The organism is Ruegeria sp. AE3, assembly GCF_056542225.1.
On sequence record NZ_JBQFZL010000012.1, the window covers coordinates 57,672 to 101,084 of the forward strand.

A 43,413-nucleotide genomic window follows, 5' to 3' on the forward strand; every position below is an offset into this window, starting at 1 on the left:
GAGCTTCTTCGATGCTGATCTCATAGAAGTTCATGCCATACAGTCTGGCCTTTGCGGCCTGTAGCTTCAGCTGATGTTCGCGCTCTTCTGTCTGGGCCAGGTATAGCGAGCCGGGCTGGAATACGCCGCAGCTTTGACCGGTTTCAGCTTCCAGCGCTTTATACAGGTTCATCGTGTAATGCTGGATGCGGCTGATATTGGTACTGTCGTGCAATCCGTGAATGTTGGCGGCTGCGTGCCAGGTTGACCCCGAGGTCAGCTCGTCCCGCTCCAACAGAACTACATCGGACCATCCCAGTTTGGTCAAATGATACAGGATCGAGCACCCGATCACTCCTCCGCCGATGACCACGGCCTGAGCTTCGTTTCGCATTTTGGCTATCTCGCGCGTTTTCGTTCGCGCTTGTTCTTTCATGAAGACTGACCCATCGACAATGTCGACAAAATTCGAGATCGAATGAAGTCAGCTAAACTCAAATTTGGAGAATGCCTGACGGCGCAATACGCTTAAGCAAACGAATTCGTCAGAACGTCAATCGGTGTGCGCGGCCACGTTCAAACAGCTTTAGGTTCAACTCATCTGCTTCCGGCGCGCCATATTCCAACGCAAACACAAATGCGTGGGTCAGGTAAAAACACGAGGCTTCATGATCCTGACGTTGTTCGGCCAGAATCGCCGCTTCGTGATAAAGCCGGATCAATGCGGGTACATCTTTTTCCGCATGGGCTCGCAAGAGTTGTTTATCGAGTTCGTTCAGATCCACTGTGATCCTTTCAGCGAATTCACACCGGCTGCCCAATACTAAAGAAAAGACGGCAACGCCGTCCCGTCTATAGTGTTTGCAACCGACCCGCGATCTGGTCAGTCAGGCCTGACCAGATCGACTTTTCAGGATTGCTTACGCTTCAGCGCGGGCTTTTTCGATCTGCGTGGCCACCCAATGGTGAAAACAATGGGTCGGGCCGTCCATCGCGGGCGAGAAACGACCGCCATCGAATTTCACGCCGTGACGGCCTTTCTGCATGCCTTCAACCACAAAGACGTCTTCCTCGAACACCGTCTTCCACAGTTGCGCGTTCTTGGCACGCAGTGCTTCGTGTTCGGGCGCGTCTTCGGGTTTTTTGGCGTAGTAGAGCTCAATCCGTTCGTTCGAACGCTCATGCGTGATCGGATCGATGAGGAAAGCAAAGCCGTGGTCACGCTGAACACCCAGCAGGGTATTCGGGTAAACGACGATATATTCCGCGCCGTCAGTCCACTGCTCACTCAGGTTCTCGAAATCATCCAGCTTTTCGCCATCGTGACCCTCGAACTGGCGGTAGACATAGGTGCCCTGACCCGAATACTTGCCCAGTTCGTTGATGTTGTAGTGATCTTCCAGACGCGAATAGCTGTTCAGGCCGGGATGAACCCAAGGCAGGTGATAGCTTTCGCAGTAGTTCTCAACAGCCAGTTTCCAGTTCGAGTTCAACTCAAGATAAACCGATGCGCCAGCGCCACCGTGATACATTGGTTGATCGAATTCTTTCCAGCGTTCCATCAACTCGCCATGGACATTTTCGAATTCCGGAGCATCGCCGCTGACATTGACAAAGACAACATCCCGCCAGACATACGAGCGGATGCGGATAAGGCCCAACTCGGCGAAATCTAGATCCTCATGGGTGTTTTGCCCAGGGCCACCGACATGAGGGGCAGTCCGCAGTTCACCATTCAGGCCATAGCACCAGCTGTGATAGGGGCAGCGGATCGCGCCGCGGATTTTTTGCGGCTTGTCGACCAAAATCATGCCGCGATGGCGACAGGTGTTCTGGAACACGCCGATCTGACCGTCGCGATCGCGTACCATCAACAGCGGCACACCCAGGAAATCGATCGGATACGCATCTCCCGCCTCTGGAATGTCTTTGCCAAAGCCGATGCCGGACCAGTTCGCAAACAAGACCGCATCCCGTTCTTCGGCAAAAACTGCGGGATCAATATAATGCTCGTTCGGCAGACCCTTTGCGGTGTTTACCGGTGTCAGAACAGACGAAAGCGGTGCGTGCTTGTTCATCGGCCACTCCTGAGTGATTTTGAATTAGTTTATCGCTGCATCCATTGGCGGCCGAGGCCGCCCACGTTCAATACTAAAAAACCTAATGGCAAATTGAGGCAGGCTAAACCGAACCTTCAGACAGTTCGTTAAGTAACCAATTCTTGAGAGCCAGAGCCCCTTCCGAGAGCTGATCGTCCGGACGACCGACAAGATAGAAGTTGTCCGGGGCGGGCAGGCTGAATTCCTCTAATGCAACGAGTTTCCCTGATGCGAGCATGGGCTGGACCAGACGTTTCCACCCCAGCGCAAGACCCGCCCCTTTACGCGCCACCTGAAGGGCAAGCGCATAGCTGTTCACCCGCGATTCCACGGGAACAACTCCAGAAAACCCGAGGTCGTGAAACCAGGATGACCAGGTCGTCCAGGTGCTGTCCTGCGTTTCAAGATGGATCAGCCGCCGCTGCACGAGGTCTTCAAGACTGGCCCCTTTAAGGTCCGCGGCCATCTGGGGGCTGCAAACGGGTGTCAGGATATCGCGATACAGTTTCGTGTGCGTGAGTTGCGCGTTCGCGTCCCGGCCATAGCGGATGAACAAGTCGATATCCGGCCGGTCCGTGAACGCCTTGTCCTGCGCCATCTGGTTCACTTTCACGTGCGGATAATCCTGCCAGAACCGGATGACAGACGGCGACAGCCAAAGTGCGGCGACGGCAGTGGTTGACCCAACGGTTACGTGGTTCTCGACATCGTTGCTGCGAATCTTTTCAAGTACCTTTGAAATCTGCCGGAACGAAGCGCCGAGTGCCTCAAACAGGTCTTGCCCATCCTCGGTCAGTTCCACGCCGCGGTGTTTCCGGACAAAAAGGGTCGCGCCCAGCTCACCTTCCAGCGCCTTAATCTGATGACTGACGGCACCCGGCGTCACGGAAAGCTCACTCGCGGCTTCCTTGAAACTGAGATGCCGAGCGGCGGCTTCAAAGGCCGATAAAGTCGTAAGTGGGGGAAGGTTGTAGTGGCGTCGAGACATGGAGGTTTGTTGGCTTTTGAACTCTAGGTGAGTTCAATTCATCCGAATGTTAGAAATTTTGCAATTGAAATCTATCTTTTTTCCTGTTGTTTGCTGAACGACCCAGAATGTGCGCCGCGTGAGACCGAACAGGACAAGTGATGGATACTCAAGTTGCCCGCCTTGTGCGAAAAACACCGCTCAGCCCCGAGACCTCTGACTTCTGTTTCGAGATCGAAAGCGGGCGCTTCACCAGCCTCGAGCCCGGAGCGCATGTAGACATCCATCTTGAAGACGGTCTGATACGGCAATACTCGCTGTGGAGCTGGAGCCAGGATGGACGCCTGATCAACGTGGCCGTCAAACGCGAAGACAAGGGGCGAGGCGGGTCACTGGCGATGCATGACCTCCAAGAGGGCGCGACCGTGGAGATCGGCGGCCCCCGCAACCACTTCAAACTTGAAAGCCATGATCGGCACGTCACTTTGATCGCAGGCGGCATCGGGGCCACTCCACTGGTTGCAATGGCACGTGAGCTGCTGAACCGAGGGCAGGATTTTCGTGTCTATTATCTTGTTCGATCAAAAGAATACGCGGCGATGGATGCACAATTCCGGGCGCTTGGACTGGATGAATGGTATCATTTGCATTGTGATAACACAGACGGGGTGTTCGACCTGAGATCGGTCATGCAATCGATGCCGATGGGCGCAGACGTTTATACCTGCGGCCCTGAACCGATGCTGAATGCGGTACTGGAGGCTGGTGCCTTGCTGCGCGGCGGCGCGATACACTTTGAACGGTTCGCCGCCGCGTCGGACATTGAACACGCCCCGAACGCCGATTTCCAGATCGAGATCCAGTCGACCGGTGCTGTCTATCCCGTTGGCAAGGACCAATCCATTCTGGAGGTTTTGCAATCCAATGGTGTGCAGGTTGATTTCGGCTGCTCCGAAGGGCTTTGCGGAACATGTATCGTGGATGTCGTTTCCGGCGAAGTCGATCATCGCGACGGTATACTTACCCCGCAAGAGCAGGAAACGCATGAGTTCCTGTGCACATGCGTTTCGCGGGCCAAGTCGGGTAAACTGGTATTGAAACTGTAGAAGGAGCCACATTCATGCCCTTTACTTGTTCTCGCTAACACCTGTTTCGAGTAACCGTGAGCGTCGTTTCAAGTTGCATATGTGTCGGAATCTTGGGTGAGCCGCCCTAACCTCTGTCATAGGTTTCCCCGAATTGAAGGGCGCAACCACTTCTTGCGAAGCTGCAACCAGGTTCAACGGCAGACAGACTTGCCACTTCGAGCCAACAGCTTTTGCAAGCGAGAACAATCCGGGAGGAAAAGAGCGGTGGGCGATCCCACATGGTGTGTGGTCTTCCCCGTAAGTCTCAGCTGAGTTGCAGTCAACTCGCTGATCGTTTGGTGCATTGGGCACGTTATTTTCGCCGTCCCGCGCGGTGCACCCCAAGCCGAAATCAGAAGAACAAGAAATGGCGAACACACGGAGGAAAACGCAATATGTCGATACCCGATCCATTCACGGACGTTGAGATAAAGACGGCGGATGCCGGTTTTTACGAAAATTACAGCGTCCCAATTGCCCTGATCAGCAAGTCCATCATGGTCGCGCTGGTTTTGTGGGCACTGATCTTCCCAGCAAACGCAAACGGTACGCTTGGCAGCCTGAACGGGCGGTTGCTTGAGCTTTTCAACAGCTTCTACATTGTCATTGTCGGGTTGTTCCTCGTTTTTCTGGCCGTTGTCGCCGCTATTCCATCCACGGGTCGCCGTGTGATGGGAACACCCGGTGAAAAGCCCGAGTTTTCGAACTTCTCATGGTTCTCCATGATGTTCGGCGCCGGCTTGGGTGTTGGTCTGATGGTTTTTGCAACCGCAGAACCGTTGGGGCTGTGGGGTTCGAACCCCGAAGTTGTGTCCGAGGCGGTCGTGGGAAATACACCCGAAGCACTGCAGTCGGCTTACCGATATACCTTCTTGCACTACGGGTTTCACGCTTGGGCCATCTATGTGGTGACCGGGTTGTCGCTGGCATATTACGCCTATACCCGCGACATGCCTCTCACCATTCGCTCGGCGCTGACGCCCCTGTTTGGCCGCTTCGTCAATGGCTTCTTCGGCCATGTGGTTGACGTTTTGGGCGTTGTTGCAACGATCCTCGGTGTTTCTGTTACCATCGGCTATGGTGTCAGCCAATTCATCGACGGGCTTTATGCCATCACCGGTATGGAATGGGTCATGGATCTGGGTGGTGAAGTTCCAACCCCAAGCAAAGTGGGTCTGATCGCCGGTCTGGTCATCATCATGAGTCTGTCGATTATTTCGGCCGTATCAGGCGTTGGTCGTGGTGTTAAATACCTGTCGAACCTGAACCTCGTATTGTCGATCATCCTGTTGGGCACATTTATCGTCTTCGGCTCGTTCGTCTTTGCCATGACCACTTATGGCACAGCAATGGTCGACTATATTCTTCATATCCTGTCGCTCAGCTTTAACGCCTATGGTCCACTGTCAGTTGAAGCCTTCGCTGCGGCTCTGCCCGCCGAAGCACAAGCCCATGCCAATGATCTGATGGGCGGAGCTACCAATGCGTGGGGCAGCTTTGACGGTTTCAAGAGCGGCCTGGAAGGGGCAGCAGCCGAGTTGGATGAAGCAATGCTGGCGGCCGTTTATGCGGCGGGTGAGCAGGGGCGTCAGTTCGGCTGGCAGTCGGGCTGGACCACGTTCTACTGGGCCTGGTGGATCGCGTTCTCGCCCTTTGTGGGCTTGTTCCTTGCCCGTATTTCGAAAGGACGGTCTGTCCGCGAGTTCATCGTGGGTTGCGTGTTCGCTCCGGCGTTGGTGTGCTTTGCTTGGATGACGGTTTTGGGCGGCACCGCGATCGACCTGGAACTGGCAGGCGCTGCAGAAGGTGCGATCGTCGGAGCATCAAACACCAACAAGCTGTTCGTGACCCTGTCTTACATGATTGACGGAGGTCTGTTGTCATTGCTGAACGTGATGTGCGTGATCCTGATCATGACATTCCTCGTCACGTCGGCAGACTCGGGCATTCTGGTGATGAACACCATCATGTCGGGCGGCAGCCAGGAGACGGGCATCAAGCACCGCATCATCTGGGGTGTCATCCTGACGGCTGTGATTGGCGCGCTGGTCCTCGCAGCGGGCGAAAACAACCCGATGGATGCTTTGCGAAACGCAATGATCATCGGAGCACTGCCCTTTACTGCTGTAATGGGTTTGATGTGTATTGCATTGGCCAAAGCTTTGTTCCGAGACAGTCAGCGTGACAAACATGCCGCTACAGGTGCACAAGCCGCCGAATAAGCAAATGCTTAGCTTATGACGTGATCAGGCCGTCTGGAATTGGGCGGCCTGATTTTTTTTGCGTAGACACTGGCCACGACCCTCAAACAACGAAAAGGTGCTGGCCAGCCCGACTGTGGCGAGACACCAAAACCATATCTCAACGAAAAAGCCCCGGTAAAAACCGGGGCTTTTGAGCATCATTTCGTGAAATTCCTACATGCAGGCTTCAACGGCGCGTTTGGTCATGACCGACACAAGATGCGCCCGGTATTCCTTGCTGCCATGTAAATCAGCGATCATGTTGGCAGGGTTAATCCGAAGGTCCATCAAGGCGTCCGGGCGGAACTCCTTGTTCAGCGCCTGCTCGGCTTCGCTCCAACGGAAGACGCCGTCCTCACTTGCCCCGGTCACCGCCACGCGCACGCCGTCCGTGAAACGGGCCAGATAGACCCCAACAAGTGCAAACCGCGACGCTGGCTGCAGGAATTTCTGATAGCTTGCCGCCTGCGGAACCGGAAAGCGGATCGAAGTGATGATCTCGCCTTCTTCCAGGGCTGTCGTGAACATGCCTTGAAAAAAGTCATCTGCCGCAATTTTACGCGCGTTGGTCACCACGGTTGCGCCCGATCCCAGCACGCCCGCCGGATAACAGGCTGCCGGATCATTGTTTGCAACCGAACCACCGATGGTTCCACGATTGCGCACTGCCGGGTCGCCAATTTGTCCAGCCAATGCCGCCAGCGCGGGATAAGATCCTGCAGCGTCGCGAGCAACGACAGCGTGGGGTGTTGCACCCCCAACTGAGACCGAGCCGTCATCATCAACGCAGACGCCTTGCATCTCTGCTATGCCGCCCATCGACACCAGTTTGGACGGTGCCGCCAATCGCTGTTTCAATGTCGGGATCAGGGTTTGCCCACCTCCCAACGCTTGCGCATCCTCTGCTGCCAATGCTGCAACCGCGTCAGCAATGGTCGAGGGCTTCTCAAACTCGAAATTGTACATTTCGTTCTTCCTTTCCGAAAGGCGCTGATCCGCCCTTCATCTGGCTATAAATATCCCGGGGAGCGCGAGGGGCTGGCCCCTCGCTCCCCAACCTCTCAACCATGCATCGCCGTCCAAACGCGTGACGGGCTCATCGGCATGTCGATATGATCAACAGCCTTTCCGCCCGAATTCAGTGCGTCCAGAACCGCGTTGACCACCGCCGGCGGCGAACCGATCGCTCCGGCCTCGCCGCAACCCTTCACACCAAGCGGATTGTGTGTACAGGGCGTCTGGCTTGAATGATCGACGCTGTAGAACGGGACGTCATCAGCGCGTGGCATCGCGTAGTCCATGAAGGACGCGCTCAGCAGTTGGCCATTCTCGTCATAGGCACAGTTTTCAAGCAAGGCTTGACCAATGCCCTGACCAATACCGCCATGCACTTGTCCATCAACGATCATCGGATTGACGATATTGCCGAAGTCATCCGCAGCCGTGAACTTCTCAATCGTGACCTGACCTGTGTCCGGATCAACCTCAACCTCACATGCATAAGCCCCTGCCGGGAAAGTAAAGTTGGCCGGGTCATAAAACGCGGTTTCTTCCAGTCCCGGTTCAACTTCCAGCGGATAGTTGTGCGGGACATAAGCCGTGAGGGTCACATCCCCCCATGCCACCGACTTGTCGGTCCCCGCAACACTGAACTGACCGTCCTTCAGCTCGATATCCGCCTCGGACGCTTCCAACAGGTGGGCGGCGATCTTCTTGGCCTTGTCGATCACTTTTTCGGTCGCCTTGACCATCGCCGATCCACAAACCGCCAGCGAGCGTGAGCCATAGGTGCCCATGCCGAACGGAATCTTCGAGGTGTCACCATGCACGATCTCAACCATCGACTCGTCGATGCCGATCATGTCGGCCACAACCTGCGGGAAGGCCGTCTCATGCCCCTGACCATGGCTGTGCGCGCCGACCATGACGCTGATCGAACCGGTGGCATTAACCCGAACGGTCGCGGCATCATAAAGACCCGCCCGGGCCCCCAGCATGCCAACGATGTTCGACGGCGCGATACCGCAGGCCTCGATATAGCAGTTGACACCCAGGCCCCGCAGCTTGCCGTTGGCCTCGCTTTTTGCACGGCGGGCGGCAAAGCCTGCCAGATCGGCAGCAGCCTCAAGCTTGTCCATTGTCCCGTTGTAGTCCCCGGTGTCGTAAGTCAGCGCCACTGGCGTGTCATAGGGGAACTGCGTGACAAAGTTCTGGCGACGCAGGGCGATCGGATCCACACCCAACTCGCGGGCGGCCTTGTCGATGACACGCTCCAGCTGGAAGGTTGCTTCGGGGCGGCCAGCGCCGCGATAGGCGTCCACCGGCACCGTGTTTGTAAACATCGCCTTCACATTTACCTGAATGACCGGGGTCTTATAGTTGCCTGCCATCAGCGTCCCGTGCAGCCATGTCGGCACCGAGCTGGAGAAGGTCGAAAGATAAGCGCCCAGATTGGCATAGGTGTTGGTCCGCAGCCCGATAAAGTTGTTATCCGCATCCAGAGCCAGTTCAATCGTGCTGACATGGTCACGACCCTGCGCATCCGACATGAACGCCTCGGACCGGCTGGCGGTCCACTTGACTGGGCGGTTGCAGGCTTTGGCGGCAAAGGTGCAGAACGCTTCTTCCGCATAGTGGAATATCTTGGTGCCAAATCCACCACCCACATCCGGGGCCACGACGCGGACTTTATGTTCCGGCAAACCCAGAACGAAGGCGCACATCAACAAGCGGATGACATGCGGGTTCTGCGAAGTGGTATAGAGCGTATATTCATCCGTGCCCCGGCTGTATTCCGCCACGGCCACGCGCGGTTCCATCGGGTTGGCGACCAGCCGGTTGTTCACCAGATCCAGCTTGGTAACGTGCGCCGCGTTGGTAAAGACGTCGTTCATCTTTGCGTCGTCGGCCTCACCCAGCTGCCAGTCGTAGCAGATGTTGTTTTTCAGATCGTCATGAACCAGCGTCGCGCCTTCCTGCGCGGCGGATTTCATGTCGATCACGGCGGGCAGTTCCTCGATATCCAGATCAATAGCCTCAACCGCGTCACGGGCCTGTTCCAGACTGTCAGCCACCACGGCGGCAATGGGATCGCCCACGTGGCGCACCTTGCCCTGTGCTAGAATGGGATGTGGCGGTTCCTGCATCGGTGCGCCGTGCTTGTCGGTCACTTCCCAGCCACAGGGCATTCCGCCCACGCCTTCAAAGTCTTTGCCGGTGAATATCCTGACCACGCCGGGCATACCCTCGGCCGTTGATGTATCCACGGAATTGATCCGCCCATGCGCGATGTCGGACCGCAGGAAATATACGTAAGCCTGGCCACGTACATTGATGTCGTCGGTGTAGTTGCCTGCTCCGGTCAGAAAGCGGACGTCCTCGCGCCGCTTGGAGCTGGCTCCGATGCCACTGTCTTTGGGCATTGCTTGTTCTCCTCCCATAAACGGATGCTGTTGCACCCTTCACTTGTCCCACGGGCGCAACATTTACGCCCGCAGCGGCATCATTCCGCGGCGATACTGCCGACGTCCTGGCCAGAGGCGGCCATGATCGCCTTGACGATATTGTGGTACCCTGTGCAGCGGCACAGGTTGCCTTCCAGGTATTTCCGGATTTCGGCCTCAGATGGGCGCGGGTTGTCTTTCAGCAGCGCTGCGGCGCTCATCACCATACCCGGAGTACAGAACCCGCATTGAAGGCCGTGATGATCCTGAAAGGCTTGCTGGATCACGTTCAGCGAACCGTCCGCATTTGCCTGACCTTCGATGGTGCCAACATCAGCGCCGTCAGCTTCGACCGCCAGCATATTGCACGACTTCACGGCCTGACCATTCACATGTACAACGCAAGCGCCGCACTGGGCCGTATCACAGCCGACATGCGTGCCCGTCAATGACAGTTGCTCGCGCAGAAAGCCGGACAGTAATGTCCGGCCCTCGACCTCGCCGCTTACGGCCTTGCCGTTCACGGTCATGGAAATTTTCATGACTTTCTCCTCCCTGAATTCCAACGGTTCAACCGCCCAATACGCGCTTGAACCAACCTTTTTTTGCTTCGCCTTCTTCATCTTCGGCCGAAGGTTCGGCTTGAACCTGATCCGAGGTTTCCGGATCGGGCGTTTTTTCCGGTTCGACCGCGTTCTGAAAGTTTTCAAAGAACCGGTCGGCCATTTTTCTGGCGACTCCATCAATGACCCGGCTGCCAAGCTGGGCCAGCTTGCCACCGACACGTGCGTCGACGGTATAGGTCAGCAGAGTACCTTCGGGCACATCAGACAAACTGACATCGGCCGCACCCTTGGCAAAACCCGCAGCCCCACCCTTACCTTCACCCGAGAGCTTCACGCTTTCAAGCGTTACGATATCAGAAAGGGTAACGGCCCCTTTGAAGGTCGCTTTGACGGGGCCAACTTTCTGCACCACCGTCGCTTCGAACCCGTCATCGACCGAGCCCGTCATTTCCTGACATCCCGGAACGCATTCTTTCAGAACCTCAACCGACAAAAGCGCATCCCAGACCTTGGATCGCGGCGCGGCGATGACGCGGCTGTCGCTAAGCTCCATTTCTCTTCTCCAGGTGTTTTTTCTTACGCTACGTGGTGTTTTTCGCCCTGCCTATTAGACCTTGGGTGTAGGTGACGCCGAGCCGGTCTTATGTACGACTTTGGGCCAGTAGGCGCAGATTACTTTCGTTGTTAGGATTGGGTAAGCTGGGGACAATCTGATTGAAAAAAGGCAATACCAAATGCTTGCTGACTCCGTTGTAAGGTCTGGCTTCGAGAAAGTGCTGATCGTCGATGACCACCCCCTGTTTTGCGACGCGCTGTCGATGACCTTGCAAAGCGTGGCGCAGATCGGCGAAATCCATACCGCAGACCGACTGGAAGGCGCGATGGAACTTCTATCAGGGGGGCTGAAACCGGACGCGGTCATGCTGGACCTCAACCTGCCGGATGTGGAAGGGCTGGACGGCCTTGTCCGTCTGAAGGCTGCTGCGAATGCCCCGGTTATTGTGGTGTCCTCGATGACGGATAATCGCGTTGTCAGTCAGGTGATTCAGGCGGGTGCATCGGGTTATGTACCCAAGCATAGCCAACGCGATGTGTTTCGCCTGGCATTCGAGACAGTGCATTCCGGCAAAGTTTTTGTGCCCGAAGGATGCGTTCTGATCAATGTTGAAGAGGATGAACACGCCGACGCGGTCAATCGGCTTGCGACACTGACAAATCAGCAAGCCCGCATCCTGCAACTGATCTGCGAAGGTAAACTGAACAAGCAGATTGCCTATGACCTGTCCATTGCGGAACCCACGGTCAAAGCGCATGTCACGGCAATCATGCGGAAACTGGGTGTGCAAAGCCGGACGCAAGCCGTTCTGATTGCAAAGAAAGCTTCGTTTGCCAGCGTCTTGCAAGACCAAGGCTAAGCGTCATACTCTCACCACATCGTCGCGCTTTAGGGAGGAGGCTCGATGGACCAAGCAGTCGGGTGGGCGACAGCCCGGACCGGTGCAACAGGCATCGTCAAAACGGCTTTCGTGCGTTACGACACCGGGCAGGCGCTTGGGGTGCTCGAACGTCAAATCGGGGCTGAGCCACTTGCGCTGGTGATATTGTTCGTCAGTCCGAACGCGGACGCCGCTGCGGTCATTGCCAAAGCCGAGCAGGTGTTTGCGCCTACGCCGGTGGTTGGCTGCACCACCGCCGGAGAACTTGCGGATAGCGGTTATTGCGAAGACCAGATCGTCGCAATCGGCCTCCCGCAATCCCATTTCGACACGCGTACGGTCCTAGTTTCCGATCTGAACGATTTTGAGGCGGAAAGCATCATCAACGAGATGATCCACAACCGAAATGCCATGATGGTCACGGCGCCCGACTGGAGCCATGAGTTTACGTTCCTGATGATCGACGGATTGTCGACCAAAGAGGATGCGTTGACCTCCGAGTTGGCCGTCGGCTTGGGGCCGGTGCCATTGTTTGGCGGATCGGCCGGTGATGGAACCCGGTTCGGGCGTACCTATGTGCTGCATCAGGGCAAGGCACTGAGCAATGCTGCCATACTGACTCAGGTTCGTACGCGGTGCCCGATCAAGGTGTTCAAAACGGATCATCTGGTTCCAACGACCCGGCGTATGGTCGTAACCAAGGCGGATCCGGCAAAACGCATCGTTCAGGAGATCAATGCCGAGCCCGCCGCCCGCGAGTACGCCCGTATCCTTGGCAAGGATCCGGAACAACTGACGACATTCACCTTTGCGGCGCACCCCGTTGTTGTGCAGATTGGTGGGCAGCATCACGTCCGCGCCATTCAGCAGGTGGCGGGCAACGGGGACCTTGTCTTTTTCTCGGCCATTGATGAAGGGCTTGTGCTGACGCTGGCCGAACCAAGGGACATGGTAGAGCACCTTGAGGAAGAAATCGGCCTTCTGACCGAGAAACGGCAACCCGACACAATTCTGGGCTGTGATTGCATTCTCCGCCGACTGGAAGCGCAGGAAAAGCAAAAGACACGCGAAATCTCGGACATTCTGGCCCGCAATCACGTTGTCGGATTTTCAACTTACGGAGAGCAGTACAACTCTATCCATGTGAACCAAACTCTGACGGGTGTTGCGATTTATCCGCCCGAGAAAGAGTAACGCATGATCGAGCATCTTACTGACCCGTCGGACTCGGTTGACCGCCAGAACGAGAAACTTCGCAAGATCGCCGAAGCGCTGATGCGTCGGGTAGAAGAATCCACCGATGCGTCAGGCGCAGCTTATGCGCAGTTTCAGCGTGCGGCCGTGCTTGAACAAGAGGTCCGCGCCCGGACGAATGATCTGGAACGTGCCCTTGAATTGCTGAACGATTCCAATGCCAGATTGGCACAGGCGAACAAGGACACCGAAGCCGCACGCGCGGATCTGGCCAATGCAATCGAAACGGTGCAAGAGGGGTTTGCCCTTTTCAATCGCGACGAAAAACTGGTGCTGTGTAACAGCCGTTTTGGTCTGCATATGCCCGACATTCAGGAGCGGCTGAGCCCGGGATTGAGCTTTGCCGAATATGTCGAACTGGTCAGCCGATCAGGGTTTCTGTCCCTGCCTGAAACAATGACACCGACAGACTGGGCCAAAAGCCGCCTGGATCGGCACACGGACGATCATGTGGTGTTCAACGTCCGGCTTGTTGGCAATCGGTGGTCACAAGTGTCCGAACACCGCACGCCGGATGGCGGCACTGTTATTCTGCAAACCGATGTGACCGATATCATGCGGATCGAACGGCAGGAGCGTGACCGGATACTGGATGACAAGGCCAGGCTGATCCGCGCAACGCTTGAACATATTGAACAGGGCGTTTGCATTTTTGACAACAAACACCGTCTGATCGGGTGGAACAACCGCGCTAGCGAGTTGCTGGCCATTCCAATCGCACAGTTTCAGACGGGAACCCGGTTTGAATCGCTGTCCAATCGCCTTGGCGCGAACATCAGGTTCCAGAAGGGGGTAACGGAAGCCGATCTTCTTAACTGGGTGACGCGGCAAACCTATCGCCGTCCTCTGCAATTTCAGATGCACCGTGGAAGGTCGAAGATACTTTCTGTTTTTGCGCAGGAAATGCCCGACCGCGGTTTTGTGATATCCTTCACCGATGTAACCGCAGAACGAAAATCCGCCCAGGCCTTATATGAGGCCAAAGAATTGCTGGAACAGCGCGTAACATCGCGCACGATGGAACTGGCTGACGCTTTGAACGAGGCCGAGCGTGCAAACGCATCCAAGTCGCGATTTGTGGCAGCGGCCAGTCACGACCTGTTGCAACCTCTGTCAGCGGCAAAGCTTTATGTTGCATCGCTGGGCAGCGGTCTGGACAAAGACGACGCAAGAACCGTTGCAGGAAAGGCTGAAAGTGCGCTGAACAGTGTTGAACACATTCTGGAAGCGCTGCTGGATATCTCGAAACTTGATTCAGGGCGGGCCACCGCGCATTTGTCGACCATAACAGTGAGTACGCTGTTTTCGCAGATGGAAGATGCGTTTCGCCCGGTGGCGCAGGCAAAAGGGCTTGAGCTGTCTTTTGTTGACACGAACGCGCGCGTGACCAGCGACGCCAGCTATTTGCGTCGGATTTTGCAGAACCTGCTTTCGAACGCGATCAGGTATACCGAGGTTGGAAAGGTTCTGGTCGGTGTGCGGCGTCGCAAAGGCGCAATTGCCTTGCAGGTCTGGGATACAGGTATCGGTATCGCGTCAGACCAAAGAGACCTCGTCTTTCAGGAATTTCAGCGCCTGCATTCTGATGCCAGCGCCGCAGAGGGTATGGGATTGGGCCTTGCAATCGTGGAGCGCGCCTGTGGGCTGTTGCAACATCCAATCCAGCTGTATTCCGAAGTAGGCAAAGGAACTGGATTCTCGGTCGAAGTGCCGTTGGCGCAGGAAGAGCAGACCATTTGCAGCAGCGGCCCTGCGGCCCACGATCCGGGCTCCAAGGTCCTTGGTAACACGGTCGTATTGTTGATTGAGAATGATGAAAACCTCCGTAGTGCACTGACCATGACCATCGAATCCTGGGGGGTCGAGGTTCTGGAGAGCGAAAGCGAAGACGAAGCAATCAATCTACTTCGTGAAATTGACATTCTGCCTGACGCAATAGTTGCCGATTTTCAGTTAAATCACGATAGAACCGGTGTCGACGCGATACATGCCCTGACGCACGAGTTTGGCCCTCTGCCCGGCTGCATTATCTCGGCCAACCGATCACCTGAACTGGCCGAGCGTTGCAAGCGCGCCAATCTGCCTTTGCTCTACAAACCGCTAGATGCGCGACTACTGCGCTCAACGCTGGAATCGTCGATTGCACGCCGCAACTGAGCGGCCTCAATCTGTGACCGGTTCAGATTGAACCAAGGGTCTTCCCCTTGCCGAAACAGCTGGTTAAGAAGTTCTTCCAGCGTCGTTTCAGGAGGCCCCATTGGACCGTATCGCCCGCACCATCGCCACCGAGATTAATGCACGATCCGAGCAGATCGGTGCCGCGATCAAGCTACTGGACGACGGAGCAACCGTGCCTTTTGTCGCCCGGTATCGAAAAGAAGCAACCGGAGGATTGGACGACACCCAGTTGCGTCTGCTGTCCGAGCGGCTGACCTATCTGCGCGAGCTTGAAGCGCGGCGTGAGACCATCCTGAACTCGATCAAGGATCAGGGCAAACTGACAGAAGATCTGAGCCAATCCATAGCACGTGCCGAAACCAAAGCGCAGTTGGAAGACATTTATCTGCCATACAAGCCAAAACGGCGCACCAAGGCTATGATTGCGCGCGAAAATGGGCTTGAATCTTTAGTTGACGCTATTCTGGCGGACCGCAACTGCGACCCTCAAGCATTGGCTGCGGCATACCTTACCGAGGCAGTAACAACCACCCGGGATGCTTTGAACGGCGCGCGGGACATTTTGACCGAACGGCTGACGGAAAACGCCGCACTGCTGGGCGAATTGCGCAGCTTCATGCAGCGCGAGGCTCTGATCAGCGCAAAGGTCATCGAAGGCAAGGAAAAGGACGGCGCAAAGTTCAGCGACTACTTTGACCATGCCGAATTGTGGGCAGACGTGCCGTCGCATCGGGCATTGGCGATGCTGCGGGCATCCAAAGAGGGCATCGTCACGCTGGATATCGCGCCTGAACCGGAATTTGGTGCCGCGCGGGCCGAGACGATTGTTGCCGCTCATCTACAGACACGTGGCACGGGGCCGGCAGACGCATGGTTGCGCAAAGTCGCGGGCTGGACATGGCGGGTAAAGCTTTCGCTGTCCATGATGGTCGAACTGATGGCCGATCTGCGCAGCCGGGCGCAGGACGAAGCCATTCAGGTCTTCTCGCGAAACCTCAAGGACCTGCTGTTTGCCGCGCCGGCAGGTGCCAAGGCGACATTGGGTCTGGATCCGGGCATTCGTACGGGCGTAAAGGCTGCTGTCGTTGATGCGACCGGCAAGGTCGTTGCCACTGACACCTTGTACCCATTTCAGCCGAAGAATGATTTGCGTGGTGCACAGGCCAGTATCCTCAATCTGATATCTGCTCATCAGATCGAACTGATCGCAATCGGGAACGGGACGGCCAGCCGTGAAACCGAAAAATTGGTTGCAGGCACTCTTGCTCTACTACCCAAGACGGTGAAAGCACCAACAAAAGTGGTGGTGTCAGAAGCTGGGGCTTCGGTCTATTCCGCTTCTGAACTGGCTGCGCGCGAGTTTCCGGATCTGGATGTCTCGCTACGTGGTGCGGTCTCGATTGCGCGCCGATTGCAGGACCCTTTGGCCGAGCTTGTTAAAATCGAACCGAAATCCATTGGTGTCGGCCAGTATCAGCATGATGTGGATCAGCATCGCCTGTCACAGTCTCTGGATTCCGCGATCGAGGATGTGGTGAATGCTGTCGGGGTCGATCTGAACACAGCGTCCGCGCCTTTGCTGTCACGCGTATCAGGTCTGGGGCCAGCGCAAGCCGAAGCGATTGTCACCCACCGCGATTTGAATGGGCCCTTCCTATCGCGGAAGGATTTGCTGTCCGTCGCCCGCCTAGGACCGCGCGCGTTCGAACAATGTGCCGGCTTCCTGCGTATCAGGGACGGTTCCGAGCCGCTGGATGCGTCTTCGGTACATCCCGAAGCCTATGACATTGCGCGCCGGGTTGTTGCCGCCTGCGGCCGTGATATCCGAAACATCATGGGCCATAATGGCGCGTTAAAGGGGTTGCGGGCGGAACAATTTGTAACTCAGGATTTCGGCCTGCCGACGGTTCGGGACATCTTTGCCGAACTTGAAAAGCCCGGACGCGACCCCAGACCCAGTTTCGTCACCGCATCATTCACCGATGGTATCGAAGAAATCACCGATCTGAAACCCGGAATGGTTTTGGAAGGCACAGTCACCAACGTCGCGGCTTTTGGCGCTTTTGTGGATATCGGCGTGCATCAGGATGGGCTTGTTCATGTCAGCCAGCTGGCAGACCGGTTTGTCAAAGATCCGCATGACGTGGTTAAGACCGGGCAGGTGGTTAAAGTACGTGTTGTCGATGTTGATGTCCCGAGAAAGCGCATTGGGTTGACCATGCGAAAACAAAGTGGCGGCGGACATCGTCGCGCGTGATCGCAAAACGACGCGTGATGAAGTGCGCTGCCTTCTTGAAACCGCGTTTTGAGGGGCGTCAGCTTAGTATCTTGCACGTGGTTCAATCCATGATTACGACTGGGACGACCGGAATGAAGGTGATGTTGGCGCTACAGAAACGGCTGTGCTAATTGATCTTTTCTTTCTTGAAAGTTCGAAAAGACCGGGGTTGTCGCGGTGGGCTGGTTCGTAGTCTCTTGTATAACGTCTGAAGCACAACCTTGGCCCAAGGCGGATCTGTAAACTTCCTGAGCTTCACCTTTTCGTAAACCAGAGGGTATGCATGACACATGTCGTGACACTGAATGCCGGATCGTCTTCGATGAAGTTCGGCCTGTTCGAACTGACAGAAGACGATCCAATTATGGTGTGCACCGGTGTGGTCGAGCGGATCGGCGAGCCTGAGCCAACCGTCAAGGCGCGGTCATCTGGCGGTGGAGTTCTGGCGAATGGCACGGCAGGAGATATTCACGATCACGCCGCCGCCCTGGACTGGGTACTGAACCTGTTGTCACGTGCCTTCCCCAGTTGCGAGGTCACCGCGGTTGGGCATCGTATTGTTCACGGCGGACCTGAGATCGATACGCCATTGCCGTTGACCGCCGCTGCTTTGGAGGAGTTGGACAAGCTCTCTCCGTATGCACCTCTGCACCAGCCGCACAACCTGGCTGGCGTCAAGGCAGCTATGGAACGCTTTCCAAATGCCGCCCAGATTGCCTGTTTTGACACGGCCTTTCATCGCAATCACCCCTGGGAGAACGACGTATTCGCTCTGCCGCGCGAGTATTACGACAAAGGCGTCCGGCGCTATGGTTTTCACGGGCTTAGTTATGAGTACATTTCGGACCATTTGGCCAAAACCGCGCCACTTTTGCACGCGGGGCGGGTTGTGGTCGCGCACCTGGGTAACGGTGCGTCGATGTGTGCCATGATCGGGGGGCGATCCGTCGGTTCGACCATGGGGTTTTCGTCGTTGGACGGGCTGCCGATGGGATCACGTTGCGGTCAGCTCGATCCAGGTGTTTTGTTGTATCTGATGGATCAGGAAGGGTTGAGCGCCTCAGAGATTTCCGACCTTCTGTTTCGCAAATCAGGTTTGCTGGGTCTGTCCGGACTTTCAAGCGACATGCGCACTCTTGAAAAAGCAGATACCCGTGAAAGCCGACAGGCCATCAGCTATTTCACTTTCCGCATCCGCCGCGAACTTGGGGCAATGGCCGCAATATTGGGCGGTATTGATGCCCTGATCTTCACTGGTGGTATCGGAGAAAACTCGCGTCTTGTACGCGACAGGGTATGTTCCGGAATGGGGTGGCTGGGGATTGAACTGGATCCCGATGCCAACGCGGACAATGATCGGATAATCTCGACAAATCTGTCCCGTGTGGTGGCCATGGTTATTCCGACAAACGAAGAGCTGGTTATTGCCCGTGCTGCCGCAGATCTGTTGACAAATCGATCCCATCGGAAAAGTGCTTAGCCCGGCTGGTACGTCCAGCGATACGAGGGTGGGGTCGGCCCTTTGTTGCGACCACCTTGCTGCATCTGCTCCCAGGCATGTGCCAGAATACCCACTGATCGGGACAGGCAGAAAAGGCCGCGCGCCAATGGTGGCGCAAACCCAAGCTCGGCATAAATAACTGCGGTTGCGCCATCGATGTTCATCGGGACGGGTTTACCCTTACGCCGCGCAAGCTCTGCCTCGATCTGCTGCGCAATGCGCATGACCTGCCCATCGCAAGCACCGGTTTTCACCGCTTCGGCGACCAGTTCCATCAGGCGCGGCGCACGAGGGTCTGTGGGTGTGTGAAACCTGTGACCAAAACCCGGAAGTATCTTTCCGTGGCTTTCGATCCTCGCATTGATTGCCTGCTCCAAAGTGCCAGGGTAAAGGCCCACAAAGTGGTAGAGTTCCACGGTTTGCTCGCCAGCCCCTCCATGAATGTCGCCCATCATGTTCACGGCGCTCGCCATCGCGTTGTTGAGAGGCAGGCCACAGGTCACCGCCATGCGCGCGGTCGCAATCGATGGGGCCTGCGGACCGTGGTCGACTGCCGCGACCAGCGCGGCTTCGAACAATTGGGCCTGCGCTTTTGATGGGTGGTCGCCGCGTACCATGAACCAGATCATCTCCGCGAAACCCAGGCGTCCGATCAGGTTTTGAATCGGCTCTCCGCGCAGGTCGATCCGGCCAGGTTCCATATCGATGATGGATGTTGCCCACCAATCTGACACATCGTTCATATGATCCCCTCTCTGCGCAGCGCGTCGATTTCCGCGTCGGTCAATCCGATTTCAGACCACACTGCCTTGTTGTCGGCCCCAAGTTTTGGTGGCGCGATTTGCGGCATTCGCCGGGTGCCATCCATTACGACGGGACTACCTGCAAGCTGCATCTGTTCGCCGTGAACCTGTAAAGAGCCAATCAGACCGCGATCGTAAAGTTGCGGGTCTGCAAGGGCCTCTGGTACGGTCAGAACTTGCCCAGCTGGAACACCCAAAGCGTTTAATTCACTCACCCATTCGGCCGCAGCCTTCGTTTTCAGGGTTCGTTCCAGTTTTGTACGTAAGGCGTGGCGGTTTCTTTTGCGGTCTTCGCGCGTTGCGTAATCAGCGTTGTCCAGAAGATCATCCCGCCCCAGACAGCGGGCAAGTGCCTGCCATTGCTCGTCCCGATTGGCCGCGATGTTGATCGGGCTGTCCAGCGTGGCAAATGTCCCTGAGGGGGCCGAGGTTGTGTTCTCATTCCCGTGTGCTCCGGGTGTTACGCCGCCCACAAGATAATTTGAAACAACCCAGCCCATCGTCGAAATTACGGCTTCGGACATCGCAACATCCAGATACGCGCCGCGCGGGTTGGCGTTCAATGCCGCCGCGACTGCAAAGGCAGCCGTCATCCCCCCGACCGTGTCTGCCAACGGATAGCCGACGCGATAAGGTGCCGTGTCGGGGGCGCCGGTGATTGACATCACGCCGCTGATACCCTGCACAATCTGGTCATAAGCCGGATCGCCGCGCCGGGGGCCATCCTGCCCGAACCCGCTGATGGCGCAATAGATCAGGTTGGAATTGACGTTGCGCAGAACTTCGTAACCAAGACCAAGACGATCCATTACTCCGGGCCGGAAGTTTTCCACCAGAACATCGGCTGACTGGACAAGGCGTTTCAGCAGCGCCTTGCCCTTTTCCGATTTCATGTCCAGCGTGACAGATTTTTTCCCGGCATTCTGCGCCAGAAAACTGATCCCCATCCCCGCCTTGTTTCTGGCAGGATCGGCTCCCAGAACGCGAGCAAGGTCGCCACCATCGGGGCGTTCGACCTTGATCACGTCGGCACCCATCAATGCCAGTTGGTAGCAGCAATACGGACCCGCGAGGACATTGGTCAGATCGAGAACCCGTATTCCCGCCAGCGGGTCAGTCACCTTCGGCAACCCCTTCCGCCCGGGCCTGTGCACGGCGCGCGCGGTAGCTGGGCAGGAGCACCAGAAGCGCCGCGATAACCAGCAGACCCAGCGTCATCGGGCGTTCCCAGATAAAGGCGATGCCATCGTACAACTGCATGGACCGTGAGAAGTTGTCTTCCATCATGCCGCCGAGGATGAAACCAATCAGCAGTGGTGCCAATGGGTAATCAGCGAATTTCAACGCCGTTGCGCATACCCCAAAACCTACCAGTATCAGCAGTTCGGTTGCATTGTTCTGCCCGATATAGGCCCCCATCAGAGTAAAGAACAAAATAAAGGGGATCAGATAGTTGCGCGGCACCGAGAGAACTTTGGCAATGTAGGGGATCAGCGGCAGATTCAGGATCAGAAGCACCAGATTGCCAATGAACATGGACATGATGACCGCCCAAAAGATCTGCGGCTCGTCCAGCATAAGGCGTGGGCCCGGCGTCACGTTCAGCGCAATCAATGCGCCAAGCAGGATCGCCGTCGTACCCGATCCGGGAATGCCCAGGGTCAGCAGCGGTACGAACGAGCCGGTACAGGCGGCGTTGTTTGCTGTTTCAGGCGCGGCCAGCCCTTTGATTGACCCTTTGCCGAATTCGTCCTGCTCGGCTTTTGGGGCGATGTTACGCTCGACCGCATAGCCCAGAAAACTGGCAATCGTTGCACCGGCACCCGGCAGAACGCCGATGAAAAACCCTTGGATAGACTGGCGGCCAATCACCGGAGCAATGGCTTTGGCTTCCTCCCTGCTTATGCGCAGGTCCTTGATTTCGCCTTCTTCGCCCTTAAGGTCCTTGGGTTTGAGAACAAGAAACAGAGCTTCGGGTAAGGCGAACATGGCCATTGCAAGTGTGATAAAGCCAAAACCCGACTGCAAATCCATGATGCCCATTGTGAAGCGGGGCATGTTGAACAGCGCGCCTTCGCCGACGGTTGCCATAATCAATCCAAGGATTGTCATTATGATAGCCTTGGCAACCTGACCTGTTCCCGCGAAAGCGGCAATGGCGGACAAGCCGACAACCATCAGCGCGAAATACTCGGCCGAGTGGAAAAGCAACGCAACAGAGGACAGGGCAGGAGCGAAGACCATCAACAGCAACGCACCGAACGTGCCACCTGCAAAGCTCGCAATTGCGGCAATGGTCAAGGCTTTGCCCGCTTTGCCCTGACGGGCCATCGGGTAGCCGTCAAAGCTGGACGCGACGGTACCCGCGACCCCCGGGGCATTCAGCAGAATAGAAGAGGTCGAGCCACCAAAAATGGCGCCATAATACACGCCGGCCAGCAGGATCAGCGCTGCCGACGGGTCACCCATGGAAATTGCCACCGGGATCATGATGGCGATGATCGACATCGGGCCCAGACCCGGAAGCATTCCGATGAATGTGCCGATCAGACAGCCTGCGACGACCATCAGCAGGTTTTGCAGTGAGAATGCCGTTTGCAGGCCAATCAGAAGTCCTTCAAGCATGTCAGCCTCCGAAAATGCCGGGCAAGGGGCGCATGTAAATGCCAAGGACTTCCTGAACCAGATACCAGACTGTACCGGTGGCAATCAGGGCGACGAGAAACATGAGATGCCATTTGCGTTCGCCCAATATAAATGATCCTAAGATTAGGAAGGCCGAGGTTGAGATCAGAAACCCAACAGGGCGCAGGCACAATGCGTAGACGACCATCAGAACCAGCAGCATGATCGCCTGACCAAGATGGTAATCGCCCAACCGCCGATAATCGATTTCAGGTTCGCTGGGTTCAGCCTTTTCAAAGCCCAGCAGAATGATCGTGGCCGTGATGATGCCCAAAATCGACAGCACTTTGGGAAAAGTGCTTGGCCAGATGGGATTTCTTTGCATGAAAGGAGGCAGACTACTGTCCATCGTGAACCAAGCGGCGTAGCCATATGTTAAACAAACACCCAGAAGAATGAGCGCGATCCAGCGATCCAGCGCCATGGGACCCCCTCCTTTTTTCGTCGTCAGGGATGGCAGAGCGGGTTACCGCTCTGCCCAAGTTGGATTCAGAGGAAGCCCAGCTTCTTCATCAGATCACCAATCTGTTGTTCTTGCTGCTCAAGAAATGACCGGAAATCATCGCCCGAGTTGTGGATGTTCACCCAACCGTTGCGTGCACGAACCTCTTCCCATTCCGGGGTGTCGTACATCTTTGCAATCGCGGCCTGATAGGCTGCAAGCTTGTCCTCGGGCAGGCCCGGGGCCGCGAAGAAGCCGCGCCAGTTCACAAAGGTGGTGTCGATGCCCTGTTCTTTCATGGTCATCGCGTCTGGGGCGGCGTCAACACGATCTGCCGATGTAACGCCAATGATCTTGACTTCACCTGCGTTGGCCAAATCGACGGCCTCCGAAAAACCCGTAGACAGGGCTGCGATCTCACCGGACAGAAGGGCAGCCATGGCTTTGCCACCTGCATCATATGGGATGTATTTCACGCCAAGAGCATTCTTCCCAGCGGCTTCCATCACCATTGCTGCGACCAGGTGGTCCATGCCACCAGGAACTGAGCCACCGCCAATGGCCGTGTTGCCCGGGTCGGCGTCGAATGCAGCAAGTAGATCACTCATAGAGTTGATAGGGCTGTCTTTGCCGACAACAATTGCTGCGTAATCTCCAATCGTGCCCGACACCAACGTCAGGTCGCGGAAGTTGTGAGGGAACACGCCAGTCAACGAACGGATCACGATTGGCGTGGAGTTTACCATCAACGTCCCGTGGTTGCTGTCGGCGTTTTCAATCAGATAGCCGATGGCTTTGCCGCCACCACCGCCTGACATGTTTTCATAAGACGCGGTGCCCACAAGACCGGCGTTGGTAAGCGCTTCGCCGGTGCCGCGAGCGGTACCGTCCCAACCACCACCGGCGCCGCCGGGGATCAGAAAGTGGATGCTGTCCACCAGCTGGTCTTCAGCCAGAACGGGTCCTGCAAGACCTACAGCAGCAACAGCTGCGATCAGGGCGCGACGGCCCAGTTCGAAAGTTGTCATGATGTCCTCCCATTTGACAACGGGCCGCATGGCGGCTCAGATTGGGAAGAACAAAAACACACCAACCTGACATCAACCTGTCACGCGCGAGAATAGTATTAAAGCCCGATGAAATTTCTGCTTGTCGAAGACAATCTAGACCTCGCAAACGCGATCAGTTCCCGCATGAGGTTGGACGGGCATGTGGTTGATAACGCGTCCACATTAGGCGATGCAACTGCCTTTGTTGAAACTCAGGAATACGATCTGATCCTGCTGGATATCATGCTGCCGGATGGGGACGGTCGCGATTTCCTCAAGCGGCATCGCGCGAGCCATTTGGACACGCCAGTAATCGTTTTGACGGCCCGCAGTCAGGTTTCTGATCGAATCGGCTCGCTTGATCTGGGCGCTGACGACTATGTCACCAAACCGTTTGATCATGCCGAACTTGAAGCGCGCTGCCGCGCTGTTTTGCGCCGCAAGTCTGGGAATACGAAGACAACGATAGAAGTCGGCGGCATCGTATTCGACCCTCTGGCAGGCCATCTGACGGTGGGTGACGAGACCGTGTCGCTGCGTAACCGTGAACTGCGCCTGCTGGAATTGTTCATTAGCGCACCTGGTCAAGTTTTTTCGAAACAAAAACTAACCGACCGGCTGTTTTCTTATGATGATGATGTCTCTGATAACGCGATCGAAGTTTATGTGGGCCGCTTGCGCAAGCATCTAGAACCCTCGGACCTAAAGATCACCACGTTGCGTGGGCTAGGATACAGGTTGGATCATGCCTCCTGATCCCAATGTGTCAGGATCACTGCGGAACAGGCTGGTTCTGACACTGATCGGTGGCGCGGCCATACTTGCGTTCCTGCTGTTTGTCGCAGTACGAAACTATGCTGCGCAGGTCGCGCTACAGGGGCAAGACAACATACTTGGCGCATCAGTGGCCTCTATCCTCGATGCGGCCGCTTTGCGGGAAGGCGTGTTGGAGGTCGATATCCCGTATGCGGCCTTCGCGATGCTAAGCACCCCTGCGGACGACAGAATCTTCTATTCTATCTTTCAGGACGGGTCGTTTCTGTCCGGATACGAGGATTTTCCACCGACCATAGGACCGCATGACGGCAAGTCGCTTTTCAGGTTCAGCCAGATTCGCGGTGAAACCATTCGTCAGGTCAGCGCCAGCCGGACTTTGGTGGGATTGGATAAGCAAATCGAGCTCGTGGTCGCGCTGGGGCAAACGCAAGATGCGTTGGCGGAGACTCTGGACCAGATTTCGCGCAATGCGGCGATTCTGGGCGTGGGGTTCTTTGCCCTTGCCGCCGCTCTTTCCTTTTGGGCGACGTCCTCGACCATCGGGCAGTTGAACAGGTTGACAACCTCTGTCACCCGCCGTGGCCCACAGGACTTGAGCCCGTTCAAAAAGCCGGTACCCCGCGAAATGGCCCCATTGGTTGCTTCACTGAACTCATTGATGGGTCGGCTTGATCAGTCACTGAGCCAGTCAGAAGATTTTATCGCCGAAGCGGCTCACCGCGTTCGCACCCCGCTTGCCACTGTCAGGTCATATGCTGATGCCACTTTGCAAAGGGTTGAAAAAGAAGAAAACCGCGAGGCGCTGCGTTCGATGGTGCGCGCCATTGACGAAAGCTCACGTGCAGCTGGTCAGCTGTTGGATCACGCAATGATCACGTTCCGGGCTGATCATCTTGAGCGGGAAGACATAGACCTGAACGCCTTGGTCCGTGACCTTGTGCAGCGCCTAACACCAATTGCCGAGATGAAGGACCTGTCACTGTCGCTTTGTGGCGACCCACAGGTCATGTATTCAGGTGACCCCATCCTCATTCAAAACGCCGTACGCAACATGATTGACAATGCACTGAAATATGCTCCGGCCGACAGTTCTGTTCGCATCGAAGTCACTTCGGAACCACGGGTTCAAATCCGGGTAAAAGATCGTGGCACGGGGTTCCCCATAAACGAAATTGACACTCTCACGCGCCGTTTCGAACGGGGTAAGAACGCAAGTGGCACCATCGGGTCCGGTCTGGGCCTGACCATCGCGCGGGACGTTGCAACAGCGCATGGTGGAACGCTTGACTTGTCCAACAGGCAGGGAGGCGGCGCTTGCGTTACATTATCGCTTTAGTCTTCCTTTGGTTTCCTGCTGTCACACTGGCGCAAATCTGGGAGGATCGGCAAGTATTCAACGCCGAAGCAGACGAGGCGCATATTCGGGTCATCTCGAGCACGGATACGTTTTTGTTTGAGCCTATGATTTCCGGTTTTATCAAGGAGAACCCTGACATTTCTGTCGAGTATATGGTGACGGGTACTGCCGACATCGATCGAATCGTGCGTGCCGCACCGGAAGATTTCGATATTGTCATTTCCAGCGCTATGGACCTGCAACTGAAACTGGCCAATGACGGATATGGACGCGTGATCGATGACATATCTCTGCCGTCCTGGGCGCAGTGGCATCGCAGTCTTTTCGCCTTCACGTTTGAGCCCGCGACCATCGTGATCAACCGTGCCGCCTTTTCCGGCACGCCTATCCCGGAGACCCGACAGCAACTGATCGAAGCACTTCGAATGCGACCGGACAGTTTTCGGGGCCGGGTGGGAACTTATGACATCCGCCAGTCCGGTCTAGGGTATCTGTTTGCGACGCAGGATGCCCGTGCGTCAGAAACGTTCTGGCGTCTGATGGAAGTCATGGGCGGTTTGGATGTGCGTCTGTACTGCTGTTCGGGTGACATGATTGACGACCTTGTTAAAGGCGAGATCACCGTCGCCTACAATGTACTTGGCAGCTACGCGGATGCGCGCGCCGGGCACAAGGATACGCTTGAGGTTATTCTGCCGTCGGATTTTCAGACGACCATGATGCGCACGGCAATGGTGCTTGAAGGTACACCCGTACCTGAATTTGCCGCGTCTTTTGTCCGTCACCTTGTATCCAGTCAATCCAGCCGGGCAGGTGGCAGCCATACCCTCCCGCCTTTGGCGCCTTATGACACGGACGAAGAACGTGAAACGATCGGGCTGGATCCAGCGTTGATGACGTTTTTGGACAGATTAAAACGCCGCCGGTTTCTGGCCGAATGGGAAAGCGCGGTAATCCAAAGATAGCCCTGCCGTTATTCCCTAAATGCACGATTGAAGTAATCGGCCATCGGCTTGACAAGATAGGACAACGGAGTGCGCTCATCGGTTTTGATCAGTGTCTCAACAGGCATACCCGGCAAAAGTTCCTGACCGTTGAGACGGTCCATTTCACCATCATTCATAATCACCTCGGCGCGGTAGAAAGTGAAGCCGGACTGTTCATCCGTGAAAGTGTCGGCAGACACGTTTTTGACCTGCCCGTCCAATTCAGGTGTTTCGCGCTGATTGAAGGCCGGAAATCGCAGGGCGACAGGTTGACCCACGTGCAGCTGATCCACATGGATTGCGTCCACACGCGCGGCGACCAGCAATGGCGTATCCTGTGGGACCACATACATCATGGGTTCGCCCGGCTGAATCACCGACTGCAGGGCAAAGACCTGACTGCCGTAAACGGTTCCGTTGACAGGTGCGCGGATGTCCAAACGTGCCATCCGCTCGGACAGGGATAGTCGGCGTTCCGATAGTTCAGCAATTTGGGCCTGTACGTCTCGCAAAGTGGTAATCGCCTCCTCCCGGCGGGTTGCAGTCAGTTCAACGATCTGGATCTCGGTTGATGCGATCTGCCCTTTGAGGCGGGCGACAGCGGCTTCCAGTCGACCTATTTCACCTGTCAGGCTGGCTTCTTCCCGTTGCAGGGCCAGCACGCGACTGGTTTGGGTCAATCCACGTTTCAACAGGCTTTGCTGGTCTTCCAGCTCATCCTCGATCAACTCAACCTGACGGCGCAGGGAAACGAGTTGGGCTTGTGTGCCTTCGATCTCACTTTCGATCTGAACCAACTGCTTTTTCAGTTGTTCGTGCTGCTTGGACATTGTTTCCACCCGCGCGTCGAACAAGTTTTGTTGCCCTACAATCAGGTCGGGATCAATGCTGTATTCCTCCTGTACCTCGTGCAACTGCGCCGACAGCTCTTGCGACGAAAGCCCGTCGCGTTCGGCCTGAAGCCGGGCACGCCGGACCAGAAGTTCGAAAAGCTGCGCTTCCACAATCGTCTGTTCGGACAATAGGAAAGTATCATCCAGTCTCAGCAACATCTCGCCCGAGGCGACCACATCACCATCGCGTACAAAGATTTCGCCAACAACGCCGCCATCAGGGTGTTCGACCACCTGACGGTTGCTTTGTACCTCGATCACGCCTGAGGATACGATCGCACCAGCTAGGCGTGTCTTCACTGCCCAAAGGCCCAGTCCGCCGACCAAAATGGCAAGCGCGGCGAATCCTACCAGGGCGGGGATTCTCATACTCCAGGCCTGCGCCTGCTTCTTGGTCGTGTTTTTTGCCATTATTCACCTACGGGGCTAAGCTTGCGCTTAATCGCGCCCGCATTCTGCACCATTGCGCTGAGAACCTCGTCACGACTACCGAACTTGACCACTTGTCCTTTTTCGACAACGGCCAGATCGTCACATTCCGAAATGGCCTGCGGGCGGTGTGTCATGATGATCGCGGCTTTGCCGGCCGCCTTGAGCCCCCTCACGGCCGCGTTCAAGGCTTCGGTGCCATCCGCGTCCAGTGCCGAGTTTGGTTCGTCCAGAATAAGCAGAACAGGGTCGCCATAGAGGGCGCGGGCCAGAGCGATGCGCTGTTTCTGTCCACCTGACAACTGACTGTCATTGCCTTCAAGGAAGGTGCCATAACCTTTCTCCAAAGACAGGATCAGGTCGTGTGCATTGGCTTTTTTGGCCGCGGCCACCACCGCTTCGGAATCCGGGTTCTCCGACATCCGGGCGATGTTCTCGGCCACCGTTCCGTTAAATAGGGTAACCTGCTGCGGCAAATATCCGATATGGCTGCCCAAATCGTTGGAGTCATATTGATCCAGAGTGGCACCACCCAGCCGAATTTCCCCGGCTGCCGGATTCCAAAGCCCCAGCAACGCCTTGGCCAGTGTCGTCTTTCCCGACCCGCTTTTGCCGATGACACCCAGCGCCTTGCCCGGTTGCAGTTTCAGATTGACGTTCCGCAACGTTGGCGTTGTTGCCCCAGGGGGAATGACAGTCAGCGATTTTGCTTCCAGCTGCGCCTTCGGGATGGGCAAGCGGATCCGCTGCTCTTCGGGTGGGGTCTGATCCAAAAACCGGCTGAGGGAAGTCCAGGCTGTTCGCGCACGTTCGATCATGCCCCATTGGCCAACCGCTTGTTCGACCGGGGCGAGGGCCCGACCCAAAAGGATTGAGCCCGCAATCATCGCGCCCGGTGTCATTTCATTTTGCAGAACCAGCCACGCGCCCAAGGCAAGCATTGCAGATTGAAGAAACAGTCGTAGCGACTTGGTCAGAGATGTAAAACTGCCTGTCCAATCGCTGGCAGAAATGGTTTGGCGTAAGGCATTCGAACGCTGGTCCAACCACCGCTTTGTCACGTCCGCCTGCATACCTTGAGAGCGCACAACCTCTGCCGCTTGTCTCGCATGTTCCGCAAAGGCGTTTGCCCGCGCCGCTGCAGATTGTGCCTCGGCGACTTTCCTGCTGGTCAGCGCCTGATTGAGCAGTGCAATCACGACAAGTAGAACACCGCTTGTCACGGCCAGCCAACCCAGCAGGGGATGAAACAGGAAAATCGCGCCCAGAAAAACAGGCGTCCATGGTATATCCATCACCGCCAGCAGAACGGGGGACGAACACAGGTTTCGAATGGATTCCAGATCACGCAAGGCCGTCGCCGGGGCAGATCGTATTTGCGGCATAAGTGAACGCCGCAGCGTTGCTTCGAAGACGCGCTCATCCAACTGTGACTGGAACCGTGCGCCGAACCGGGCAACGATGCGTCCGCGGGCAAAATCCAGCATCGCCATCAGCGCATAAAGCAACGCCACCAACAAAAACAACGCTGTCAGTGTTTCCACCGCACGCGAGCCCAATACCCGGTCATACACCTGCAACATAAACAATGGGCCTGTCAGCATAAGCAGGTTCACAAAAATGCTGAACAAGAACGCCAAAGCAAGGAACGCGATCCCCTGATTGCGCACATTGCGCAGTTCATGTCGGGGGGCCGCGGATACGCGGTGTTCAGGTTTCAATGTTTTAAATCCATATTATTCGGAGATGCGACCCCGCACTTAAAAAGTTAGATCAGCCTTGCCAAGTTTGCACATCTTTTTTTGGGCAAGAAACCGCGGGTCCTTGGCGTAAAGAAGCACTATTCAGCCGTAGCTGACAAAAAAACCTAACGGCGATTATGGGCACCGTTAGGCGGGCGCTTCAGGATAACGGCAATTCGGGCGGAATACAGCAAGAAAGACGGTCACGCAAAGACCATGACCCGCCAACAAGCCGCAGGCGAGGAAGGCTGTATCGATCCGGCCGCGAAATGACCGAGACCAAATTTTTTCGACTTTATCTGTAGGGATGGCAAGTGTTGTTATATTGTCGGACATTATTGTTTATTTTGTCCTACATTAAATGTAGAAGTGAATGAAACACGAATCGGAGAAGTCGCACGTGGTCAAAAGAACGCCCCTAAAGGAAAAAGCTGAGAGTGTCGGCAACACCTTGAAGGTGCTACCGGCTGGCAGCAGTGGCCGGGACGTTCTGGAAGCTCTCTCTGGAATGATCGAAGCGGAAGGTTTGAAAGTAGGCGATCGCCTGCCGCCAGAGATCGAAATTGCAATTCAGCTTGGAATCGGACGGGCGAAGGTTCGCGAGGCCCTGACAAGTTGGCAGAACATGGGCATCGTTGTGCGGAACAAGAAAGCAGGAACGCGTTTGGCAGCCGAGGTATCTGCCAACACGATCCATCTCCCACTCACGCTGAAGCTCGAAGCCGAAAGCCTTTTGCGGACACACGCCGTGCGCCGGCCACTGGAAATCGAGGCTGCAAGGTTGGCTGCATTGAATTGCTCAGACGCGCAGCGGCTTTTGATTTCGGCCCGCGTTGCCGAGCTCATAGCTGTTCATTCTGCGGGTGAGGATTGGCGACCGGCCGACTACCGGTTTCACGCGGCACTGCATGAAGCGTGCGGAAACCCACTTTTCGGGCAGTTGATACGGCAAATTCAGAAAGCATTTCACGAAGTATATGACACCCCATTCGGCCAACCACACTTGGGTCAAGCCTCAATTCCAATACATGCGCAGCTGGCTGAAGCAGTTGTCGCAGGCCGTGCAGATGAAGCCGCGCGTATTATCGGCGAGATCATGGACATGGTCGAAGCAGAAGTCCTAGAAATCATGGAAAGTCAGAATGTCTGATTACAGAGACCTTGCAACGCGTCTTGCAACTATCTTCCCGGAAGAGGCAGGTTCGGTCACGCCTCCTATTGTTCAAACCTCACTATTCACCTTTGACAATTATCAGAGTTTTGAAGACCGGATGGCCGGAAGATCAGAAACAGCCATCTACACGCGCGTGGAAAACCCGACCGTCGCCGCGTTTGAAACGCTCATGGCTGAAGCCGAACAAGGTCAGGCTGCCGTTGCATTTGCTTCCGGGATGGCGGCCATTTCCTCAACGCTGCTGGCATTTGTCAAACCCGGTGACCGGATTGCCTGCGTCGAACACGTCTATCCGGATTCATTCCGGTTTATGGAGCGCATCCTGCGCCCGTTCGGGGTGCATATCGACTACCATGCGCCGGAGCGTTTCGAGAACGACCCCGATCTGCTTGCCGGTGTAACGGTGGCCTATCTGGAGAGCCCCGGATCGATTGTTTTTGAGGCGATGGATCTACGTCGTGTCGCAGAGCATGCCAGACGCCACAATGTGTTGACGATAATCGATAATTCATGGGCAAGCCCGGTGTTCCAACGCCCCCTCGCACTGGGCATCGACATCGTCATCCACTCGGCCTCGAAGTACATTTCGGGGCACTCGGACACTGTTGCGGGCGTGGTGGTTGCCTCCCGGGACCATATCGCCCGCATCCGTGATCTGACACTTCCTTTGCTTGGGGCCAAACTGGCACCTTTTGAGGCCTTCCTGCTGACGCGCGGCCTGCGCACGCTGAACGCACGCATGATGCAGCATCAAGCGACGGCCAACATGTTTGTTGATCGCCTGGCCACTGTTCCGCAGGTCAGGCGGGTCAACTCACCAGGCGCCAACGACGTGCCCGGGCTGACGGGGCGGTCCGGACTTATGTCGGTTGAGTTTGATGACAGTGTCGACATCGCCAAACTTTCTGATGCCTTGAACCTTTTCCGCCTCGGTGTGAGCTGGGGTGGCTTCGAAAGTCTGATCCTGCCTGCGCGCGTCGGACTTGCTCAGGCTGGTGAACAAAACTCAATGCAGAAATTTGGGGTCTCACCCAATCTGGTGCGCCTGAGTTTGGGGCTCGAGTCGGCAGAAGATCTATGGGCCGATTTTTTTTCGGCGCTCGCCGAAAGCACGGCTTAGAACCGTTCGCTCAATAAAATCAACAGGAGGAAAACATGAAGAAACTACTAACTGGAATGACGGCTGCGGCCGTGCTCATGGGTTCGGCATCTTACGCCGAGACCACATTGAAACTGGTCGAGGTTATTACAAGCCCCGAGCGTACAGAGGTGCTTCAGGGACTGGTTGATGAGTTTGAAGCCAATAATCCCGACGTCACTGTCGAGATTGTATCGCTACCTTGGGGTAACGCGTTCGAAAAGCTGGCAACAATGGTGGCAGGTGGCGACATCCCTGATGTGGTTGAAATGCCCGATACCTGGCAGGCTCTTTATGCTGGGTCCGATCAGCTGGTCAGTCTCAAGGATCATGTCGCCGGATGGGAACACGGGGCTTCGCTGACTGACAAGACAGTCGCTATGGGCAGCCAGGCGGGTGATCTCTATATGATCCCGTACGGATTCTATCTGCGGGCGATGTTCTACAACAAGAAACTGCTGGCCGAAGCGGGTATCGACACTCCCCCGAAAACGATGGAGGAGTTCAAGGCAGCCTCGGCCGCAGTGTCCGAGCTTGAGGGCAAGTATGGGTACTGTTTGCGCGGTGGTCCCGGTGGAACAAATGGCTGGATCATGTTCGCCGCAGCCATGAACGGCACCAACGAGTTCTTCACAGAAGACGGTGTCAGCCGCATCAACGAGCCCGGCTCGGTCGAAGGTATCCAGTTCATGATCGACATGTATCAGAACGGATATGCGCCCAAGGACGCCGTCAGTTGGGGCTTTAACGAGATCGTGGCCGGTTTCTATTCCGGTACATGTGCATTCCTCGATCAGGATCCGGACGCACTGATCGCTATTGCCGAGCGGATGCCTGCCGAAGATTTTGCGGTCATTCCGATGCCTGTCGGACCTTCGGGCAAAGCTTTCCCGACCATTGGGTTCGCAGGTTGGTCGATTTTCAGCGCGACAGAACACGAGGACGAAGCCTTTGATCTGGTTGCGGCCTTGTCGACGCCCGAAGCCAATGCCGCGTGGGCAAAGCGTGTTGGTGTCATTCCGATCCACAAAGGTGCCGATCAGGATCCTCATTTCCAGACCGAGCAATTCAAAGGCTGGTTCGAAGAACTGAACGGCGAGCAATATGTGCCAACAACAATGCCAACTAACCTGGAACAGTGGGGCTATTTTGGCAGCACGCTTCTGCTGGAAACCAGTCAGGAAGCCCTGTTGGGGCAGCGCAGCGCGCAGGACGTCGCGGATGAGTGGGCTGAGTTCCTCACTGACGAACACGCCAAGTGGAAGGCAAGACAGTGATTTCGCGCACTCAGAAAACTGTCAGGCCCGGGGAAACCCGGGCACGACGCTCGCTCTACCTACAATACATGGTCGAGCCGTTTTTCTATTTGTCACCCGCTATTCTTCTGATCGGTGCGGTGATCATGGTTCCGCTAATCATCGGAATTTCATATTCGTTCCAATCCATTGAGCTGTTGAAGCCTTTTGCTTCTGGCTGGATCGGGTTTGAAAACTACGTTGATCTGTGGGGAGACCGCAAGTTCTGGATCGCGATGGAGAACACGCTGTTTTGGACCTTTTGGTCGATAACATTCCAGTTTCTGCTTGGCCTTGGTCTTGCCATGCTTTTGAATACGCAGTTCTATGGAAAGAAACTTTTTCAGGCGCTTGTTTTCCTACCCTGGGCTGTCCCGACCTTCCTTTCTGCGCTGACATGGGCGTGGCTTTTTAACCCTGTCATCGGCCCGCTACCGCATTGGCTGGCCGCCCTTGGCATTCTGTCAGAGCCCTACAATATCCTTGGCGATCCCGAGCTTGCCATATGGGGCCCGATCACTGCAAATATCTGGTTCGGCGTTCCTTTCTTTGCGATCACGCTGTTGGCGGCTTTGCAATCGATACCCGGTGAGCTTTATGAGGCTGCAGAAGTCGATGGCGCGACCCCATGGCAGACCTTCACCAAGATCACCTTGCCGTTCCTTGCTCCGATGATCGCGATCACCGTGATGCTGCGGACGATCTGGATCGCCAATTTCGCCGACCTGATTTACGTGATGACCGGCGGCGGGCCTGCCAATTCGACCCAAATCCTGTCGACTTACATCTTCACCACAGCTTTTCGAAAATTGGACTTCGGCTACGCGTCAACCATTGCTGTGGCGCTGCTGGTGATCCTTCTGATTTACGCCGTTATCCTGCTCTGGCTTCGCAAGAAGCTGGTCAAGATTTGAGGAGTAGGCCATGTCAGCTGTCAGGAAACCCAACCCCCTGCTGGTTGTGGGCAAATACGCGGCACTTGCGTTCTATCTGATCTTTGCGTTGTTCCCGCTTTACTGGTTGCTCAAGATCGGGTTGACCCCGGACGCACTGATCTTTTCAGAGGGCACCCGGCTGTTTCCAAGCGAAGTGACCTTTTCAAACTTCAAAACAGTCATTTTTCAGACCGATTTTGTGGCCTATTTCCGGAACTCTCTTGTGGTGTCGCTGGGGGCGGCGTTCTTTACGACATTGTTCGCGGCTGGGGCGGGTTATGCCTTTTCCCGCTTTGTTTTCGCGGGCAAACGGATCATCATTGCCTTGATGCTGGTCACCCAGATGTTCCCGCTGCTGATGATCATCGCACCCATCTACAAGATCATCGCGGACCTGGGGCTGCTGAATTCGCTGACAAGCCTGATTGTTGTCTACACCGCGTTCAACATCCCCTTTGCAACATTCCTGATGCAGTCATTCTTTGACGGCATTCCCAAAGATCTTGAAGACGCGGCGATGATGGATGGCTGTACACGGTTTCAGGCGCTGCGCAAAGTGGTGTTCCCGCTGACATTGCCCGGTCTCGGGGCGACGCTTGGATTTGTCTTTACTGCCGCATGGTCCGAGCTGTTGTTTGCGTTGATGCTGATTTCAAAGAACGACGCGATGACATTCCCGGTTGGCTTGTTGACATTTGTTTCCAAATTCTCGGTCGATTGGGGGCAAATGATGGCAGCCGGCGTGCTGGCACTGATCCCAAGTTGCCTCTTCTTCATCTTCATTCAACGCTATCTCGTGCAGGGCCTCACGTCCGGCGCGGTCAAAGGATAGGAGGCCAAATCATGGCACGTATCGAACTTCGTGACGTTGCAAAACGCTATGGATCCGTCGAGGTTCTGCGCAACATCAACCTTGAGATTCAGGATGGTGAGTTCATCGTTCTGGTCGGCCCATCAGGCTGCGGCAAGTCCACTTTGCTGCGTATGGTTGCTGGTCTTGAACCGATATCAAGCGGCGACTTTCTGATCGATGGCGAGCGCATGAATGATGTGAGGCCAAGGGATCGGGACATCGCGATGGTGTTCCAGTCCTACGCTCTCTATCCGCATATGGATGTCGCTCGGAACATGGGCTTCTCAATGGAAATCCGCAAAGCTCCGGTGGCTGAACGCACATCAAAGGTCGCCCAGGCGGCAGAGACGCTGGGGTTGACCAAATTGACGGATCGCTTGCCCAAGGCCCTTTCAGGAGGTCAACGTCAGCGGGTTGCCATGGGGCGGGCCATCATCCGAGACCCACGCGCATTTCTGTTTGACGAGCCATTGTCAAACCTTGATGCGGCTCTGCGTGTCGAGATGCGGCTGGAGATCGCGCGGCTTCATCAAAAACTAGGTGCGACCATGATCTATGTGACCCATGATCAGGTCGAAGCGTTGACGCTGGCAGATCGGATCGTTGTTCTCAACGCAGGGGATATCCAGCAAGTCGGCAGTCCGCTCGAGCTTTATGAAAGGCCGGCCAACAAATTTGTTGCCCAGTTTATCGGCTCACCCACCATGAATGTTGTGCCTGTATTGGGAACCAAAACAGGTGTGAATGTCGGGAATGGGGTTGAAATCAGGATACTCGATCAACCCCTTACCGCTCAGGCGAAAGAACTGGGTGTAAGGCCGGAACATATCGATGTTGTGGACAACGGCACCGGTGATCTGTCGGCCGTGGCGGATGTTGTGGAACATCTGGGGTCGGACACGAACATCTACGTCAATGCCGAAGGGATCGGCCCCATGATGGTGCGCAAGCATGGCAATATCCCGGTGAAATCCGGGGATCGCCTCGGTTTGCGCATTCAAGCACAGAATGCACATCTGTTTGCTTCGGATGGTACAGCGTTGAGACGGGCTTGCTGAGATGGTGGATAATTTGGAAGATTGGGCTTCGCCGCATGCGATAAAACTCCATCCGCGGGATCTTTAGATGAACGATAACCAGTTATTGCTGCCGGGGTCGCAGTCCGAAGCCGGGTTTTGGGTTGAAACGTCAAGACATCGCGATTGGTTGATGAATCAGGCCATGCGGCAACTTACGTTCTTCAGCGCGAGCTGCCGGGATGAGTCCGGGTTCTATACACTTGGTCACGATGGCCGCCCGTTGCCCGGCAAGCCGCAGGAGCTGCACACGACGACCCGGTTGGTTCATTCTTATGCATTAGGACTTCTGTCCGGTTTCCAAGGTGCTGAACGGATCATTGATCACGGCATGACATATCTCGATAGCCATCACCGAGATCGCGACCACGGCGGATATCTCTGGGCGTTGGATGGGGATCAGATCAAGGATGACCGCAAGCTTGCCTATGGGCACGTCTTTGTCCTTCTTGCCTCGGCAAGTGCGAAACTGGCGGGTCACCCGGATGCAGACAAGCTAATGACAGATGTCCAAAGTGTTCTGGAAAAACACTTCTGGGACGAAGAAGCAGGCCTGTTTCGCGATGAATGGAACAGGGATTGGACGCCGTTTTCCACATATCGCGGAATGAATGCAAATATGCACGGCGTTGAGGCAATGCTGGCCGCCTTTGAAGCCACAGGAGACGAAATCTTCCTGTCCCGCGCCGGTCGCATTCTGGACTTCTTCATTGGCAAAATTGCACCCGGTGAAAACTGGCGGCTTCCCGAACACTATTCGTCTGATTGGCAGATCAACCGGGATTATGCGGGTGACCCGATGTTCAGACCTTACGGAACAACGCCGGGGCATTCGTTCGAATTGGGTCGGCTTCAGCTTCAGCATTGGGATTTGTCAGGCCGAACGAACCCCAATGCTCCGTACAGGGCGCGCCGCTTGATTGCGCAGGCTTTGAATGATGCGTGGCTGCCTGGCGGCGGGTTGGCCTATACTCTTGATTTTGATGGTCGCGTTGCCAATGCTTCGCGGTTCTGGTGGCCCATCACCGAAGCCATAGGGGCGGTTGCCGCTCTGATCGCGCTAGACAGAAGGCCAGAAGACGAGGAGTGGTACAGAAAGCTCTGGACCTATGCGAGTGAAACACTTGTGGATCATCGACATGGCGGCTGGTTTCCAGCAGTGGATGGGGCAGGGGCTGTAGTGACATCTATTTTTGACGGCAAGCCGGACATCTACCACTCGTTGCAAGCCTGTCTGTTTCCGCTGTCAGGACGTTTGTCGAGGATGATGCCGCTTTAGGTTTGGAAAATCCTCAGTTGCGGCTTGTCTTACCCGAGTAAGAATCCGGTGCAGGGTCTTGTCGAATACCCGCAGACTACAAATCGTAGCCTGCGGCGGTGTCCGAATGTCAGGAGGTCGCTCGGTTGCCCCTGCATTCCAGTGTTATGCACTCCAATCAACCTTGAACTCTTCGCGAAATGCAAAGCGTTTCAAGTGGTCTTCTATGACTACTTTCCAGGAGTTCAAATCGCCACGTGGGCCGACTGAAGCAACTATGTCCAGCCCCTCGTCCGTCGCTTTCATCGCGACCGCACACCCGTTTTCAAATGAAACTTTCCCTTCAGTTACATCAAATTCTACTTGCCCCTTGTAGGACCAGTGCTTGCATAACTGCTGAAGATACTTGCTGGCCACATCTGTTGGCGCATTTCCTGACGCGCTCTGGTCCGGCAACATTTCCAACGCAGTTTCAGCCGCCCCGCGCATAGCCTTCGCAAAAAGTGTTACGTCGATATTCGTGGCCAGGAACGTAACCCCAAGATCCACGCACTTGCGCTGCATCACAGGGTCCAACGTCAGGATGCCCGCTGCCTTGCCCGCGGCCACGATCCGTTTCAACGCGTCCAAAACCGCTTCGACCACGTCGGTGTGGCCAGCATTGCCGATGTGGCCCATATCCGCGGCCAAATCTGACGGACCGATAAATACGCCGTCGACATCTGTGGTCAGAATGTCATCCAGTGCATCCAGGCCAAGGCGGTTTTCCACCTGAACCAACAGGCAAATCTGGTCACCTGCCGTTGTGAGGTAATCCGGAATCGCCGCAAAACGCGAAGCTCGCGCCAGAGCAGACCCAACGCCTCGAACTCCATGTGGGGGATATTGCACCGCGCGCACCAACTCCCGCGCTTGATCGCCGCTTTCAACCATTGGCACCAATATGCTTTGGATGCCAGCATCGAGATATTGCTTGATCATCCAGGTCTCGCCAATTGGCAGGCGCGCTACTGGCTGGCTACCTGTTCCTTCAATGACCCTCGCTTGCTCCAGAATGGACAGTAGATCGTTTGGGGCGTGTTCCCCATCCACAAGAAGCCAGTCAAATCTGGATGTGGCGGCGATTTCGGCGGCATATGCGTTGGCCATCCCAATCCAGCATCCGATCTGGGGTTTTCCGGCTTTCAGTGCGGCCTTGAAGGGGTTTGTTGGCGCGGGCAATGAAGTTCTCCTTCAGTCGAATTTGATATTGACCGAACCGAAGGGTCCGAACTCGGCGTTGATTTCTGATCCTGGCGGGCATTCGACAGGGCGGATGAAGCTGCCTGACAGGATCACTTGTCCGGGTTCAATACTTTGACCGTATTGCGCCATGCGCCGGGCCAGCCAGACAACACTTTCGACTGGATCATTCAATACGCCGGCACCAAGGCCGGTTTCCTCAATCTCACCGTTGCGGAAGGTCAAGGCACCAACCCAGCGCAGGTCGAAGTCGTCTATCGCGTGACGTTCCGAGCCCAGCACAATGCCCGCATTGGCGGCATTGTCGCTGATCGTGTCAAAGACGGTTCGGATCTTGCCGGTCTCGGGGTCCTGAGGCTGAATACGTGTGTCCAGAATTTCAATCACCGGCGCGACGTAATCGGTGGCGGATATGATATCGTCGCGGCTCACATTCTCGCCGCCGACGGCGGATTTCATGACAAAGGCGATTTCAGTCTCGATCCGGGGCTGGATGAAACGGCCTGCAGGGACCGTACCACCGTGTTCAAACGCCATGTCATCAAACAGGATGCCGCTGTCGGGAATATCGATGTTTAGCGCATATTGCATCGCTTTCGACGTCAGACCGATCTTCCACCCGATGACCCTGCGCCCCTCGGCCAGTTTCTGGCGATAGATGGCATTCTGCACCTCGTAGGCGTCGCCCATATTCATTTCGGGGTGACGCAGGCTCAGCAGACCGATCTGGTCGCCGGTGCGTTCGGCCTGAAGTAGGTCGGCTGCCGCGCGGGCGTGCTCTTCGGGTGTCATACCTTCTCATCCTCGACCGTGTTGCGCAGGGTGCCGATACCTTCGACGAAGACCTCGACCACGTCACCCGGTACAAGATACTTTGGCGGGTCAAAGCGCGCGCCCGCTCCGGTGGGGGTACCTGTTACGATAATGTCACCCGGTTTCAGGGTCATGAAGGTCGAGATATACTCGATTTCGCGCCGGATCGGGAACATCATGCGGTCGAGGGTATCGTCCTGACGCAACTCACCATTGACGCGGGTCTGAATGCGGGCGTCATCCAATTGCGCCGGGTCGGTGAAAGGCACCAGCCATGGGCCGATCGACCCTGAATTGTCCCAGTTCTTGCCCTGAGTTACGTTGAACTTGGCATGGCGCACCCAATCGCGGATCGTGCCTTCGTTGCACAGCGTCAACGCGGCGATGTGATCATAGGCTTCGTCCTGCGAAATCCGACGGCCCGCCTTGCCGATCACAATGGCCACTTCGCCCTCGTAATCCAGCGTGCGGTTTTCAGGCGGGCGGATCAGCGGGCGGTTGTGGCCGGTAAAGCCGCTAGCAAAGCGCGGGAACAGCGACATGTATTCCGGCTGCGCGCTGCCATCCTTGTATTCCGCATTCCTGTCCGGGAAGTTCACGCCGACGCACAGAATGCGAAGGGCATCCGGCATCACCATTTCATAGGTGAAATCGGAATGGGTCACCGGCTTGACCTCGGCCGCCGCAGCCAACCGGCTAAACTCACCCGTAGCGATGACCTCATACAGGCTGGAAAACTCAGGAAAATCACCGTTCAGGGCGATCGCACCATCATCGGTAATCGCGCCAAAGAAGGTATCCCCTTCGGCGGTAAAAGTAGCAAAGCGCATTAAGCCTCCTCGGCGGTGTCGATGCCGCCCATGCACAGGTATTTGAGTTCCATGAAGTCATTCAGCCCATGGCGCGAGCCTTCACGGCCCAGACCAGACATCTTAACCCCGCCAAAGGGAGCTTCCGCGGTCGAGATCAGGCCGGTGTTGATACCGACCATGCCATATTCCAGCTTCTCGGAAACTCGCCAAACGCGAGCCAGGTCGCGGGAATAGAAATATGAGGCAAGGCCGAACTCGGTGTTATTTGCCGCAGCGACGACTTCGCTTTCGGTGTTGAACTTAAAAAGGGGCGCGACCGGGCCAAACGTCTCTTCGGTCGCGACCGCCATCTCCGAAGTGACTCCGGTCAAAATGGTTGGCTCAAAGAATGTGCCGCCCATGTCGTGTGACTTGCCACCCAGAATGACATCGGCTCCTTTCGAGGTCGCATCAGCGATGTGTTCAGCAACCTTGTCGACTGCCGCCTGATCGATCAGCGGGCCGAATATGATACCTTCGTCAAAGCCATTACCAGTGGGCAGAGTAGCTACTTTGTCGCGCAGCTTGGCGGCAAAGGAATCGTAGACACCGGCCTGCACGTAAATGCGGTTGGCACAAACACAGGTCTGACCATTATTTCGAAACTTGGCAATCACCGCCCCTTCAACAGCGGCGTCCAGATCAGCATCATCGAAAACAATGAAGGGCGCATTGCCACCCAGCTCCAACCCCAGTTTTTTGATCGTTGGCGCACATTGCGCATATAGAAGCGTGCCGATCTCGGTCGAACCGGTAAAGGTCAGCTTCTGCACTGTCGGGTTCCCGGTCATCTCGCCGCCAATGCCACGGGCTGAGCCGGTGACGACCGAGAACAGTCCCGCAGGCAGGCCCGCTCTCTCGGCCAGAACTGCCAACGCGATAGCTGAGAACGGAGTCTGGCCGGCCGGTTTCAGAACCATAGAGCAGCCCGCCGCCAGTGCAGGGCCAGCCTTGCGCGTGATCATTGCGTTTGGGAAATTCCACGGCGTGATCGCGGCGACAACCCCGATGGGTTGTTTGATCGTCAGGATGCGTTTGTCTGGAGCGTGGCTAGGTGTGACATCACCATAGGCGCGGCGGGCCTCTTCTGCGAACCACTCTATGAAGCTGGCACCATAGGCGATCTCACCTTTGGCTTCGGCCAGTGGCTTGCCCTGCTCGGCTGTCAGGATGGCACCCAGATCGTCCTGGTTCTCCATCATCAGTTCGTACCAGCGGTGCAGAATTTGACTGCGCGTCTTGGCGGTTCGTTTAGCCCACCCGTGGCGCGCGGTCTCGGCGGCAGCAATAGCTTCGGCAGTTTCGGCGGCACCCAGATTGGGAACATGACCAATAACTTCGCCGGTGGCGGGGTTGGTGACGGCCAGGCCGGTGGCCGGGTCAGCTTCAATCCAGCGTGTACCTACAAGGGCAGCCTCACGCAGCAAACCGGGGTCATTCAAAGGAAACATATGGGGACCTGCATCAGTTCGAATTGGATAGATCAACGGCTTGCCCGGCCAAAAGGCATCAGGGGCAAGCAATCAGAGTAAAAACCGCGATCCTCAGACCGGGAATATGACGTTAGTCTGACCGGTGCCCGAGGACGGGAAATACTCGGTCACAACCTCGCATTTTTGTCGTAAGCGTCCCAGCCGAGTGCGCCATAAAGCATCGCGGTATCATGCATCGAGCCTTCACCGCAGCAGAAGTTGGCATAGTCCCCCAGCATCGTGAGGAAAGTAGCATGATCGCCGTTTTTCCACATTTCCAGCACGTGCAGATCCATCTGGCGGTTGAATTCTGAGCTGATTGTGAAGGTGCCGTTATTGGCGGCATAATCCTTGTTGGCCCAGATCTTGTGCGATAGCGAACCCGACGCAACCAGCAGCACCTTTTCGTCGCTGGCCTCGACAGCTTCACGGATTGCCTCGCCGACGATACGGCTCTCGTCATGGGCGTGCACGGTGCACCACGCACCGATCGACACCACTTTCATTTCGTGTTCACGGCTCATAAACCGCATCGGAACCAGCGTGCCGTATTCCACCTCAAGGCTGTCCAGGTGATGTGCCAGCGTATAGGCACCCTTTTCGGTCGCAATCCGCGCAATCGCATCACCCAATTCGGGGTTGCCCTCGTATTTATAGGGCAAGTCCTGAATGAACTGCGGGAATTCATTCGACGTGAATAGACCCTCAAAATGGTCGTTGGCGTTTATGTGAAAGCCCGCGTTCAACACCCAATGCGTATCACAGATGACAACCGTTGTTGCGCCCAGCTCCCTGGCGCGACGAGCAATCTCTCGGTGGCCATCAATAGCCGGCTGACGCTTGCCTTTGATCGGTCCTTCCTGCTCGGACATGAGCAGGGTAGGCACGTGGGTCATTTTGGCGGCAAGTACAATTTCTCCCATGGTCTCCTCCTGAAGTAAGAGTTTCTTCGCGCGTATTTCGAGTGCAGTCGGTTACAGTTTCCCCAGCTGCATGATATTGTGTTTTCCTGTTGCGAAGCCGACGTGTTTTTGTTCCATGTAGAACTCGAAGCTCCAGTCGCCGCCGTCGC

The 43,413-nt window shown here is 56.0% G+C and carries 37 protein-coding genes (1 of these 37 cut by a window edge); 17 read left to right on the forward strand and 20 right to left on the reverse strand.

The window, feature by feature from the left end; translation table 11 throughout:
* The 4 genes from ACR0NZ_RS16920 to ACR0NZ_RS16935 all read right to left on the reverse strand — a co-directional run.
* Positions 1-373, reverse strand: partial view of a GcvT family protein gene (locus tag ACR0NZ_RS16920; RefSeq protein ID WP_480520510.1) — the beginning only. The gene continues 2,048 nt to the left of window position 1, outside the view; the window shows 373 of its 2,421 coding nt (coding positions 1-373); its start codon is at positions 371-373; its stop codon lies off the left edge, out of view.
* A gap of 151 nt (positions 374-524) precedes the next feature.
* Entirely contained in the window at positions 525-764 is a 240-nt protein-coding gene (locus tag ACR0NZ_RS16925) for a hypothetical protein (protein WP_480520512.1), read from the reverse strand.
* Between the two features lie 135 nt (positions 765-899).
* A complete protein-coding gene (locus ACR0NZ_RS16930; RefSeq protein ID WP_480477339.1) occupies positions 900-2,057 on the reverse strand; it encodes an aromatic ring-hydroxylating oxygenase subunit alpha in 1,158 nt (385 codons plus the stop codon).
* Positions 2,058-2,160: 103 nt separating this feature from the next.
* The gene (locus tag ACR0NZ_RS16935) at positions 2,161-3,066 is read right to left on the reverse strand and encodes a LysR substrate-binding domain-containing protein (protein WP_480520514.1); all 906 of its coding nucleotides are present in this window, start codon (positions 3,064-3,066) and stop codon (positions 2,161-2,163) included.
* Positions 3,067-3,206: 140 nt separating this feature from the next.
* On the opposite strand from ACR0NZ_RS16935, the gene ACR0NZ_RS16940 reads away from it, so the two are divergent.
* Both ACR0NZ_RS16940 and ACR0NZ_RS16945 read left to right on the forward strand, forming a co-directional pair.
* Positions 3,207-4,151, forward strand: a complete 945-nt coding sequence (locus tag ACR0NZ_RS16940) for a PDR/VanB family oxidoreductase (RefSeq protein WP_480520516.1) — start codon at positions 3,207-3,209, stop codon at positions 4,149-4,151.
* A 416-nt stretch (positions 4,152-4,567) separates the two neighbouring features.
* Positions 4,568-6,394 carry a BCCT family transporter gene (locus ACR0NZ_RS16945; protein WP_480520518.1) on the forward strand — a complete coding sequence of 609 codons (1,827 nt, stop codon included), beginning with the start codon at positions 4,568-4,570 and terminating at the stop codon, positions 6,392-6,394.
* 195 nt (positions 6,395-6,589) lie between these two features.
* Here the strand turns inward: ACR0NZ_RS16945 and ACR0NZ_RS16950 are convergent, their stop codons facing one another.
* The 4 genes from ACR0NZ_RS16950 to ACR0NZ_RS16965 form a co-directional block, all read right to left on the reverse strand.
* Positions 6,590-7,381, reverse strand: a complete 792-nt coding sequence (locus ACR0NZ_RS16950; protein WP_480520520.1) for an FAD binding domain-containing protein — start codon at positions 7,379-7,381, stop codon at positions 6,590-6,592.
* A 95-nt stretch (positions 7,382-7,476) separates the two neighbouring features.
* Positions 7,477-9,837: a xanthine dehydrogenase family protein molybdopterin-binding subunit gene (locus tag ACR0NZ_RS16955; RefSeq protein WP_480520522.1), complete on the reverse strand. Its 2,361-nt coding sequence runs from the start codon at positions 9,835-9,837 to the stop codon at positions 7,477-7,479.
* A gap of 80 nt (positions 9,838-9,917) precedes the next feature.
* On the reverse strand, positions 9,918-10,400 hold the full coding sequence (locus ACR0NZ_RS16960) for a (2Fe-2S)-binding protein (protein ID WP_209507073.1): 483 nt from the start codon (positions 10,398-10,400) through the stop codon (positions 9,918-9,920).
* A gap of 28 nt (positions 10,401-10,428) precedes the next feature.
* Positions 10,429-10,977 carry an SRPBCC family protein gene (locus ACR0NZ_RS16965; protein ID WP_480520524.1) on the reverse strand — a complete coding sequence of 183 codons (549 nt, stop codon included), beginning with the start codon at positions 10,975-10,977 and terminating at the stop codon, positions 10,429-10,431.
* 181 nt (positions 10,978-11,158) lie between these two features.
* On the opposite strand from ACR0NZ_RS16965, the gene ACR0NZ_RS16970 reads away from it, so the two are divergent.
* The 5 genes from ACR0NZ_RS16970 (at position 11,159) to ACR0NZ_RS16990 (ending at position 19,050) form a co-directional block, all read left to right on the forward strand.
* On the forward strand, positions 11,159-11,839 hold the full coding sequence (locus tag ACR0NZ_RS16970; RefSeq protein ID WP_480484332.1) for a response regulator: 681 nt from the start codon (positions 11,159-11,161) through the stop codon (positions 11,837-11,839).
* Positions 11,840-11,884: 45 nt separating this feature from the next.
* The gene (locus tag ACR0NZ_RS16975) at positions 11,885-13,054 is read left to right on the forward strand and encodes an FIST N-terminal domain-containing protein (RefSeq protein WP_480520526.1); all 1,170 of its coding nucleotides are present in this window, start codon (positions 11,885-11,887) and stop codon (positions 13,052-13,054) included.
* Between the two features lie 3 nt (positions 13,055-13,057).
* Positions 13,058-15,271 (forward strand): hybrid sensor histidine kinase/response regulator, encoded by a 2,214-nt coding sequence (locus tag ACR0NZ_RS16980; protein WP_480520528.1) that lies wholly within the window; start codon positions 13,058-13,060, stop codon positions 15,269-15,271.
* A 100-nt stretch (positions 15,272-15,371) separates the two neighbouring features.
* Positions 15,372-17,549 carry a Tex family protein gene (locus tag ACR0NZ_RS16985; protein WP_480520530.1) on the forward strand — a complete coding sequence of 726 codons (2,178 nt, stop codon included), beginning with the start codon at positions 15,372-15,374 and terminating at the stop codon, positions 17,547-17,549.
* Between the two features lie 304 nt (positions 17,550-17,853).
* Positions 17,854-19,050, forward strand: coding sequence for an acetate/propionate family kinase (locus tag ACR0NZ_RS16990; RefSeq protein WP_480520532.1), 1,197 nt, complete (start codon positions 17,854-17,856; stop codon positions 19,048-19,050).
* Here ACR0NZ_RS16990 and ACR0NZ_RS16995 read toward each other — a convergent pair.
* The 5 genes from ACR0NZ_RS16995 to ACR0NZ_RS17015 form a co-directional block, all read right to left on the reverse strand.
* Positions 19,047-19,814, reverse strand: a complete 768-nt coding sequence (locus ACR0NZ_RS16995; RefSeq protein ID WP_480520534.1) for a citryl-CoA lyase — start codon at positions 19,812-19,814, stop codon at positions 19,047-19,049. The genes ACR0NZ_RS16990 and ACR0NZ_RS16995 overlap by 4 nt on opposite strands.
* The gene (locus tag ACR0NZ_RS17000) at positions 19,811-20,995 is read right to left on the reverse strand and encodes a CaiB/BaiF CoA transferase family protein (RefSeq protein WP_480520536.1); all 1,185 of its coding nucleotides are present in this window, start codon (positions 20,993-20,995) and stop codon (positions 19,811-19,813) included. The genes ACR0NZ_RS16995 and ACR0NZ_RS17000 overlap by 4 nt, the downstream gene beginning before the upstream one ends.
* The gene (locus ACR0NZ_RS17005) at positions 20,988-22,499 is read right to left on the reverse strand and encodes a tripartite tricarboxylate transporter permease (protein WP_480477308.1); all 1,512 of its coding nucleotides are present in this window, start codon (positions 22,497-22,499) and stop codon (positions 20,988-20,990) included. The genes ACR0NZ_RS17000 and ACR0NZ_RS17005 overlap by 8 nt, the downstream gene beginning before the upstream one ends.
* A 1-nt stretch (position 22,500) precedes the next feature.
* Positions 22,501-22,983, reverse strand: coding sequence for a tripartite tricarboxylate transporter TctB family protein (locus tag ACR0NZ_RS17010; protein WP_480520538.1), 483 nt, complete (start codon positions 22,981-22,983; stop codon positions 22,501-22,503).
* A 65-nt stretch (positions 22,984-23,048) separates the two neighbouring features.
* Complete coding sequence (locus ACR0NZ_RS17015; protein ID WP_480520540.1) at positions 23,049-24,029, reverse strand: tripartite tricarboxylate transporter substrate binding protein; 981 nt, start codon at positions 24,027-24,029, stop codon at positions 23,049-23,051.
* 108 nt (positions 24,030-24,137) lie between these two features.
* Between ACR0NZ_RS17015 and ACR0NZ_RS17020 the strand changes: the two genes are divergently transcribed.
* From ACR0NZ_RS17020 to ACR0NZ_RS17030, 3 genes are read left to right on the forward strand one after another with little or no spacing between them, the layout of a single operon-like run.
* Positions 24,138-24,806, forward strand: coding sequence for a response regulator transcription factor (locus ACR0NZ_RS17020; RefSeq protein WP_267366073.1), 669 nt, complete (start codon positions 24,138-24,140; stop codon positions 24,804-24,806).
* Positions 24,796-26,163 carry a sensor histidine kinase gene (locus ACR0NZ_RS17025; RefSeq protein WP_480520542.1) on the forward strand — a complete coding sequence of 456 codons (1,368 nt, stop codon included), beginning with the start codon at positions 24,796-24,798 and terminating at the stop codon, positions 26,161-26,163. The genes ACR0NZ_RS17020 and ACR0NZ_RS17025 overlap by 11 nt, the downstream gene beginning before the upstream one ends.
* The gene (locus ACR0NZ_RS17030) at positions 26,142-27,149 is read left to right on the forward strand and encodes an ABC transporter substrate-binding protein (protein WP_480520544.1); all 1,008 of its coding nucleotides are present in this window, start codon (positions 26,142-26,144) and stop codon (positions 27,147-27,149) included. The genes ACR0NZ_RS17025 and ACR0NZ_RS17030 overlap by 22 nt, the downstream gene beginning before the upstream one ends.
* Before the next feature lie 8 nt (positions 27,150-27,157).
* On the opposite strand, the gene ACR0NZ_RS17035 is transcribed toward ACR0NZ_RS17030, so the two are convergent.
* Positions 27,158-28,432: an HlyD family type I secretion periplasmic adaptor subunit gene (locus ACR0NZ_RS17035; protein WP_480520546.1), complete on the reverse strand. Its 1,275-nt coding sequence runs from the start codon at positions 28,430-28,432 to the stop codon at positions 27,158-27,160.
* Positions 28,433-28,473: 41 nt separating this feature from the next.
* Positions 28,474-30,213 (reverse strand): type I secretion system permease/ATPase, encoded by a 1,740-nt coding sequence (locus ACR0NZ_RS17040; RefSeq protein ID WP_480520548.1) that lies wholly within the window; start codon positions 30,211-30,213, stop codon positions 28,474-28,476.
* A gap of 394 nt (positions 30,214-30,607) precedes the next feature.
* Between ACR0NZ_RS17040 and ACR0NZ_RS17045 the strand changes: the two genes are divergently transcribed.
* From ACR0NZ_RS17045 to ACR0NZ_RS17075, 7 genes are all read left to right on the forward strand, one after another.
* Positions 30,608-31,384 (forward strand): FadR/GntR family transcriptional regulator, encoded by a 777-nt coding sequence (locus tag ACR0NZ_RS17045; RefSeq protein ID WP_480520550.1) that lies wholly within the window; start codon positions 30,608-30,610, stop codon positions 31,382-31,384.
* The gene (locus tag ACR0NZ_RS17050) at positions 31,377-32,528 is read left to right on the forward strand and encodes an aminotransferase class I/II-fold pyridoxal phosphate-dependent enzyme (protein WP_480520552.1); all 1,152 of its coding nucleotides are present in this window, start codon (positions 31,377-31,379) and stop codon (positions 32,526-32,528) included. The genes ACR0NZ_RS17045 and ACR0NZ_RS17050 overlap by 8 nt, the downstream gene beginning before the upstream one ends.
* A 35-nt stretch (positions 32,529-32,563) precedes the next feature.
* Positions 32,564-33,823: an ABC transporter substrate-binding protein gene (locus ACR0NZ_RS17055; RefSeq protein WP_480520554.1), complete on the forward strand. Its 1,260-nt coding sequence runs from the start codon at positions 32,564-32,566 to the stop codon at positions 33,821-33,823.
* Positions 33,805-34,755: a carbohydrate ABC transporter permease gene (locus ACR0NZ_RS17060; protein ID WP_480520556.1), complete on the forward strand. Its 951-nt coding sequence runs from the start codon at positions 33,805-33,807 to the stop codon at positions 34,753-34,755. The genes ACR0NZ_RS17055 and ACR0NZ_RS17060 overlap by 19 nt, the downstream gene beginning before the upstream one ends.
* 10 nt (positions 34,756-34,765) lie before the next feature.
* The gene (locus ACR0NZ_RS17065) at positions 34,766-35,608 is read left to right on the forward strand and encodes a carbohydrate ABC transporter permease (protein ID WP_480477286.1); all 843 of its coding nucleotides are present in this window, start codon (positions 34,766-34,768) and stop codon (positions 35,606-35,608) included.
* An 11-nt stretch (positions 35,609-35,619) separates the two neighbouring features.
* Positions 35,620-36,687 carry an ABC transporter ATP-binding protein gene (locus ACR0NZ_RS17070; protein WP_480520558.1) on the forward strand — a complete coding sequence of 356 codons (1,068 nt, stop codon included), beginning with the start codon at positions 35,620-35,622 and terminating at the stop codon, positions 36,685-36,687.
* Between the two features lie 67 nt (positions 36,688-36,754).
* Entirely contained in the window at positions 36,755-37,984 is a 1,230-nt protein-coding gene (locus ACR0NZ_RS17075; RefSeq protein ID WP_480520560.1) for an AGE family epimerase/isomerase, read from the forward strand.
* Positions 37,985-38,128: 144 nt separating this feature from the next.
* On the opposite strand, the gene ACR0NZ_RS17080 is transcribed toward ACR0NZ_RS17075, so the two are convergent.
* From ACR0NZ_RS17080 to hpaD, 5 genes are all read right to left on the reverse strand, one after another.
* Positions 38,129-39,184, reverse strand: a complete 1,056-nt coding sequence (locus tag ACR0NZ_RS17080) for an aldolase/citrate lyase family protein (RefSeq protein WP_480520562.1) — start codon at positions 39,182-39,184, stop codon at positions 38,129-38,131.
* A 12-nt stretch (positions 39,185-39,196) separates the two neighbouring features.
* Positions 39,197-39,997, reverse strand: a complete 801-nt coding sequence (hpaH, locus tag ACR0NZ_RS17085) for a 2-oxo-hept-4-ene-1,7-dioate hydratase (RefSeq protein ID WP_480520564.1) — start codon at positions 39,995-39,997, stop codon at positions 39,197-39,199.
* Positions 39,994-40,848, reverse strand: a complete 855-nt coding sequence (locus ACR0NZ_RS17090; RefSeq protein ID WP_480520566.1) for a fumarylacetoacetate hydrolase family protein — start codon at positions 40,846-40,848, stop codon at positions 39,994-39,996. The genes hpaH and ACR0NZ_RS17090 overlap by 4 nt, the downstream gene beginning before the upstream one ends.
* Positions 40,848-42,320, reverse strand: a complete 1,473-nt coding sequence (locus tag ACR0NZ_RS17095) for an NAD-dependent succinate-semialdehyde dehydrogenase (RefSeq protein WP_480520568.1) — start codon at positions 42,318-42,320, stop codon at positions 40,848-40,850. Before ACR0NZ_RS17095 ends, ACR0NZ_RS17090 begins: the two co-directional genes overlap by 1 nt.
* A gap of 149 nt (positions 42,321-42,469) precedes the next feature.
* Positions 42,470-43,264 carry a 3,4-dihydroxyphenylacetate 2,3-dioxygenase gene (gene hpaD, locus ACR0NZ_RS17100; RefSeq protein ID WP_480520570.1) on the reverse strand — a complete coding sequence of 265 codons (795 nt, stop codon included), beginning with the start codon at positions 43,262-43,264 and terminating at the stop codon, positions 42,470-42,472.
* Positions 43,265-43,413 lie beyond the last annotated feature (149 nt).

Coding starts and splice junctions, on each gene's coding strand:
- ACR0NZ_RS16930 (WP_480477339.1), bottom strand. CDS start 2,057: ATGAACAAGCACGCACCGCTTTCGTCTGTTCTGACACCGGTAAACACC.
- ACR0NZ_RS16935 (WP_480520514.1), bottom strand. CDS start 3,066: ATGTCTCGACGCCACTACAACCTTCCCCCACTTACGACTTTATCGGCC.
- ACR0NZ_RS16940 (WP_480520516.1), top strand. CDS start 3,207: ATGGATACTCAAGTTGCCCGCCTTGTGCGAAAAACACCGCTCAGCCCC.
- ACR0NZ_RS16945 (WP_480520518.1), top strand. CDS start 4,568: ATGTCGATACCCGATCCATTCACGGACGTTGAGATAAAGACGGCGGAT.
- ACR0NZ_RS16950 (WP_480520520.1), bottom strand. CDS start 7,381: ATGTACAATTTCGAGTTTGAGAAGCCCTCGACCATTGCTGACGCGGTT.
- ACR0NZ_RS16955 (WP_480520522.1), bottom strand. CDS start 9,837: ATGCCCAAAGACAGTGGCATCGGAGCCAGCTCCAAGCGGCGCGAGGAC.
- ACR0NZ_RS16960 (WP_209507073.1), bottom strand. CDS start 10,400: ATGAAAATTTCCATGACCGTGAACGGCAAGGCCGTAAGCGGCGAGGTC.
- ACR0NZ_RS16965 (WP_480520524.1), bottom strand. CDS start 10,977: ATGGAGCTTAGCGACAGCCGCGTCATCGCCGCGCCGCGATCCAAGGTC.
- ACR0NZ_RS16970 (WP_480484332.1), top strand. CDS start 11,159: ATGCTTGCTGACTCCGTTGTAAGGTCTGGCTTCGAGAAAGTGCTGATC.
- ACR0NZ_RS16975 (WP_480520526.1), top strand. CDS start 11,885: ATGGACCAAGCAGTCGGGTGGGCGACAGCCCGGACCGGTGCAACAGGC.
- ACR0NZ_RS16980 (WP_480520528.1), top strand. CDS start 13,058: ATGATCGAGCATCTTACTGACCCGTCGGACTCGGTTGACCGCCAGAAC.
- ACR0NZ_RS16990 (WP_480520532.1), top strand. CDS start 17,854: ATGACACATGTCGTGACACTGAATGCCGGATCGTCTTCGATGAAGTTC.
- ACR0NZ_RS16995 (WP_480520534.1), bottom strand. CDS start 19,814: ATGAACGATGTGTCAGATTGGTGGGCAACATCCATCATCGATATGGAA.
- ACR0NZ_RS17005 (WP_480477308.1), bottom strand. CDS start 22,499: ATGCTTGAAGGACTTCTGATTGGCCTGCAAACGGCATTCTCACTGCAA.
- ACR0NZ_RS17010 (WP_480520538.1), bottom strand. CDS start 22,983: ATGGCGCTGGATCGCTGGATCGCGCTCATTCTTCTGGGTGTTTGTTTA.
- ACR0NZ_RS17015 (WP_480520540.1), bottom strand. CDS start 24,029: ATGACAACTTTCGAACTGGGCCGTCGCGCCCTGATCGCAGCTGTTGCT.
- ACR0NZ_RS17020 (WP_267366073.1), top strand. CDS start 24,138: ATGAAATTTCTGCTTGTCGAAGACAATCTAGACCTCGCAAACGCGATC.
- ACR0NZ_RS17025 (WP_480520542.1), top strand. CDS start 24,796: ATGCCTCCTGATCCCAATGTGTCAGGATCACTGCGGAACAGGCTGGTT.
- ACR0NZ_RS17035 (WP_480520546.1), bottom strand. CDS start 28,432: ATGAGAATCCCCGCCCTGGTAGGATTCGCCGCGCTTGCCATTTTGGTC.
- ACR0NZ_RS17045 (WP_480520550.1), top strand. CDS start 30,608: ATGAAACACGAATCGGAGAAGTCGCACGTGGTCAAAAGAACGCCCCTA.
- ACR0NZ_RS17050 (WP_480520552.1), top strand. CDS start 31,377: ATGTCTGATTACAGAGACCTTGCAACGCGTCTTGCAACTATCTTCCCG.
- ACR0NZ_RS17055 (WP_480520554.1), top strand. CDS start 32,564: ATGAAGAAACTACTAACTGGAATGACGGCTGCGGCCGTGCTCATGGGT.
- ACR0NZ_RS17065 (WP_480477286.1), top strand. CDS start 34,766: ATGTCAGCTGTCAGGAAACCCAACCCCCTGCTGGTTGTGGGCAAATAC.
- ACR0NZ_RS17070 (WP_480520558.1), top strand. CDS start 35,620: ATGGCACGTATCGAACTTCGTGACGTTGCAAAACGCTATGGATCCGTC.
- ACR0NZ_RS17075 (WP_480520560.1), top strand. CDS start 36,755: ATGAACGATAACCAGTTATTGCTGCCGGGGTCGCAGTCCGAAGCCGGG.
- hpaH (WP_480520564.1), bottom strand. CDS start 39,997: ATGACACCCGAAGAGCACGCCCGCGCGGCAGCCGACCTACTTCAGGCC.
- ACR0NZ_RS17090 (WP_480520566.1), bottom strand. CDS start 40,848: ATGCGCTTTGCTACTTTTACCGCCGAAGGGGATACCTTCTTTGGCGCG.
- ACR0NZ_RS17095 (WP_480520568.1), bottom strand. CDS start 42,320: ATGTTTCCTTTGAATGACCCCGGTTTGCTGCGTGAGGCTGCCCTTGTA.
- hpaD (WP_480520570.1), bottom strand. CDS start 43,264: ATGGGAGAAATTGTACTTGCCGCCAAAATGACCCACGTGCCTACCCTG.